Source organism: Paenarthrobacter sp. PAE-2 (genome assembly GCF_026013155.1).
In the GTDB taxonomy this organism is placed as follows: Bacteria; Actinomycetota; Actinomycetes; order Actinomycetales; family Micrococcaceae; genus Arthrobacter; species Arthrobacter ureafaciens.
In genome coordinates this window covers 1-43,095 of record NZ_JAPDNV010000033.1, presented here as the reverse complement: position 1 = coordinate 43,095, position 43,095 = coordinate 1, and the positions used below count along the sequence as shown (strand labels likewise).

Below are 43,095 nucleotides of genomic sequence, written 5' to 3'. Positions count from 1 at the left end.
CGACGGGGGTCCGTTCACCCAAGGGGCCGGGACCGCCGTCGTATGTCTACTGCTGATGCGTTCTTCGCCCGAGGCGTCGAAGGCCTACTTCTTGCCCTGGTTGGCCACTGCGAGGATAGCCTCAGCTGCGGCGTCGGGGTCCAGGTAGGTGCCGCCCGGGGTGACGGGCTTGAAGTCTTCATCCAGTTCGTAGACCAGCGGGATGCCGGTCGGGATGTTCAGCGAGGCAATGGCGTCATCGCTGATGCCGTCCAAGTGCTTCACGAGTGCACGAAGGGAGTTGCCGTGTGCCGTGACCAGGACGGTCTTGCCGGCCTTGAGGTCTTCCTTGATGTCCGATTCCCAGTAGGGAAGCAGGCGGACGAGGACATCCTTGAGGCACTCCGTGCGGGGAAGGGCATCGCCGAGGTCCTTGTAACGGACATCGTTGGCCTGCGAGAACTCGCTGTTGTCGTCCAAGGGCGGCGGCGGGGTGTCGTAGCTGCGGCGCCATTCCATGAACTGCTCTTCGCCGAACTCGGCCAGAGTCTGGGCTTTGTCCTTACCCTGGAGGGCACCGTAGTGGCGCTCATTCAGGCGCCAATCACGCTTAACCGGGATCCAGCCGCGGTCGGCCTTGTCCAGGGCGATGTTCGCCGTGTTGATGGCACGCTTCAGCAACGAGGTGTAGAGGACGTCCGGGAGAACGTTGTTCTCGACCAGGAGTTCCCCGCCGCGCGCTGCTTCCTTGCGGCCTTGGTCGTTCAGGTCAACGTCCACCCATCCGGTGAACAGGTTCTTGGCGTTCCATTCGCTGTGGCCATGGCGCAGCAGAATCAGCTTGTAAGTCATGGTTTTCATCCTAGCCGAGGCGTGTTCCCTCCCGCCGGGCATTACGCCGTGCACCGGGCCCTGGGCTCCAGGCTCCGGGCTCCGGGCTCTGGGCGGCGGTGTGGTCCGTTGGGCGCTCGGGGAGCACGGGTTCTTCGTGGGCGGCCGCACCTGTTCCCGAACAGCGCACCCATTCTTCGTGGCGCCGCACCCGTTTCCGCCCGGCGCGCCCGTTCTTCGCCGCCACCGCTCCTGTTCCCGCACAGCGCACCCGTAACCACGGGAGCGGAAGGCGGCAAAGGGTGCGCCCAAGACAAACCCACCCCGGCGCACCTGTTCCCGAACAGCGCACCCACTCTTCGTGGCGCCGCACCCGTTTCCGCCTGGCGCACCCCTACTTCGGCGCCATCGCTCCCGTACACGCACAGCGCGCCCGTAACCACGGGAGCGGAAGGCGGCAAAGGGTGCGCCCAAGGCAAACCCCAAGCCCCAAGCCCGCAGCCCCAGCCGCAGCCCCAGCCCCAGCCCCAGCCCGGACCACCCGTAACCACGACACCGCGTCGCCCCACTCCCCCGCCCCGCGCACCGCCAGGGCCACACCGATACAGTGGAGCCGTGGTGCAAAAAGCTGAACGGGTAGCCTCTCCCCGGAGCCGGGGCGGGAAGCCGGTGGGCAACGTGACCCGGGGCACCACGAATCCCAACAGGATGCGTCGGTTGGACAGGTGGTTGGCCGGCCCGCAGGCGTGGCGGCTCCGCACCGCCGTCGAGCCCCTTGTCATCGACCTGGGCTACGGCGCTTCGCCGACCACCGCTGTCGAACTTTTTGAACGGCTGCAAGCAGTCCGCCCGGACGTCCGCGTCTGCGGAATCGAGATCGAACCAGAGCGGGTGCGCACCGCGAAGCCGTTGGAACGGCGGGGCCTGAGCTTCCATGTGGGAGGGTTCGAGATCCCTGTCCCCGGCAAGCCCGTCATTGTCCGGGCCTTCAATGTGCTTCGGCAGTACGAGGAAGCCGACGTCCCGGAGATCTGGCATCTGGTTCAGTCGCGGCTGGCGCCGGGTGGTCTGTTCATTGATGGAACGTGTGACGAAATCGGCCGTCGGGTCACGTGGGCGGCTTTGGACCCGCACCGACCCCTGAGCCTGAGCTTCTCCGTCCGTTTCGGCAGCTTCGAGCAACCATCGGACGTGGCTGAGCGGCTGCCAAAGGCCCTCATCCACAGGAACGTTCCGGGCGAGCCGATCCACACCTTCCTGCAGGCCATGGACCGGGCGTGGCTGGAGGCCGCACCGCTGGCGTCGTTCGGGAACCGGCAACGCTGGACGCAAATGTGCCGGACATTGCGCGATGCCGGATGGCCGCTGCTGGATGGACCGTCGCGGTGGCGGCTGGGTGAATTAACAGTGGCGTGGGACGCCGTGGCGCCCCGCCGGGAGGATTCTTACCAGGGACCGTAAGGTCCGACGTTGCGGTTGCCTCCGCTGCCGGCCTCGCGGACAGCAGGACGGACGTCGGCGAGGTACACGCAAGCCGCGGTCACGGCAGCGATGCCGAAGAGGCTCAATCCCCCTCCACCACCGAGCAAGCTCAGCGCGCCGACAGCGAACGCGATGCCGGTGAGGGCGGTCCAGAACGTCTCGGTGCGCTTGGAGGCAGCGACAAAGAGGGTGGGGCGGTGGCGCAAGCAGTCCACAAATGCCCAGACCTCAAGAGCCAAGGCCACCAATCCCAAGATGAAGTAGACCCCGCTGGTGACAATGCCAATCAAGTATTTTCCGTCCACGCCTTTTAGCCTAGCTGCCCAGCGACTTCAGCGCTTGCTCGAGGTCGGCCCAAAGGTCCTCGACGTTCTCGATGCCGACGCTCAGGCGGACCAGGTTCTCCGGAACGCTAAGTGGCTCGGCCGTGTGCCGGCGTCGACGTTCAATGAGGGATTCAACTCCGCCCAAGGAAGTAGCAGGGAGCCACAGTTCAAGGGCCCGGACCAGTTCATCGGCCGCGTCCGCCCCGCTGCGGGCGGCGTCACCTGCGATCTGGATACACAGGATAGAGCCGAAGCCCTGCATCTGGTCCTTGGCGCGTTGGTGGCCGGGGTCCGACGGGAGGCCCGGGAACCGGATTGCCTCAACACGGGGGTGGAGGCTTAGCCGCTCGGCCAGGATCGCCGCCGAGGCCTGCGACCGTTCAATGCGAAGCGCCAGTGTCCGCAGGCCCCGCAGGGCAAGCCACGCCTCGAACGGACCGGCGACTCCGCCGTGAATGATGCGGTGGTGCAGAAGAGCGGCGCGCAGTTCCGGATTGGAGGTCACCAAGGCGCCGAGGACGACGTCGGAGTGCCCGGCCAGGTATTTGGTCACCGAGTGGAGTACGACGTCGGACCCCAGGCTGAGGGGCTTCTGCACCAACGGCGTCGAGAAAGTATTGTCCGTAACCACGATCGCGCCCACCGCGTGGGCAGCCTCGGTCAGGGCCCGGATGTCGGCGATGCCGAGCATGGGGTTGGTGGGGCTTTCGAGCCACAAAAGGTCGGCGGGCTTGCCGTCTGCAGGAGCGATCAACGCTTTGACGGCCTCGGTATCCGCGATGTCCACGGTCCGCAGTTCCAGGACGCCTTTCTCTGCCAGCTCCGTGGCCATGACCAGTGAACCTGCGTAACTGTGTGAGGGCATGACCACGACGCCGCCGGCCGGCACCAAGGAGAGGGCGGAGCTGACCGCCGCGAGGCCCGAAGCGTACAGCAGGCCGGGGAGCTCCGCGCCTTCGAGCTTGGCGAGGGCTTCCTCGAAAGGATCCCAGGTGGGGTTCGCGTAACGTCCGTAGCCGCGGTCCCCGTCGCCGAGCGAACCAGTTCCGAAGTATGTGGAGGACAGGACGATGGGTGGGTTGACCGGTTCATCGTGCTTGCGTTCCGGCCGCCCGGCAGCAACCACAAGGGTTTCCGGGGACAAATCAGCAGCATGGTGGTCGGAAAGGCTCATGGATTCAGGGTACGGCTGCCGAACCCTGTGGATGAAAGGCATTACGCATCTTTATGTCAGGGAAGCTCGGTAGGCTAGACGGGTGAGTATCCAGAGCCCAGGTCTTTTCATCGCGTTCGAAGGCGGGGACGGAGCGGGCAAGTCCACGCAGGCCGCCCGGCTCTTCGACGCCCTCGAATCCAAGGGCCTCACGGTGCTGCGGACACGCGAACCCGGCGGAACGCCCATTGGCGAGAAGCTGCGTTCCCTGGTGCTGGACCACGGCCACGGCACCATAGATGCCCGCACAGAGGCGTTGATGTTCGCCGCTGCCCGTGCTGCACACGCCAGCCAGGTGATCCGTCCGGCCTTGGCGTTGGGCCACGTGGTCATTACCGACCGCTACATTGACTCCTCCGTCGCCTACCAGGGCGCTGGTCGCGGGCTGGGCGCCGAGGACGTCAGGTCGCTCAACGAATGGGCAACCGAAGGGCTCCATCCGCACCTCACGGTACTGCTCGACGTCGAGCCCTCCGACGGTCGCGAACGGCGGACGGCGGGAGACGCCGCCGAGGACCGGCTGGAATCCGAACCCGACACTTTCCACACAGCAATCCGGGATGCCTTCCTCCAGTTGGCTGCCGCCGCGCCGGACAGTTACCTGGTGCTGCCCGCGGCCTTGGACATCGAGACCTTGGCTGCACGGATCCTCGAACGGGTGGAAGCCTTGTTGGGTGATCGGGTCAGCCAATGAGCGTATGGGATGACCTGCAGGGACAAGCCCCGGTAGTCGCACAGTTGAAACAGGCCGCCCAGTCAGAGAGCGGCCTGACCCATGCGTGGCTGTTCACGGGTCCGCCCGGATCCGGCCGTTCCAATGCCGCCAAGGCCTTTGCTGCGGCCCTGAACTGCCAGCAGGACGACGTCACTTTGCGGGGCTGCGGCGAATGCCCGGCGTGCCACACCATCCTTGGCGAAACACACTCGGACGTCACGTTCGTGCGGACCGAGAAAGTCACCATCACCATTGACGAGGCCCGGGAATTGGTGGCCAAAGCCGGCGACCGGCCTTCCACCGGCCGTTGGCGCATCATCGTGGTGGAGGACGCCGACCGCATGGCCGAACGGACCACCAACGTGTTGCTCAAAGCCATCGAGGAGCCCACTCCCCGGACCATTTGGATGCTGTGCGCACCCTCCCCGGCGGACGTGCTGGTAACCATCCGTTCGCGATGCCGTCCGGTGACCTTGCGCTTGCCTCCAGCTTCCGACGTCGCGGATCTTTTGGTGAGGCGCGACGGCGTCGAACGTGGCCTTGCCGAGCGGGCTGCACGCGCGGCACAGAGCCACATCGGCATCGCCCGGCGACTGGCCCGCGACGCCGACGCCCGGGAACGCCGCTTGGAAACAGTCCGCATTCCGCTTGGCCTGCGCGGAGTAACGGCAGCGGTGATGATGGCCGAAAAGCTGGTGAAGATCGCCACGGAAGAGGCCAACAGTTCCAACGACGAACGCGACGCTGCGGAAAAAGTGGCATTGTTGGCAAGCCTCGGGGCGCCCGAATCCGGCACTCTTCCGCCGTCGATGCGCAGCCAGGTCAAGCAGCTGGAAGACGACCAGAAGCGCCGTGCCAAGCGCTCCGTCACGGATTCGCTGGACCGGACCCTGACGGACCTGTTGTCCTTCTACCGTGATGTCCTCATCATCCAGCTGGGGAACGCGGTGGACTTGGTTAACGTTGAGCTACAGAGCGAGCTGGAAGAGTACGCGCGCCAGTCCGCCCCCGAAACCACGCTCGCCCGGATGGACGCCATCAATAAAGCACGCGTCCGCATCACCACTACCAACGTGGCACCGCTGTTGGCAGTGGAGTCAATGGCTACAAGCCTGATCCAGCAATAGGAGAATCCATGAAGTCCGCACCCCGCCGGTTCGCCGCGTTCTGCCTCGCCATGGTGTCCATGCTGGTGCTCAGCGCATGCTCCCTGCCGTTCCTTCCCGCCCCCACAGCCAAACCTTCCACCAGTACGGTGGACCCCTCAATCGCTGCGTCCGCGCCGGAAGGACTGGAGAAGTTCTACTCCCAAGGGGTGGAGTGGAGTTCCTGCGAAGACGGGTTCGAATGCGGCAAGGTGCAGGTCCCCCTGGATTACGGAAAACCGGATTCGGAAGAGATCACCCTCTCAGCCATCAAGCTCGCAAGCAACGGCAGCAAGAAAGGCACTGTCCTGATCAACCCGGGCGGGCCGGGCGGCTCCGGCGTCGACTTCGTCAAGGACAGCGGAAAGTCGCACTTCACCCAGAAGCTGCGCTCCAACTACGACATCGTGGGTTTCGATCCCCGCGGCGTTAAGAGGTCCGCTCCGGTGACCTGCATGTCATCGGATGCCGAACGGGACGCCGCGCGTGAGAAGGACTTCCGGAAGGACACGGACGAGGGACTGGCTGCTGCGCTGGCCTTCAACAAAACGGTGGCCAAGCAGTGCGCCGAAAAGACTGGGCCGGTCCTTGAACACATTGATACCGTGAGCGCTGCCAAGGACCTTGACGTCCTCCGGGCCGTGGTCAACGACGCCAAGCTCAATTACCTCGGTTACTCCTACGGAACGTTCCTGGGCTCCACGTACGCAGACCTGTTCCCGGAGAACGTCGGGCGGCTGGTCCTCGACGGCGCGGTTGATCCCTCCATCAGCAACGAAGAACTCACTGCTGGTCAGGCGAGGGCGTTCGAGAAAGCCATCCGGACCTACGTAGCCAACTGCCTGGGCCAAAACAACTGCCCGCTGAGCGGCGGAGTAGACAACGGCGTCCAAGAGATCCGGGACCTCATCACTGCGGTGGACGCGAATCCGCAGACTGCCCGGGACGGACGGCTCGTCACGGGAACCGAATTCGTGAACGGCCTGATTCTGCCGTTGTACGATAACCAAAGCTGGCCGGCTTTGACCCAAGCGTTGGAGTCCGCTTTCTCCGGAGATGTCTCCCAGATGCTCCGCATCGCGGACCTCGGCGCGGACCGGGACCCCAGCGGAAAATACACCTCCAACTCGGCCTTCGCCTTCACCGCCATCAACTGCCTTGACTACCCCATGGTCACTGACACCGCCGGGATGCGCGCAGAAGAAGCCAAGCTCAAGCAGGACTCCCCCACATTTGGCAGCTTCTTCGCCTATGGTGGCCTGACGTGCAAGGAATGGCCGTACCAGCCAAAACGCCAGCCGGCAGCCGTCGATTACACCGGGTCTGCACCCATCGTGGTGATCGGCACCACCGGCGATCCGGCCACCCCGTTGGAGTGGTCGGAGTCCCTTCGCAAGCAGCTGGAAAACGCCGCACTGGTGACCTGGGAGGGTGAGGGGCACACAGCCTACGGCCGCTCCAACTCCTGCGTCAGCACCGCCGTCGACGACTACTTCGTGGACGGCAAGCTGCCGCAGGACGGCTTGAAATGCTAGGGCTCCCGCCCGTTTTGACCCGGGCCGCGTGACTCTATTACAGTTATGTCTTGCGTGATCGGCCGGAAACGGCAGATGAACGCGGTGCTTCCTTAGCTCAGTCGGTAGAGCGTTTCACTCGTAATGAAAAGGTCATCAGTTCGATTCTGATAGGAAGCTCGGTTGAACCCCGGATAGCCCTACTTCAAGGGCTATCCGGGGTTTTTTATTGACCGTTGTGACTCGCGGGCTGCTCCGGAAGCCGCGCACGCCCTACTTGAGGCTTAGCACCTCGTCGATCGGCCGGTTGTTGACGAACACCTGCGCGCTCGTCGCTCCGGACGCGGCCATGGCGGTGTATTCCAGCTGGGCCTTCGCGCGCGGGACATCGCATACGCCACCCAGCATGAACTGCCCGGAGAGCCGGATGGTGATGGTGCTGCCGTTCAGCTCGCCGCCAAGGTAGCTGAGGTTGGACTGGTACAGCACGTTGATCAGCCCGGAGAGGCCGACGTCGCGGCTCTTGTTGGCAAGCAGGGCGTTGATGCTCGGGCCCACTTGGTCCGTGAAGGTGACCGGCGCCGTGGTGGTGGCCACGAGGCTGTCACCGCACCCGATGCGCGGCCCGGAGACGCCGTTGTCGCCGACGGCCACGTAGTAGACGGTGAGCGGTCCGGTCTGTTCAGGGAGACCGGACGGCACTGGTTCCTGCGTGGCTGGCGGGCTTGCGGGGACGGACGACGGCGGCGCGCCGGGCGTGGAGGCGGCCGGGGCTGAGGTGGTGGCCGACGCCGTCGTGCCCGCTGTTGAGGTGGGGCCGGTCGTCGCGCTTGGGCTGGCGCTGCTCGTGGTGGGCGACGGACCCGGCGGCCCGAAGCAGGCTGTCAGGACCATCAGGCTGCTGAGCCCGAGAGTGCAGAGTGCCGAGAACCTGGGCCTGGTCATGATGCCCCCTTGAAACCCTGACGTCGCCGTTGCCGGCGCCAATTTCAAGCTACGCCTGAGGGTTTTTCCATAACAGGGACTAAAGTCCGGGCTGTTGGGGCCGTCTTCGTAGCAGGCCGGGGGCTTTGTGCCCTGTTTACGGTCCGGGGCCGGGTCCTAGCCTGAGTTAAGCAGCGCGGTGAAGGGCCGGCTGCCGGACCCGGGAGGCATACGGTGAAATCGGCAAACGCAAGCATCATCGCAGGCGTCGTCATCATTGCGCTGGGCGTTTTGCTGCTGCTGGACAGGGTGGGCATCATGGACACCGCGTCCTTCGTGGCGCCGCTGATTTTCGCGGCCGCTGGGGTCCTCTTCCTGTCCGTGTTCATCCGCCGCCGGGAGAACTGGTGGGCGGCCATCCCCGGGTCCGTGTTCCTGGGCCTGGCTGCGGTTATCACCACCACCCAGCTCACGGGCGGCGCTTGGGGTGCAGCCTTCCTGTTCGTTTTCATGGGTGCCGGCTTTGCCGCTGTGTTTCTCCGCGAACCGGGCAACTGGTGGGCCCTGATCCCTTCCGGCGTCATGTTCACCCTGGCAGTCATCGTGGCCCTCCCTCAGGAACTGCAGGGTACCCCCACTGCCGCTATCCTCTTCCTGGGTTTGGCGGCCACCTTTGGTGTGCTTTCGCTGGTTCCGGTGCGCGTCGATGAAGCCAGCGACTTCAGGAAACGGATGAAATGGCCGTTGATTCCAGCCGGAGCACTGGCGGTGATGGGACTGATCTTCCTCCTCCAAGCCACGGTTCTGCTGATCCCTGCGGATTTTGCCTTCCCTGTGGTCATGATCGTGGCCGGCGCCGCACTGGTGGTGTTCGCCTACCTGAGCCACCGGGACGGACGGAGGAAGGCGCACGACCCCGGGCCGCGGGCAGGCTGAAGAACCCGCATCCGCGGGTTTCCGGGGGTTCTTTGGTTTATAACGCCCTTCCGGGATCATCAACGGTCTGCGCCTTCTCACGGTTCCGGTTTCAGCCTGCGGCGCACAAGAAGCCACGATCCTCAACCAACCCGTAGAATTACGACATTATGGATGACCCTCCTTCACATATGCCCAGGCCCCTCTGCCCGCTGACCGTATTGCCGGTCTCCCAGGGAGAGGGGCGCCCGAATGTATGAATGGATCATGCTCGGCATAGGCCTCGTCCTCACTGTCGGCACTGGATTCTTCGTCGCTTCGGAGTTCGCTTTGGTCAATCTGGACCGGACCGAACTTGAAGCCCGCCAGGCCCGCGGCGAAAAGCGGCTGGGGCCAACCATCAAGGCCCTCAAGATCACCTCGACGCACTTGTCCGGCGCGCAGCTCGGCATCACGCTGACCACCCTGCTCACCGGCTACACCTTTGAGCCCGCCATCAGCCGCATGCTCAGCGAACCGTTGCAGTCCTGGGGGCTCCCGGCTGATGTGGTTCCCGGGGTGGGTGCAGTTGCGGGGATTTTCCTTGCCACTGTGTTCTCGATGGTGATCGGCGAGCTGGTCCCCAAGAACTTCGCTTTGGCCTTGCCCCTCGCGACAGCCAAAGTGGTGGTTCCTTTCCAGGCGCTGTTCACCGCCGTCTTCAAACCCGCAATCCTGCTGTTCAACAACACTGCAAACAAGATCATTCGGTCCTTTGGCATCGAGCCGAAGGAGGAGCTCTCCGGTGCACGCTCAGCAGAGGAGCTGTCCTCGCTGGTGCGGCGGTCCGCCATGGAAGGCCTTCTGGATCAGGACCATGCCGAGTTGCTGAACCGAACCCTCCGGTTCTCGGAGCACACGGCCGGTGACGTCATGACTCCCCGTGTCCGTATGGTGGCGGTGGATGCTGACCAAACTGCCGCCGAGATCGTGGAGTTGGCCTCTGCTACGGGGTTTTCGCGCTTCCCGGTGATTGGCCGGGACCGGGACGAAATCCTGGGCGTCCTGCACGTGAAACAGGCCTTTGCCGTCCCCTTGGAGCAGCGCGATGCAGTGGTGGCGACGTCACTGATGACCGAACCGTTGTATGTTCCGGAGTCCAAGGACGTGGATGCCTTGCTGGTGCTGCTCCGCAAACAGGGCCTGCAGGTAGCGATCGTCTCTGATGAACATGGCGGAACAGCAGGCATAGTGACCCTCGAGGACCTCGTGGAGGAAATCGTGGGCGAACTCGAAGATGAGCACGACCGGGCCCGCGCAGGTGTGGTCCGGGTGGGACGCTCCATCACGTTCGACGCATCCCTGCGGCCGGATGAGCTGCTGGACCGGACGGGGATCGTCGTCCCCGAGGGGGAAGAGTACGACACCGTGGCCGGGTTCATGTCCGACCAGCTGGACCGGGTGCCTGAATTGGGCGACGAGGTTGCGGTCGGCGGGGGCGTGCTGCGGGTGGAAAGAGTGGCCGGCGCCCAGCTGGGGCGCATCCGTTTCACTCCGGACCCCGACACCGAACACATCAGCACCCATGACCAGATCATCAACAAGATTTCCGAGGAGCTTCGGCCATGAGCGAGTACCTTCCCGGCATCATCTGGCTGGTCATCCTGCTGGTAGTGAACGCGTTCTTCGTGGGCGCCGAGTTTGCCGTGATTTCGGCCAGGCGGTCACAGATCGAGCCCAAGGCCGAGGCTGGCAGCAAAGCAGCAAAGACCACACTGTGGGCCATGGAGCATGCCACCTTGATGCTGGCCACCAGCCAGCTCGGCATTACGGTCTGCTCGCTGGTGATCCTGAATGTCTCCGAACCGGCCATCCACCACTTGCTGGAGATCCCGTTGGGCCTGACGTCCCTTCCGGCGGAAGCCATCGGCATCATTGCCTTCGTGGTGGCCTTGGTCCTGGTGACGTTCCTCCACGTGGTGGTGGGCGAGATGGTTCCCAAGAACATCTCCTTCTCGGTGCCAACCCGCGCTGCCCTCCTCCTCGCTCCGCCGCTGGTCCTCGTGGCCAAGGTGTTCAAGCCCGTGATTTGGACATTGAACGGGATCGCGAACTCCGTGTTGCGCCTGTTCCGCGTGGAGCCCAAGGAGGAGGCCACCAGCGCCTACACCTTGGATGAAGTAGCCACGATCGTTGAGCAGTCCACCCGTGTGGGTACATTGAATGACACCAGCGGCACCTTGACCGCTGCTTTCGAGTTCACGTCCAAGACGGTGGGCGAGGTTGAAGTACCGATTGCCGACATGGTGTTGTTGCCGGATTCTTCAACCCCGGCCGACATCCAAAGGACAGTAGCGGAGCACGGGTATTCCCGTTACATCCTCACTGACCGGGACGGCCAACCCTCCGGGTACCTTCACCTGAAGGACGTGATGGACCTGACCACCACGGAAAAGTTCAACCGTCCGGTGCCCGAGAAGCGAATCCGCCGCCTGGCCTCGGTTTATGTGAGCAGCGAGCTTGAGGATGCCTTGGCCTCGATGCGCAGAAGCGGCGCACACGTAGCCCGCGTCTTCAACTCCGACGGCGCCACCACCGGCATGCTGTTCCTGGAAGACATCATCGAAGAACTGGTAGGCGAGGTCGAGGACGCCACCAGCGTTTAAGGCCACCACGGCAAGGCCCGGTTTGCGCTCCAACATGACGACAGGACGCGCGGACCGGGCCTCACCTGTGCAGGCACGTTAGTCTGAGCCTATGGGGACAAATACCTTGAAATCCGGCGAGCAGCTCGACAAACAGTCCCGCATCCTCGAAGCGGCCTTGGAGTTGCTCTCCCGGCACGGTATTTCCGGGGTCAGCATGCGTGCTGTGGCCCGCGAGGCCGGAGTGGCCCTTGGCCTGGTGAACTATTACTACGACGACAAAACCAGCCTGATCCGGGCGGCCCTGCAGCACGTTGATGAACACGACCTCCTCCTCGTGGCACCAGACCCGGCCGCTGACCCCGTGGAGCACCTCCGCCGCGCCCTCCGCCGGGTGGCCGGCGCCGACCTGTTGACTACCCGTTATTTGTCCCTGCGCCTGCATTTGTGGGCCCTCGCGCAAGCCGATGAGGGCTACGCCGAGATCAACGCTGCCGCGTTTGACCGCTACCTGGACGGCTTGGCGTCCCTGATCTCCAATGCCAAGCCCGGGCTTTCCTGGGGTGAATGCCGCGACCGGGCCGCCGACGTCGTCGTCATCCAGAACGGCATGTGGCTGACCTCCCTCCTCGGCATCGACGCGGCTGCCATCGAGCGCAGCATCGCCCGCACGGAAGAGATCGCATTCGCCCCGGCGCCTGAAGCGAGTTAACGCCGACGCCGGATCGCCGGCTAAACGTCACAAACACACGGCTTGATATATCTGAGGCCGCAAAGTCTTGAACGATCGTTCAAAGTGTTCTACTGTCGTTCTATGACCTACGACACACTCAGTCCAGGCACCTAGCACCACAGGCCACAGCTGCATCGCAGCCAGGCACGCCACCAACAGACCTCTGTGCCGGATCAACGGCCCGCAACACCACTACCACAGGCAACCGCCAAGACCTCACAAGGCCTGGCCGCGCCATGCCCGAATCCTGGCGGACCCCGCTCTCCAAGCCCCGCACTTGCCCGATTCCTAGGGAGAACAATGTCAACAACAGCATCCACGCTCTTCATCAACGGTTCATGGGAGGCAGCTACTTCCGGTGCCGCCCGGGAGATCCGAAACCCGGCCGACGGTGAAGTTGTCGCCACCGTTTCCGAAGGTGGCAAGGAAGACGCCGAACGCGCGATCGCCGCAGCCCGGGCAGCCTTCGACTCCGGCGTTTGGTCTTCCGTCCCCGCCCCCGAGCGCGGCTCCTTCCTGCTCAAAGTCGCAGCCGGACTGCGCGAGCACCGCGAAAAATTCGCGCGGGCCGAATCCTTGGACACCGGAAAACGCATCATAGAGAGCCGCATCGACATCGATGACATCGCTGCATGCTTCGAATACTTCGGCAAGCTCGCGGGCCAGCAGCCGGGCCGGGTGGTGGACGCCGGGAACCCCGACGTCGTCAGCCGGATCGTCTACGAGCCCGTCGGCGTCTGCGGCCTCATCACCCCGTGGAACTACCCCCTTCTCCAAGCGGCGTGGAAGATTGCACCGGCACTGGCCGCAGGCTGCACGTTCGTCCTCAAACCAGCAGAGTTGACCCCTTCCACCAGCATCCTGTGCATGCAGCTCATGAAGGACCTGGGACTGCCCGACGGCGTCGCGAACCTTGTCACCGGTCCCGGCCGGAAGGTGGGCGCACCGCTGACGGAACACCCCGACGTCGACCTCGTCTCCTTCACCGGCGGCCTGGAGACCGGCAAGAGCATCGCGGCCGCCGCTGCCGCAACCGTCAAGAAGGTGGCGCTGGAGCTGGGCGGCAAGAACCCCAACGTGGTCTTCGCCGACGCGGACTTCGACGCCGCCGTCGACAATGCGCTCAACGGCGCGTTCCTGCACTCCGGGCAGGTTTGCTCGGCAGGCGCACGGCTGGTGGTGGAGGAATCCATCGCCGAACGCTTCGTCGACGAACTGGTCCGCCGCGCAGAAGCCATCCGTTTGGGCGGCCCCTTCGACGAGGACGCGGAAACCGGCCCGCTGATCTCTGCCGACCACCGCGACAGGGTCCACGAGTACGTCCAGCGCGGCATCGCCGAGGGTGCCCGGTTGCGGACCGGCGGCGGGGCGCCGGAAGGCGAAAAGTACGACGCCGGTTTCTACTACCGGCCGACCGTCCTGGACCGCGTCACCCGGGGAATGTCGGTGGTGACCGATGAGGCATTCGGCCCGGTAGTGACCGTGGAAACTTTCCGCACCGAAGACGAAGCCGTGGCAACCGCCAACGACACGATCTACGGGCTGGCTGGAGCAGTGTGGACGCAGGACGCCGGGAAGGCGCAACGGGTGGCGGGCAGGCTCCGGCACGGCACCATCTGGATCAACGACTACCACCCCTACCTCCCGCAGGCGGAGTGGGGCGGCTTCGGACAGTCGGGAGTGGGCCGGGAGCTCGGCCCCACGGGACTGGCCGAGTACCAGGAAGCCAAGCACATCTACCAGAACACCAGGCCGCAGGTAACCGGCTGGTTCGCTGACCACAGCAAGGAGAACTAGATGCACTTCGACACCATCGACGCCCTCGGCGAGCGCACGTTCGACTACGTCGTCATCGGCGGCGGATCTGCGGGAGCCGCCGTGGCCGCCAGGTTGAGCGAGGACCCTGATGTTACTGTCGCGCTGGTGGAAGCCGGCCCGGACGACCGCAACATTCCTGAGGTCCTGCAGCTGGACCGCTGGATGGAGTTGCTGGAATCCGGCTACGACTGGGACTACCCGATCGAGCCGCAGGAAAACGGAAACTCCTTCATGCGCCATGCCCGTGCCAAGGTGATGGGTGGCTGCTCAAGCCATAACTCCTGCATCGCTTTCTGGGCACCCCGGGAAGACCTGGACGAGTGGGAGTCCAAGTACGGTGCCAGCGGCTGGAACGCTGATGCTGCCTGGCCGCTGTACAAGCGGCTGGAGACCAACGAGGACGCCGGCCCGGAGGCTCCGCATCATGGTGATTCGGGCCCGGTACACCTCATGAACGTCCCACCTGCCGATCCTGCCGGCGTTGCCCTGCTGGATGCTTGCGAGCAGGCGGGCATTCCCCGCACCAAGTTCAACACAGGCACCACGGTGATCAACGGAGCGAACTTCTTCCAAATCAACCGCCGTGCTGACGGTACCCGGTCCTCCAGCTCGGTGTCCTACATCCACCCCATCATCGAACGCCCCAACTTCACCCTGCTGACCGGGCTGAGGGCCCGCCAATTGGTGTTCGACGCAGGCAAGCGCTGTACCGGCGTCGATGTTGTCGATTCGGCTTTCGGCCGCACGCACCGGCTGACAGCCAACCACGAAGTCATCCTGTCCACAGGCGCCATCGACTCCCCCAAGCTGTTGATGCTCTCCGGCATCGGCCCGGCGGCCCACCTCGCCGAGCACGGCATTGAGGCTTTGGTGGACTCCCCCGGCGTGGGCGAGAACCTGCAGGACCACCCCGAGGGCCTGGTGCAGTACGAGGCCAAGCAGCCGATGGTGCAGACTTCCACGCAGTGGTGGGAGATCGGCATCTTCACTCCCACGGAGGATGGCCTGGACCGGCCGGACTTGATGATGCACTACGGCTCGGTTCCGTTCGACATGAACACCCTGCGCCATGGCTACCCCACAACGGAAAACGGCTTCAGCCTCACTCCCAACGTCACGCACGCCCGCTCCCGCGGCACGGTCCGTCTCCGCAGCCGGGACTTCCGGGACAAGCCCATGGTGGATCCCCGCTACTTCACGGACCCGGACGGACACGACATGCGCGTCATGGTGGCCGGTATCCGGAAGGCCCGCGAGATTGCCGCGCAGCCTGCCATGGCTGAATGGACGGGACGCGAGCTGTCGCCCGGCGTTGAGGCCCAGACGGACGAGGAGCTGCAGGAGTACATCCGCAAGACCCACAACACGGTGTACCACCCGGTGGGCACCGTGCGGATGGGCGCGTACGACGACGACATGTCACCTTTGGATCCCGAGTTGCGGGTGAAGGGGGTCGCCGGGTTGCGGGTCGCCGATGCGTCGGTCATGCCCGAGCATGTGACCGTGAATCCCAACATCACCGTCATGATGATCGGCGAGCGGTGCGCGGACCTGATCAAGGCTGCCCGGGCTGAAGCGAACCTTGCCGTCTCTGTTACCGCAGAGGAGGACTTCACGCCGTCGTACGCCTAAGGGGCCGCCCCCAACGGGGGCGCCTCCTATGGGGGATAAGTATCCACAGCAAAAATTTTCGATTCCGCCGCGCCCCAGGGCGGCCGATCCGATCTTGCTTTTCTGATGAGGAGTCCACAGTGGAACCCAGCAAGAGTAATGATTCAAGCGGCATGGACGAATTTGGCTACACGCAAACCCTCGACCGCAGCATTGGCAAGTTCGCCAGCTTCGCTGCCGGCGTCAGCTATATCTCCATCCTTACCGGTGTTTTCCAGCTTTTCTATTTCGGTTTTTCCATGGCCGGCCCGGCCTACGCCTGGTCCTGGCCCATAGTCTTCGTAGGCCAGCTCATGGTGGCCCTTTGCTTCGCCGAGCTCGCCGGACGTTACCCGGTGGCCGGTTCGGTCTATAACTGGGCCAAGCGGTTGTCGACCGGGACGATGTCCTGGTTGGCCGGTTGGCTGTTGTTGCTGTCCTCGATCATGGCCCTGGGTTCTGTAGCACTGGCGCTGCAGATCACCTTGCCGCAACTGTGGTCCGGGTTCCAGTTCGTCGGAGATGGGACTGGTCCCTTCGACTTCGCCATGAACGGTGTGGTTCTGGCGACGATCATGATCACCCTTTCCACCCTGATCAACGCCTTCGGCGTGAAGCTCATGACCCGTATCAACAGCATCGGCGTCTTTGTGGAGCTGATCGCCGCGGTGCTGCTCATCCTTGCCTTGGGCTGGCACGTTGTCCGGGGTCCGGAAGTCTTCTTTGATACTGCCGGCTTCGGTGAAGGCCACGACCTTGGCTTCTTCGGCGTCTTCCTGATCGGCGCCATGGCATCCGGGTACGTGATGTACGGCTTTGACACGGCCAGCTCCCTGGGCGAGGAAACGAAGGACCCCAAGAAGACAGCACCCAAGGCGATCCTTCGCGCCGTCACGGCGTCGTTCCTGCTGGGCGGGCTCATGCTGTTGTTCGGCATCCTGGCCGCTCCCGACCTCAGCGATCCCAAGGTGGGCCACGCTGACGGCGGCCTGCAGTACATCGTCCTGAGCGTCCTCGGCGGACCCTTCGGCAAAGCCTTCCTGGTGTGCATCGTGGTGGCCGTCGTGGTCTGCACGCTCGCCGTTCACGCGGCAGCGATCCGCATGATGTTCGCCATGGCAAGGGACAACAACCTGCCGTTCAGCCGGCAGCTCAGCAAGGTTGATCCGGTCCGCAGGACGCCCACGGTGGCTGCGATCGTTATCGGGGTTATAGCGGTAATCCCGCTGCTCATCAACGTGATGCAGCCCGCGATCTTCACCATTCTTTCCAGCATCAGCATCGTGTTGATCTACATGTCCTACCTGCTGGTGACAGTGCCCCTGCTGCGCAAGCGGTTCCTGAAGAAGTGGCCCCTTGCCAACGACGGATCCGAGCCCGGGTTCTGCATGGGCAAGTGGGGGCTTCCGGTGAACATTGTGGCGGTGCTTTGGGGTGGGGCCATGACGCTGAACCTCATCTGGCCCCGACAGGAAATCTACAACTCCGTTCCGCCTTTTGAGTGGTACCTCCAGTGGGGCGGCGTGATCTTCGTGGCCACGGTGACTGTTGGCGGCGCGCTGCTCTACCGGCTGAAGATCCGGCACCAAACGGGTGTGCTGGCCGAGCATGCAGCAGCCGTCGCCGCGCACCCGGCCTCAGGTGAGCAGGCCAGGCCCGCAGGCGAGGCAGCAAACCCGTCCGCCGCCGTCGTACCTTAACGCCGGTTCTTAAACACAGAACGCCCCCACCCGTCCAAGTAGCAATTGTGCGCGTTTTGAGCGATCAAAACGCGCACTACTGCTACCCAGTTGGGTGGGGGCGTCTGTTTAAGGATCAGGCGAAGTCGGAAACTGCGGGATCCGGTCCGATGCGTCCTTCAGCGCCGCGATCCAGACCGTTGATGGCCTCGACGTCGGCTTCATCCAGCTTCACGGACAGCGCGGCGAAGTTTTCCTGGATACGGGATTCGGTGACGGACTTGGGAATGACCACGTTGCCGATCGCGAGGTGCCAGGCAATAACCACCTGTGCGGGGGTGGCATGGTGCTTGGCGGCGATCTCGGCGATAGTCGCGTTCTCGAGCAGCTCGCCGCCCTGGCCCAGCGGCGACCAAGCCTGCGTGAGGATGCCCTGTGAGGCGTCGAAGGCACGCAGTTCGGACTGGTTGAAGAACGGGTGCAGCTCCACCTGGTGGATGGCCGGTACTACTCCGGTCTCGTCGATGAGGCGCTGCAGGCCCTCGATGCTGAAGTTGGAAACGCCGATGGACTTGACCCGGCCGCGCTTCTGAAGCTCGATCAGGGCCTTCCAGGTGTCAACGTACTTGTCCTGCTTGGGCTGCATCCAGTGGATGAGGTAGAGGTCCAGGGTTTCCAGGCCCAGGCGGTCCATGGAGTCCTCGAAGGCCGCCAGCGTGGACTCGTAGCCCTGGTCAGCGTTCCACAGCTTGGTGGTGATGAAGATTTCCTCGGCGGAGAGGCCGGAGGAGGCGATGGCACGGCCCACGCCGGATTCGTTGCCGTAGATCTTGGCGGTGTCGATGTGGCGGAAGCCGGCTTCGAACGCCTGGCGGACCACCTTTTCGGCTACATCGTCTTCAACCTGCCACACCCCGTAGCCGAGCTGGGGGATGGTGTTGCCGTCGTTGAAAGTCAGTGTTGGTGAGGAAGTCATGATGCCATCCTGCCAGCAGCAGGCCGCTCTACACGCACGAAAACAGGAAGATCAGCTATCCGCTTAACTCATTGCACCAAGGGAATAAGGGCGCACGCGGGTAGTTGCACGCGCCGTACGTTTTAGGGGTTTTCGCCTTGGTCACTCATCAGCCGCTCAGCGTCAGCGACCTGCTCGAAGACGGCCTCCGCGCGGCGGTGAACGGACAGGGCGCCCACAGGAACCGGCCCCACGGCGAGGCGAAGCATGGCTGCCGCCTCGGCGGTGGTGGCCAAGGCATTTCCTGCCTTGGACAGCGCCCGGTGCACTCCTGCCAAAGCACCGGGAACATCCAAGCCGTCGCTGGGTGAGCGCTTCTGGGCTTCCACGCATACCGCCCGAACCCGGGGCAGCAAGGCGGCCAAGGAATTCGCGATCTCTACCAGCTCGCCGTACAGCTGATCGTCATCGACACCCTCGAGGACCTGATGGTACCGGTCCAGCCCGCGTTGAAAACGGTCATGGGCCCGGCGCCACAGGCCCTTGCCAAGCTCAAGATCATCCTTCCGCCCTTGCCGGACGGCCCCAAAGAAACTCATGGACGAGCTTAGAGGTATTGACCCGGACCGTGGTCGGGGTCCTCGGGACGTCCCGGGGATCCAGGCGCAGCGGCTCCTGGAGCAGCAGCCCTCTGCGGTTGGCCGTTCTCGCCAATAATGATCCCCGGCGCGATCACCGTACCCGGAGGCAACTGGCGCAGCTGCCGCTGGGCTGCTGCGTGGTCGCGCGCGGCCTGCTGGGCGGCGATGGCGGCTTGGATGCCGTGGAACAAACCTTCAAGCCAGCCAACGAGCTGGGCCTGGGCGATCCGAAGCTCGGCGTCAGAGGGTGCTTTTTCATCGGGGAACGGCAGGCTGATGCGTTCCAGCTCTTCAATCAGCTCGGGAGCCAGGCCGTCTTCCAATTCCTTGATGGAGCGTTCGTGGATCTCGGCCAGGCGGCCCCGGGCAGCTTCGTCCAAGGGAGCGCTCTTCACTTCTTCCAGCAACTGGCGGATCATGGTTCCGATCCGCATCACTTTGGCCGGTTCATCCACCAGTTCCTGCAGGTTGGAGCCCTTCGGCTTACCGTCCCCGGCGTCGCCCGGTTTCCCGTCGGCCGCGGCCGGGGCATCCCCGTCCAGCGCGTTGCCCTCCACGGGAGTGCCCTCAACAGGGGTGTCGTCCGAAGCCTCATCCTTGGGCTGAATGTCGTTCAGATCGCTCATGGGTTTCATACTCTCACGCCCAAGCGGACCAACCGGGGTCGGTCGGCCTTTTTGGACTTCGTTCGTAGCGAAACTCCCCATGGCCACCGGGATTCAGCAGCAGCGGCCTTGGGGGTTGGTGTCCTGCCGGTCCATCCGGTCCCGCCAGAACTCGCGTTCAGTCATGACGGGACCGGAATGGCCTACAGCTTCGAAGTGCTCAACGTACTTTTGGTACGCGTCGGCGCCCATGACCGCCCGGAGATAACCGGCGAAGCCACGGAAGCCCTTGAGGACTGCATTCATCAGTGATGCCCGGCCTTCTCCAAACGCTTCTCCGGCGGCAGTGCGTTCCATGTTGCCTGCAACTCCTTCTCCGCTGCCGTCGGGATCAGGCCGGCGGGGGCGAACACCTTGGAGGGGAGGGCAGGGTCCTCATGGTCCTCGCCGCCTCCGGCGCGCAGGGCCCGCACCGTCGCGATGATGGCTGCGACGATCACAATGATGCTGAGGGTCACGAAGATGACCGACAACACTCCCTGGATCATGGTGTTGCGGACCACGGCTTCCATGGCCGCTACGGTCTTGGCCGTGCCGAACTCCGTCTTTCCGTCCGCCAAAGCCTTGCTGAAGGCTGCGTTGTTCGCGAAATAGCCGACGGCGGGAACAGGCGAGAAGATCTTGTGGAAGCTTGCCGTAATGGTCACGACGGCGGCAAAGGCCAACGGGACGGCCACGATCCACAGGAACTTGAACGTTCCGCGTTTCGCCGCGATGGCCATGCAGACCGCCAAGGCAATGGCAGCCAGCAACTGGTTCGCAATGCCGAACAGCGGGAACAGGGTGTTGATGCCGCCGAGCGGATCCGTGACGCCCATCAGGAGGACGGCGCCCCACGCTGCCACCATGATGGCTGTGCAGATCCAGGCACCCGGGCGCCATGACGCTTCCTTGAACTTGGGAACAAAGTTGCCGATCGAGTCCTGCAGCATGAAGCGGGCTACGCGGGTGCCTGCATCGACGGCCGTCAGGATGAAGAGCGCCTCGAACATGATCGCGAAGTGGTACCAGAACGCCATCATTCCCGGACCGCCGATGAACTGCTGCATGATGTGCGCCAAGCCAACGGCCAGGGTGGGAGCACCGCCGGAACGGGAGATGATGCTCTCTTCCCCCACGTCGCTCGCGGTCTGCGCCAGGACGTCGGGGGTGATGTTCACATTCGCCAGGCCCAGGCTGTTCACCCACTGCGCAGCGGACTCAACCGTTCCGCCGGTGAGCGCCAAGGGCGCGTTCATGGCGAAGTAGATGCCCCGGTCGATCGAGATTGCGGCCACCAGGGCCATGATCGCGACGAAGGACTCCATGAGCATGCCGCCGTACCCGATGAACCGGGTCTGCCGTTCCTTCTCGATGAGCTTCGGCGTAGTGCCGGAGGAGATGAGGGCGTGGAAGCCGGAGAGGGCACCGCAGGCAATGGTCACGAAGAGGAACGGGAACAGCGCACCGGAGAACACCGGACCGTTCTCACGGCTGGCGAACTCGCTGAAGGCCGGGACGTTGATCTCCGGACGGACCACGATGATGGCCACGGCCAGCATGGCGATCACACCGATCTTCATGAAGGTTGACAGATAATCGCGGGGCGCCAGCAACAGCCACACCGGCAGGATGGCGGCGATGAAGCCGTAGATGATGATGCCCCAGGCGATGGTCACCTTGTCCAGATGGAAGAAGGCCGCACCCCATTCCGTACCGGCCACGGCGCCGCCGCCGATGATGGCTGCCATGAGCAGTACGAAGCCGATGATGGACACCTCCATCACCCTTCCGGGACGGATGAAGCGAAGGTAGACGCCCATGAAGAGCGCGATCGGGATGGTCATGCCCACCGAGAAGACACCCCACGGGCTCTCACCCAAAGCGTTGACCACAACCAGGGCCAGGATGGCGACGATGATGATCATGATCAGCAGGGTGGCCACCAGGGCGGCGGTTCCGCCGATGACGCCGAGTTCCTCGCGCGCCATTTGGCCCAAGGACCGGCCGCCGCGGCGCATGGAGAAGAAAAGCACCAGATAGTCCTGCACGGCACCGGCCAGTACGACGCCGATGATGATCCAGATAGTGCCGGGGAGGTACCCCATCTGGGCTGCGATGACAGGACCCACCAGCGGCCCGGCACCGGCGATCGCGGCAAAGTGGTGCCCGAACAGGACGTTCCGGTCCGTGCGGACGTAGTCCTTGCCGTCGGCTTTGTATTCGGCCGGGGTAGCGCGACGGTCATCCGGCTTGGTCAGATACCGTTCAATGACCTTGGAGTAGAACCTGTAGCCGATCAGGTAGGTACAAACCGCTGCGAAGACGAACCAGATGGCGTTGACAGTCTCGCCGCGGACCAGGGCCAGCATCACCCAGGCGACGCCGCCCAGCAGCGCAATGGCTACCCATAGGCCGATCTTGGCGGGAGTCCATTTCCGTTCCTCGGCTTCGCGGACTGAATCGTCCACTGCCGGCGCCGGCAGCGTGGGGTCCAATCCCTCCGCGAGTCCGGTTTGCTCAGGTAACTTGCCCATTTTCTCCTCCTTGAGACCTGCCGCTGCGCTGTGCTGCCTGCGTTGGCGTCATGATGCCGTGCGCGGACACACGGCAAGCGCACGTTAGCAAGGAGGTTCCCTGGGGAAGGGCGATGTACCGCCCAAGCCCGCCCGGGTGCGGTGAGCGGTAGCGATGCTGCGATGAACGGCGGTCAGTTCGAGGGGTTGCGGCCTTGAGCCTGCACCATCCGGGCTTCGCACAAGTCCAGCCAGCGGACTTCGGCTTCCGCTTGGAAGATCAGGGAATCCAGGACCAGGAGCCAGGCCGTATCCGCCGGGCGCTGACCCGCCGAGGCCGCCTTCCTGGCCTGGGTGTAGTCCTCCAGGGCGCGCAGCGAAACCTCACGCTGGGATTGGATCACCGTGGAAGGATCGACGTCGGGAAGAGTTACGGCGAGCGCCAGCTTGATGGCGATCTCGTTGCGGGGCGGGTTGCCGCGCTCAACCGCATCCTCAAACCAGGCATCCACCTCGGCTACCCCGGCGTCAGTGATGCTGTAGACGACGTGTCCCCCGCCGTCGTCGCCGTCTTTGCTGACCAGCCCGTCCCGCGCAAGGCGGTCCAGGGTTGTGTACACCTGCCCGATGTTCAACGGCCACGCGGCGCCGGTGCGTTCTTCGAATTCCGAGCGCAGCTCGTAGCCGTACCTGGGCTGGCCCTGGAGCAAGGCCAGGAGGCTGTGCCGGATGGACATGGGGCTCCTCGCTGTAGTGGTCGGGTCAGAGCAGCAGCAGGACTTTTCCTACGTGGTCGCCGGAGTCGAAGTACTTGTGCGCCTCCCCCACCTGTTCCAGCGGGAACGACTTGGCCACGAGTGGTTTGATCCGCCCGTCGGCGAGCATGGGCCACACCACCTCCCGGACGGCGGACATGATGATGCCCTTCTCCGCCACCGGCCGGGGGCGCAGCGCCGTAGCGATGACGGCAGCCCTCTTGCTCAGGAGCTGGCCCAGGTTGATCTCGGCCTTGGTGCCGCCCTGGAGCCCGATGATCACCAGCCGGCCGTAATCGGCCAGTGCATCGATGTTCTGCTGGAGGTACTTGGCACCCACGACGTCGAGGATCACGTCGGCGCCCTTGCCGCCGTTTTGTGCCTTAAGGCTTTCGACGAAGTCTTCTTCGGCGTAGTTGATGGCGATGTCGGCACCCAGGAACGCTTTGGCGGTGCCCACTTTCTCATCAGTGCCGGCGGTGGTGGCCACCTTGGTGCCGTAGGCTTTGGCCAGTTGGATGGCCATAGTGCCGATGCCGCCCGTCGCGCCGTGGATGAGGACCGTCTCGCCCTGCTGGAGCTGTGCCGTCATGACGAGGTTCGAGTAAACGGTGGCCGCCACTTCCGGAAGACCCGCGGCCGTCACCAGGTCCACGCCCTCGGGAAGACGCAACACCTGTTCGGCCGGTACCGCCACCTGCTGGGCGTAGCCGCCGCCGGAGAGCAGCGCGACTACCTTGTCCCCCAAAGTAAAGGCCTTGGTGACACCAGGCCCGAACCCCGCGATACGGCCCGACACTTCAAGGCCTGGAATCTCCGACGCCCCTGGTGGCGGCGGGTAAAAGCCCCGGCGCTGTTGGACGTCGGCGCGGTTGAGGCCTGCGGCCACGACGTCGATCAGCACCTCGCCCTCGCCGGGCACCGGTGCCGGTACTTCCCTTACTTCGAGGACTTCGGGTCCGCCTGGTTCGGAAATAAAGACGGCTTTCATGACGAACTCCCGTTTTCTTGCTGCACTAACCGGCTCCGGGGCCTGAAAGTACGTGATGTTTTGGTACAGCCAACTCCCTATGAAACACTACTAGGCAGGGAAGGTTGTCCGAGCGGCCTAAGGAGCTGGTCTTGAAAACCAGTGTGCGGTAACCCCGTACCAAGGGTTCAAATCCCTTACCTTCCGCGTAACAAGTGCCCCGGGTTCCAGAACCCGGGGCACTTTCTGCTTTCCAACCCTCGTCGCCGCCGCTGCCGTGCGATTATCTGAGAACCTGCCCCCGGATAACCATTGAAAGTACCAGGGGCCGCACATAGTGTTCTATCGGGCAACCTTCCGCTTACCGGCAGGCAATGCCCCATTCATCCGTTCGCGCTGAGCTACACCCGAGGCAGCTTTACCCGGAGCAACTTCCGATTCATCGTCCGCGCCATGGAACGTGGACGCCCTCAGCGAGCCCGGCTGGGCTCCCTCACGAAAGTAAGAGCGGATGCGACGTAAGCACTGGAAATTCCTGGCGGGCACTGTCCTGTCAGCGGGGTTGGCAGCGGCCCCACTGACAGCTGCGCCGGCCCTCGCAGCAGATGACCCCGCGGCTCCTGGTTCGCCGGTAGTCATCAATGAGGCGTACTTGCTGCAGCCGGAGTCCGGCACCAAGACCATCGCCGAGATCCAAGGCACCGGCCCCGCCAGCCCACTCGTCGGCAGCACCGTGACCACCCGCGGCAAGGTGACCGCGGCCTACGCCACCGGCGGCCTGAACGGCTACTACGTCCAAAGCCCGGGGACCGGAGGCGACAGCAGCGGGGCGGCCAGGACGGCGTCGGACGCTTTGTTCGTCTATTCCCCCACGACGGCGGGTTCCGTTGAGCCAGGCGACTACCTGGAACTGACCGGCGTCGTGAGCGAATTCGCGAACCAGACCCAGATCACGGTGCAGGCGGCGGGTGTCACGAAACTGACCGATCCCGCCCCGGAAGTGAAGGCCACACCGCTTTCCCTCCCGGCCAACGACGCCGCACGCGAGCGCCTCGAAGGCATGTTGATCGCACCCCAGGGCGACTTTGTGGTGACGGACAACTACGCTCTGAACCATTACGGCGAAATCGGCCTCGCGGCCGGCACATCACCCCTGGTGCAGCCGACGGCGGTAGCCCCGTACGGCTCGGCAGAGTATTCAGCGGTTGTGGCTGACAACGCGGCGCGCGGCATTAAGCTCGACGACGGCGCGTCCACCAACTTCCTTAAGGACGCCACCACCAAAGCCCAACAGCTGCCCTACCTCACTCCGGAAAACCCCGTCCGGGTGGGTTCGGCTGCCACGTTCACGACCGACGTGATCCTGGGCTACGGAAACAACTCCTGGAAGTTCCAGCCCCTCGCGCCCCTGACTGCAGCTACTGCGGACAGGGTGCAGCCCGCGTCCTTCACCGTTTCACGCCCTGAAGGCCCTGCCAACGTGGGCGGTAACCTCAAACTGGCCTCCTTCAATGTCCTGAACTACTTTCCCACCACGGGCGATCAGCTCAGCGGCTGCGTGTACTACACCGACCGTGATGGCAACCCCATCACCGTCAAGGAAGGTTGCAACGCCCGCGGCGCCGCCAACGCGGAGAACTTCCAACGCCAGCAGGCCAAGATCGTCGCCGCCATCACCAAGTCCGGGGCCGACGTCGTCTCCCTGGAAGAGATTGAGAATTCGGCCCAGTTCGGCAAGGACCGCGATGCCGCCTTGGCCACGCTGGTGGACGCCCTGAACGCTAAGACCCCCGGAGTGTGGGACTACGTCCGCACGCCGGCGAATGCTCCTCCGTTGAGCGATGAGGACATGATCCGGACGGCCTTCATTTATAAGAAAGCCGCTGCGGAACCGGTTGGCGGCTCCGTGATCCACAACGACACCGATGCCTTTGCCAGTGCCCGCAAGCCGTTGGCCCAGGCCTTCAAGCCCGCAGGCGCAGCAGATGACACCAAGTTCATCGCAATCGTCAACCACTTCAAGTCCAAGGGATCCGCCGCCACGCCGGAGGACACGGACAAAGGCCAGGGCGCATCGAACCTTGCCCGGACACGCCAGGCCGAGTCACTGCTCGCTTTCGCCAAGGAGCAGCAGGTTTCCATGGGCACGGACAAGGTGTTCCTGATGGGCGATTTCAATGCCTATGCCAAGGAGGACCCCCTCAACGTCCTCACCGGCGCGGGCTACACCAACCTGGAAGCAGGGACGGGCAAGCATTCCTACTTGTATGGCGGAATGGTCGGCTCGCTGGACCACGTTCTGGCTTCTCCCGCCGCCCTCCCGACAGTCACGGGAAGCGACATATGGAACATCAACTCCGTGGAGTCCGTGGCACTGGAGTACAGCCGGTATAACAACAATGTGACCAACTACTATGCGTCGGACGAGTTCCGGGCCAGCGACCACGACCCCGTAGTGGTCGGCCTTGACCTGGCACCGAGTGCGCCGCAGACCGTAGACCTTCAGTTCCTGGGGATCAACGACTTCCACGGCAGGATCGATTCCAACACCGTCCTGTTCGCCGGAACGGTGGAGAAGCTGCGTGCTGCCGCGGCACCGGGCGCCACGGCGTTCATCTCGGCCGGGGACAACATCGGAGCTTCACTCTTTGCCTCCTCCGTGGCGAAGGACCAGCCCACCATCGACGTCCTGAACGCCCTCGAGCTGCAGGCCTCCGCGGTTGGCAACCATGAGTTCGACGGCGGCTGGGAGGACCTGCGCGACCGCGTCGCCGCGGGTGGGACCAACGCTAAGTTCGCCTACCTTGGCGCGAACGTCTACCAAAAGGGCACCACCACTCCCGTCCTGCCCGAGTACAAGGTGCTGGAACTCAACGGCCTGCGCGTGGCAGTGATCGGCACCGTCACCCCGGAGGTTCCTTCCCTGGTGACTCCGGCGGGCATCGCCGACCTGGAGTTCGGTGATCCGGTGGATGCCATCAACCGGGTTGCGGCGAAGATCAAGGCTGAGGGCGCCGCTGACCTGATCATCGTCGAAAACCACGACGGCGCAGCGTCCGGAACGCCCGACGGCGCCACGTTGGAGGAGGAAGTTGCCGCCGGAGGACCGTTCGCGAAACTCGTGAACCAAACCACGCCCGACGTCGCCGCAATCTTCACCGGTCACACCCACAAGGAATATGCCTGGGACGCCCCGGTGCGGGACGCCGACGGGCAAGCCACCGGAAAGACCCGGCCGATCATCCAGACCGGCAACTACGGGGAGAACGTGGGAACCGTGACCTTGACCGTGGACGTGGCCTCCAAGACGGTCGCCGCCTACGAAGCATCGATCGTGGAGCGCACCACCGACACTCCCGAAAGCCTCGTTGCCGCCTACCCCCGGGTGGCAGCCGTGAAAACGATCGTGGACAAGGCCTTGGCTGACGCCAAAGAGATCGGCAATCAGCCGGTAGGGGCAGTGACCGCTGATATCACCACGGCGTTCACGCCGGACCCCGAAGGCGGCGCCCCCAAGCGGGACGACCGCGCGAGCGAGTCCACATTGGGCAACCTCGTGGCGGACTCACTGGTGGACACGCTCAAGGCCCCGGAACTGGGTGCGGCGGAGATCGGCGTCGTGAATCCCGGCGGGCTCCGCAACGAGCTGTACTACGCCCCGGACGGAACCATCACCTATGCCGAGGCGAACGCGGTGCTGCCGTTCGTCAACAATCTCTGGACGACGTCCCTTACTGGCGCACAATTCAAGACGCTCCTGGAACAGCAGTGGCAGACCAACCCCGACGGAACGGTACCGAGCCGCCCGTACCAGCAGTTGGGCTTGTCCAAGAACGTCAACTACACCTACGACGCCGCGCGTCCGGCAGGTGAGCGCGTCACCGGGATCTGGGTGGACGGTACGCCGATCGATCCGGCCAAGCAGTACAGGATCGGTACCTTCAGCTTCCTTGCCACCGGCGGTGACAACTTCCGCGTCTTCCTGGAAGGCAGCAACACCAAGGACACCGGTTTGGTGGACCGGGATGCGTGGATCAAGTACCTCCAGGCGCACAACCCGGTATCGCCGGACTTCGCGCGCCGTTCCGTGGCGGTCGCCAACACCACGGCCGGCGACGTCACGGCCGGAGATGCCCTGAGCCTGGCCGTTTCCAAGCTGGACCTGACATCCATCGGCAGCCCGGCGAACAAGACCCTCAAAGCCTCGTTCATTGATGCCACGGGCACCAGGGTGGAGTTGGGCGACGTTCCGGTGACCTCCGGTGCCGCGAACGTCAACGTCACGGTTCCCGCCACAGCAGCAGCCGGTACCGCGACGCTGGTGCTCACCGCCGTCGAAACCGGCACCACGGTCAAGGTCCTGGTCACGGTGGCGGAGAGCGTCCCGAATCCGCCGCAATGCACGGCACCGGCCAAACCATCCAAGTGGTACGACATTGCGGGCTGGCTCCGCTACGCCATCGCCTGGTTGGAATATCAGAGGTGCCTGAGGGGCTGACAAACCCCATGTGGCAGTGAAGGGGCCAGGCCCCGCGTCCGTGTGGTCGCGGGGCCTGGCCTGAATTAAAGCCTCAGGATGCTCCGCGCGATCTCGTCGGCGTCGCGCAGCGTCCGCTGTCCGCTGGTGTAGGCCTGGCCGGTTGCCGGTTTGGCCTCGGCAGCGATGGCGGTCCCCCACTGGGTTGCCGACAGCTGAAGGCCCAGCACGTACAAGCCCTCGGTTACCGAGCCGTTCGCGGCCACGGGCCGGTAAGGATGTGGTTCCACATCCAGGCCGGTGGTCTGGACCGGCGTCCCCTCGACGCTCATCATGATCTTGGTTCGCACCAGGCCGTCCTCCATGAGCTGTTCCAGCAACGGGGAGACGTTGATACCCACCCGGTTGGCGGGTGACATCGCTTCAATCAGGGTCCTCGCCTGCACGGGCGCATCCCGCACCCAAGGCGAAAAGGCCCGGAAGACTTTGGCGTTGCGGTCCACGCTGAATTTCGGGTCCGGTCCCACGAAACTCACGACGCCGGCACGCGCCAGGGCAGCCAGCTGCTCCGAACGAAGTGCGGGAGGCCCGCTGGCCAGTCCCTCGACGAAGGATTCGAACCAGCCGCGCAGCTCCGCCACCCACGACTCATCCGTGATTCCACCGTCCGCCACCACGGTCTTGAGGATCGCACGGCCCGTATGGAGTGCGCCGATCGCCATCTTCACAGGATCGGCTTCGCCGAGTTCCGAACGCAGGGCATCATCATCCAGGTAATCGGTGATGGCCTTGTCCAACTCGCGGCGGGAAGTGAAGGTCCGGCCCGCCAACGGGGCGGCGAGCGCCCGAAGGTTTAGCCGGCGCGAAGCCACCACGTGTTTTTCGACCAGCGCCCCCACTTCGGTTTCCCAGTTGCCCGTGGCGTGCGCATGCGGCTGCAGCGCGTCCTCCAGGTCGGCCAGGAATTGGGCGGAGTCCCGGATCGCGGCCGGTTGGGACCGTGCCAATGTTGCGTAGTACGCCCACAACGCGTCCCGGTGCAGGAGCGGCCACAGATCATGGTCGAAGCCGGGCTGGATCCCCGCAGCCCGGAAGCGGTCGACGGCGGCTTCCGTCAGGTAGCGGAGGGTGATGCTCGTGGCGTAGTAGCCGGACAGCCCGGCTTTGGCCCGGTACGGGGTGCCTCGCCTGGACGCTGCGATGATCCTCGGTTCGCGGCCGGACGCACGGTACTCCAGGGCGCCGGTACCCGGGGCGACGGCGTCCACGAATTTGCCGCCCCGGCCCTCGGTCAGCTGCCCCATGACGTCGAAGAAGTTCAACCCCATTCCCCGGACCAGCACGGGTTCGTTGTCCGGCACTGTGGACCAGTCCACGTCGGCCGGAGGCGCCGGAGGGAAGTACAGAAGTCCGTGTTCTACGGCGGCCACCTGGAAGGAGCGCTGCTCGGGGTTCAGGCGGGCCTCGATGTGGCCAAGGGCGAGCACCACCGAATCGACGGTGAGGGTACCGCCGTCGGCCAGTTCGACGTCGAACGCCTTACCTGCCGGGCGGGCCGCCACCGCCGACGTTTCATGGAAGGTGACGTCCACGCCGTCGGGCACCCGCTGGAGCAGCTCAGCCAGTGTCTGCTGCAGGTAGCGCCCGTACAGGGCGCGGCTCGGGAAGTTGTCGGACTCCAGCGCGGACAGCTCGGCCTTCTCGGCGTCGCTGAGTCCCTGGCCATCACGACGCCGGGTCACGCGCCATTCGTCGAACGAACCGCCCGCCAGAGGCGGGGCAAGCTCCGGTTCCTGGGGAATCAAGGTGGGATAGAACGACTGCGTGTTCATCAGGTACAGCCGGGACTGCCCGGGCTGCCATACGTGCCCCGAACCGGCCGGATACGGATCAATGACGTGGATGTGGAGCGTGCTCCCGCCGTTCCCTGCCGCCGCCCGGTTCGCGAGCAACCGCTCAAGGACGCTGGTACCCCTGGGACCAGCCCCGACAAGGGCAACACGGTTGGTTTGGGAAGTAGCCACGCTCAAGCTTAACTTCTGCATGACTTGCTTCCCTTTTACTTGTGTTGCTTGGATGGGGCGATGACCACCACAGCAGCTGATCAATCGCCCTTGCCCGAAGAACGCGAGCAGCCAGAGCCCCGCCACGCCGACGTCGCACCGGAGCCAACGGATGAGTTTGTCTGGTTGGAGGACATCCACGGCGAAGAACAGCTGGCGTGGGTCCGTGAACAAAACGCCCGTACCGAGGAACTTCTGGAAGACGCCGGATACGCGGCGGTGGAAGCGGGCATCCTGGAGGTCCTGGACTCCACCGACCGCATCGCCATGGTGAACAAGCGGGGGGGCTTCTACTACAACTTCTGGAAGGACCGGGAGCACCCCAAGGGCCTGTGGCGCCGCACCACATGGGAGAGCTACCTCTCCGACGCGCCGGACTGGGACGTGCTGCTGGATGTGGACGCCTTGGCAGCCTCCGAAGGTATCGAGTGGGTGTTCCATGGGGCAGGCTTCCTTCGCCCGTCCGACGGTTCCGACTACCGGCTCGCCATGGTCTCCCTCTCCCCCGACGGCGGCGACGCCAACCGGTACCGCGAATTCGACCTCGCCACCAGGACGTTCGTGGACCTGGCCGACGGAGGCTTTGACCTACCCACCGCGAAGGGCCATGTCAGCTGGCTCGATGCAGACACTCTCCTGGTCTCCAGCACCGCCGACGGACTACCCGCAACATCCTCTTCCTACGCCCGAACCGCGGTGAAGCTGCGCCGCGGCGAATCCCTGGCATCAGCGGAACAGATCTTCGAGATCCCCGAAGACCATATGTTGGCCATGGTCGCCCACGACTCCACGCCAGGATTTGAGCGCACTTTCGCCGTGGACTACATCGACTTCTACAACCAGCGGACGTCGCTGCTCCGTGACGGCTCCTGGACTGAAATCGATGTGCCGACGGACGTCAACATCAGCGCGCACCGCGAATGGCTGATGTTCCGGCCCCGGCACGACTGGTCCGTGGCCGGCGTCCAATACCCCGCCGGCTCCCTCCTCGCGGCAGGCCTTGAAGAGTGGCTGGCCGGCACACGCGACGTGGTGGTGCTGTTCACGCCCGATGCCCACACGTCCCTGCAGTCCTGGAGCTGGACCAGGGACTACCTGCTGCTGAACCTGCTGCGGGACGTCTCCTCCGAGATCCGGGTGCTGGACCCCTCAAAACCTGACGAGTCCGGCTCCTGGGCATGGAGCACCCTGGACGCCTGTCCCCCGCTCCATGACGTCAACGCCTATGCAGTGGACGACGAGGACGAATCCGGCGCCGGAAACGACTACTGGTTGGTGGCCACAGGTTTCACTACTCCCACGACCCTCACGCGCGGCTCACTCGGACCTGCCGGGAGCCACCACGAAGAGGTGAAGCGTTCGCCGTCGTTCTTCAACGAGGCCGGGTACGACGTCCAACAGCACTTCGCTGTTTCGGCCGACGGCACCCGCATCCCTTACTTCCAGGTCGCCTCCAAAGACCTGGTCCTGGACGGTCAGAACCCCACGCAGCTCTCCGGCTACGGCGGGTTCGAGGTCTCCCGCACCCCTGCCTACAGCGGAACGATCGGCAGGGCATGGCTTGAACGCCGCACCACAGGGGAGGACGCCCACGTCCGCGGCGGGGTGTACGTGGTGGCCAACATCCGCGGCGGAGGCGAATACGGACCGTCCTGGCACCACGCGGCCCTCCGGGAAAACCGGCACCGCGCTTACGAGGACTTCGCAGCGGTTGCACAGGACCTGATCTCGCGGGGAGTCACCAGCCGGAAACGCCTGGGGTGCGTGGGCGGTTCCAACGGCGGGCTGCTGGTGGGCAACATGCTCACGCAGTACCCCGAGCTGTTCGGGGCGATCTCCTGCGGGGTGCCGCTGCTGGACATGCGCCGATACACGAAGCTGTCCGCCGGATACTCCTGGATTGCCGAATACGGAGACCCGGATGTCCCCGGGCAGTGGGAATTCATCCGCACGTTCTCCCCGTACCACTTGCTCCGTGACGGAGTGGAATACCCGGAGACGTTCATCTGGACTGCGACCTCGGACGACCGGGTGGGTCCCGTCCAGGCCCGGAAGATGGCCGCCCGGATGCAGGCCATGGGCATCCCCAACGTCTGGTTCCACGAAGCCTTGGAGGGCGGGCACGCCGGAGCTTCGGACAACAGGCAAGCCGCCGCGCTGCAGGCCAGGAGCAACCACTTCCTCTGGCGGGCGTTGGCCGGGGGCGAGTAAGGCCCGGCCTTGGTTGACGGCTGTTTTGCACTGTGCCGCACGTTCTGCGTATCCTTGGTGGGCTAGCAATAGCAATTGGAGACGTGCCAGAGCGGCCGAATGGACTTCACTGCTAATGAAGGGTCGGGGTTAAACTCGACCGGGGGTTCAAATCCCCCCGTCTCCGCGAAGTGGTCCCGGTTTTCGAACCGGGACCTTTTGCGTTTAAACCCGGGGTTGCAGGACCCCCTTCAAGGGTTAGCGGCCACGACCGCCTGCACTGACCTCCGCACCGGCATCCCGGTGAAGCATCAGGCTGTCCACGGTACTCACGAGCATCAGTACTGCCATGGCCAGGAAGGCCCCCTTGTAGGCGGTATTACCCCCACCCAGGAATCCGGCGGTTTCGAACAACCGGAGGAACAGTGCTCCCAAGGCAATTCCGGCGCCGGCCGCCAACTGCACCAGCGTGGCGGAGATGGCGTTGGCCGACGGCAGTTGCTCAGGGACGATATCCGCGTACTGCACCGAGGCGTACGCCGAGAAGCCGATGGACCGGAAAGCGCCGCTGAGCAGCAGCAGGCCGAAAATTACCGGCTCCGGAGTTTCGGCCGACAGGAAGGCGCACAGGACAAACGTCACCGCCGAGGCGAAGGAGGCAAAGACCAGTACGGGCTTGAACCCGAACCGCCGGATGATGGGGGTGGTAGCCGGTTTGATGCCGATGTTGCCCACAAAGACCGCGGCCACCATGACACCGGCCTTCAGGGGGTCCCAACCGAATCCATCCTGGAACATCAACGGCAGCAGGAAGGGAACAGAGCTGATGGTGAGCCGGTAGATGAAGCCGCCCGTGGACGTGGCACGGAAAGTCCTCGTTCCGAAGACCCCAAGGTTGAACAGCGGGACTTTTACCCTGGTCATCCACCAGACCGCTCCGGCCAAGGAAAGGACGCCGCCGCCAACCACTACCGCAGCCACCCGCCCCGGTGCGTGGCCGCCCAACGTTTCAAGGCCTACCACCAGGGCACCCACGCCAAGCGTCGTCAGCAACAGTCCCAGCCAGTCAAGCCTGCGTTTATCCCCGACGGCGGTCCGGGGAACCAGGCGCAGTGCGGCGATGAATGCGGCCAGGCCCAGCGGGAGGTTGATGAGGAAGATCCAGTGCCAGGAGAGGAACGTCGTCAGCGCTCCGCCGACCATCGGGGCCAACACCGGTGCAAGAAGGCCCGGCCACACGAGGTAAGCGGTGGCACGGAGAAGCTCGGACTTCGGCGTTCCCCGGAGGACCACCAGCGTCCCGACCGGAACCATCATGGCCCCGCCCGCGCCTTGGGCCACCCTGCTGAGCGTGAGCATCGTCAGGTCCTGGCTCACCGCGCACAGCAGGGACGCGATGGTGAACACAGCAATGGCGAAGCAAAACACCCTCCGGGCGCCCATTCGTTCCGCCAGCCAGCTGCTCAACGGTATCCCCATGGCCACGGTCACCAGGTAGGCGGTCATGGTGATGTTGACATCAGCTGCGGGCACGCGGAAATCGGAGGCGATGCTCGGGATCGCGGTGGTCAGGACTGTTCCGTCCAGGAACTCCATGAAGAAGGTGGCCGCCACCAGCAACGCGAGCTTTGGCTGCCACGTGCTCTCACTTGGGGCTGCGACGTCGGTGCGGTTCGATTCTGTGCTCATGGCTCCGGTCCGGATCAAACGGTAGCCCGCACTGGGAAGCGGGCGTGTTTCATCGATCCTATAGACGGGATGTGGGAGCGATCACAACATGACACAACCTGGCCGGGCATGACACGGGTCCTGTAGCGGTACTGTCCGCAGCGTGGGGCGGCGGCCTATCCGGCCTGGGCCAGCGCCAGGGGAAGGACCGCCCCCGCACCTGCTTCGCGGAGGCATCGGCCGGCCACCGTCATGGTCCACCGACTGTCGATGAGATCGTCCACCAGGAGCACAGGCTGTCCTTGGGCGCCCACCAACGCCTGGCCAAGTTCTTCACCCACAGCAAACCGCTCCCATACTCCCGCCAGGCGGTAGGCACTGTTGCCGCCCCGGGTCCCAACAGGCCCGCCATGTTGGGGTTGCAGTGCACCCAAGTACGGCATGCGGCCGATACCTGCGATTCCCCGGGCCAGCGAGTCCACCAACTGTGGTTTGCTCCTGGAAGGAACACTCACAACGGCCACCGGACGGCCCGCTCCGCTCCACGCCGTACCGCCCTCGGCACCGGACCACTCCCGCAGCACCTGGACGCAGGCTTGGAGCATGGCGGGATCCACCTCGCGGTCCGGGGCGCCAGCGGCGAAGAGTTCACGCAGCGCTCCGCCCCAGCCGAGGTCGGTCAGGCGGGCCAGGACGCGCCCTTCTGCCACGGACTGGTCCGGCTTGATCTTACCCTTCACCGCCACACCCAGCCGGTCCATTCCGGACGGCCACTGCAGCCTCGGCTCCACCACAATTCCCGCCCGACGAAGCGTTTGCCCCGCAGCGTCCGCGGCGGCGTCGGCGATGTCCTTCGGGAACCACTGCCCGGCACAGTTGTCACAGCGGCCGCAAGGTGCCGCGGTTTCATCGTCCAGGACCGAGGTGATGTACTCCATGCGGCACCCCGAGGTGTCCTCATAGACGATCATCGACTCTTGCTCGTCCACGCGTGCCTCGGCAATGCGGGAGTAGCGATCAGCATCGTAGGCCCAAGGCTGCCCGGTTGCCTTCCAGCCACCTCCAACCCGTTCCACCGCTCCATCCACGGCGAGCACCTTGAGCAGCAGTTCCAGGGGCGTCCGGCGCAGGTCCACCCTCGCTTCCAAGGCCACAGTGGAAAGGGCGGAACCGGCTTCACCCAGAACGTCCAGGACGGCCTGTGCCTTCTCGGCCGAAGGCATCGAAGCGGTGGCGAAGTATTGCCAGATCTCGCGGTCCTCGGAGCCGGGAAGCAGCAGGACGTCGGCATTCGCAGCGCCACGTCCGGCGCGGCCCACCTGCTGGTAGTACGCGACAGGTGACGACGGCGCGCCGAGGTGGATGACGAAGCCGAGCTCGGGCTTGTCGAACCCCATGCCCAAGGCTGACGTCGCTACCAGCGCCTTGACTTGGTTGTCCTTCAACAATTGCTCCGCGCGTTCCCTGTCCGCGGGGTCGGTGCGTCCTGTGTAAGCCAGGACGTTGTGCCCCGCCTCGGCAAGCAGACGGGCGGTGTCCTCGGCGGCGGAAACGGTCAGGGTGTAGATAATCCCGCTGCCGGGCAGATCGTTCAGATGCGTGAGCAACCAGCCCAGGCGGTCCCGGGAGTCAGGGAGGTTAAGCACTCCCAACCGCAGGGATTCCCTGCCCAAGGGGCCGCGGATGGTCAGTACCCCTTCCCCGAGCTGCTCCTCGATGTCATGGACAACCCGCGAGTTCGCCGTTGCCGTGGTGGCCAGCACGGGGACGGTCTCAGGCAATTGCGTGATCAGGTCCGCGATGCGGCGGTAGTCCGGCCGGAAATCGTGGCCCCAGTCCGAAATACAGTGCGCTTCATCAACCACCAGCAGACCCGTCCGCCGGATCAACTCGGGGAGCTGGTTCTCCCGGAAGGAGGGGTTGGTCAGGCGTTCCGGAGACACCAGCAGGACATCAACCTCGTCCGCCGCCAGCTGGGCCAATACCGTGTCCCACTCCAATGCATTTGCCGAGTTGATGGCTACGGCCCGTACACCTGCCCGTGCCGCAGCGGCCACCTGGTCCCGCATGAGCGCCAGCAAAGGGGAAACAATCAAGGTTGGCCCCGCCCCGCGCCTGCGCAGCAACAGGGACGACACGAAATAGACGGCGGACTTCCCCCACCCGGTTCGCTGCACCACCAGGGCCCTGCGTCCTGCGTCCACCAGCGCTTCGATGGCCTCGAACTGGCCGTCATGGAACTCGGATTGCGGGTTGCCGACGAGCTCCCTGAGGCATTCAAGCGCCTGCTGGCGGGTAGGCGACTGCACAGGAAAAGCGACATTTTGGGGGAAGTTGGCCATGTCCCCAGTATTGCAGCAGGGCTTGACACCGATGACGGGCAGGAAGGGCTATGTGGACAACCGTTCTCCACATAGCCGGGAGGCGGTTCATGCCCATTTGCACCCTCACAGTAGGATTGAGCGCGTGACTAGCGAGCAGACTAAGACCTTTGACCTCTCGGCCTCTTTCAAGGCGTATGACGTCCGGGGCATCGTGGGGGAATCAATCACGGCCGAGATCGTAGAGGCCGTGGGTGCTGCATTTATCGACGTCCTTGGGTTGGAGGGTGAGACCGTCCTGGTTGGCGGGGACATGCGGCCTTCCTCGCCCGAGTTCAGCCAGGCGTTCGCCAAGGGCGCTGCCACCCGTGGCGCCAACGTGCAGTTGCTGGACCTTATTTCCACGGACGAGCTGTACTACGCCTGCGGCGCGCTTAATGCAGCCGGCGCCACGTTCACTGCCAGCCACAACCCGGCCGAGTACAACGGCATCAAGATGGCCAAGGCCGGAGCCCAGCCCATCTCTTCGGAGAGCGGTTTGAAGGAGATTCAGGCGCTGGCCGAGGAGTATCTGAACCAGGGCAGCATCCCGGCCGCCGCCACGCGTGGCCAGATCGGTGTGCGGGATGTCCTGAAGGACTATTCCGAGTACCTCCGCAAGCTCGTGGATCTTTCCGGTTCCCGGCCGTTGAAGGTCGTTGTCGACGCCGGCAACGGCATGGCGGGGTTGACCACCCCCGCGGTCCTGGGTGACAAAATCCTCCCGGGCCTGCCTTTTGAGATTATTCCGCTGTACTTCGAGCTTGATGGATCGTTCCCGAACCACCCGGCCAACCCGTTGGAGCCGGAGAACCTGCGTGATCTGCAGGCCGCCGTGGTCAAGCACGGTGCGGACATCGGTTTGGCTTTCGACGGCGATGCTGACCGGTGCTTCGTTGTTGACGAGAAGGGTGACCCGGTGTCTCCTTCGGCGATCACCGGCATGGTGGCCCGCCGTGAAATCGCCCGGGCAAAGGCCGCTGGGGAAGAGACTCCGGTGATCATCCACAACTTGCTCACGTCCAAGGCCGTGGCGGAACTCGTCGCTCTTGACGGCGGCCGTGCTGTCCGCACCCGGGTGGGCCATTCCTTCATCAAGGCCGTGATGGCTCAGGAAAGTGCCGTGTTCGGCGGGGAGCACTCCGCCCACTTCTACTTCCGGGATTTCTGGAATGCGGACACCGGCATGCTGGCTGCCATGCACGTCCTTGCCGCGTTGGGCGAGCAGGACGGTCCGCTCTCCGAACTCGGCCGCCAGTACGAGCCCTACGTTTCCTCCGGTGAAATCAACTCCGAGATCGAGGACAAAGCCGCAGCGGTAGAGCGCGTTCGGATCGATTTCGAGTCCGAGGACGTCGAGATCGACAACATGGACGGCAGCACATTTACCGCCAAGGACGGCAGCTGGTGGTTCAACCTGCGCCCGTCCAACACCGAGCCCTTCCTTCGCTTGAACGCCGAAGCGAAGGACCAGCCCACCATGGAAAAAATCCGCGACCGCGTCCTGGCCATCGTCAGGGCATAAGGGAGCCATCATATGAGCCACGAACCTCAAGCAGCGGGGAATGCGGCGGAGCAGGAACTCAGGGACACCTTGGGCACGGCCATAGGCACGGCCCAGGAACACCTCCTGCAGAACGGCGGCTTCCTCCCCTTCGGAATCACTTTGTCCAATGACGGTGAACTCAGGATCGTCCTGGTAACCCCGAATGAGCCGGACGAAGACGGCCACCTCGATGCTGAGCAGATGCTTGCCGACGTGCAGGAGCTCCTCAAGCAGGGGCGAAACGACTACCGCGCGGTAGCCGTTGCCTACGATGCCAGCCTGCCGGAACATGGTTGCGATGGAATCACCGGCGCGGCCGAACACAGGGACGGCACCGTACTTGCCGCGATAGTTCCCTATCATGTAACGGACGACGGGTTCACCTTTGAGCCCATGGAGCCGGACACCCACGAGCCGTCAGTCTGGGTGGACTAGACCCGCACTACCTTAGGTGAAGCGATGAAGATCAACGCGTTCGCAGATGTAAGCCTCCGCGCCATCATGGTGTTGGCAGCTGCGCCCGAGGGGACTTTGCTGACCACTCAGGCTGTGGCGAATGCCGTCGGCACCCCGTACAACCACGTGAGCAAAGCAATGGTCCGGCTCCGCGAACTCGGCCTTATCGACGTCGAACGTGGCAGGCTCGGCGGCTCCCGGCTCAACGCTGCCGGCCGCAAAGCAACCGTGGGGCAGCTCCTCCGCCACCTGGACAGCAGGCAGGACCCGGCGGAATGCCAATCCCCCAACGGCGACTGCCCGCTGCTGACCGAGTGTGGTTTGCGCCATGCCATGAAGCGGGCAAGGGAAGCCTTCTACAGCGAACTCGACACCGTGGTGATCGCATCCCTCCCCCACGCCCGCCAGATGAATCCGGTCTTCGCTACCATCGGCTTGCGTCCCCAGTTCGGCACGGATCCGTCACCCTCCCCCCTGCCCGCCGTCACCACGGCGTGAGACCTCCGGCGTAACGAACCCACTCGATTTGCACTTCTTTTCTACGAAGAGTAGAAATTGATCTAAATACAGGTATTTGAAATGCATGTATTGATCCGGTCCGGCGCAGGTGCACGGACCCCAACCCCAGGAGAACCATGCTCTCGGAAAAGTCCCGCCCCGTCATTGAAGCCACCCTTCCGCTGGTCGGATCAAGGATTGGCGAAATCACCGCTGATTTCTACAACCGCTTGTTCACAGCACACCCCGAACTCCTGGATGGTCTTTTCAGCCGATCGAACCAGCGCTCCGGCGAGCAGCAGAAGGCTTTGGCCGGGAGCATTGCCGCTTTCGCCACGCACTTGGTGAACAATCCCGGCACGCTGCCGGAAAAGGTCCTCTCCCGCATTGCGCACAAGCACGCTTCGTTGGGCATCGTCGAAGAGCAGTACGGCGTGGTTTACGAACACCTCTTCGCAGCCATTGCCGCCGACCTGGCCGATGTCATCACCCCTGAGATCGCAGAAGCATGGACCGAGGTGTACTGGCTCATGGCGGACGCCCTGATCAAGTTGGAGAAGGACCTCTACGCAGCGCAGGCCAACACCCGCATGTGGATGCCGTGGCGCGTCGTCAGCAAGGAAGCAGCAGGCAAGGATGCCATGACCTTCACGCTGGAACCGGCCGACGAAACTCCCGTCACGGAAGCTAAACCAGGACAGTACGTCAGCGTCAAGGTCACCCTTCCTGACGGCCTCCGCCAGGTGCGCCAATACTCGCTGTCCGGCGACGCCGGCACCAGCCGGATCTTCACCACCAAGCTCAACGACGGCGGTGAGGTCTCCACCGCCCTGCACACCGCCGTCGAACCCGGGGACATCCTGGAGATCTCCAATCCGTATGGCGAAATCACGCTCAAGGACGAGGCAGGCCCGGTGGTTCTCGCTTCGGCCGGCATCGGCTGCACGCCCACCGCTTCCATCCTGCGCTCCCTGGCAGATGCCGGCACTGACCGCGATGTGCTGGTGCTGCACGCCGAGCGTTCCATGGACAGCTGGGCCCTCAGCGGCCAGATGACCGCCGACGCCGCCAGGATCGATGCCGACCTGCAGCTGTGGCTTGAGACTCCGCAGCCCGGCGCCAAAGAAGGTTTCATGTCGCTTCGCGAAGTCGATCTTCCGGCAGATGCCTCGCTCTACCTGTGCGGCCCGCTGCCCTTCATGAAGAAGATCCGCGACGAGGCCATCGAAGCGGGCATCCCGGCAACGCGGATCCACTACGAGGTCTTCGGTCCGGACGTCTGGCTCGCCAACTAAGGCAAGGAACGACGGCGGCCTGTCACCTTTTGTACAAAAGGTGACAGGCCGTCGTCGTTCACTCAGGGACGCCATTGTCCCTAAGAGGTTCTGCACCTCCGGAGGTTCTTACCTCCGGAGGTTCCTGCTTCCCGAGGTCTAGGCCAGACGGCTCTTCAGGCCGTCCAGCTCGGACTTCAGCGCCGCCGGGAGCGATTCGCCGAAGTTGGCGAACCACTCTTCAATGGAGGCCAGCTCGGTGGTCCATTCGTCGGCATCCACACGGACGGCCGCCTCCACCTCTGCCGGGGTCATATCCAGGCCCTCGAGATCGATGGATTCACCGGTCGGCACGAAGCCGATGGGGGTCTCCACGGCGTCGGCCTTGCCTTCGAGCCGCTCGATGGCCCACTTGAGCACGCGTGCGTTGTCCCCGAAGCCAGGCCAGGCGAAGCCGCCCTCAGCCGTGCGGCGGAACCAGTTGACCAGGAAGATCTTGGGCAAGCGCTCGGGATTGGCTTTCGCTGACAGGTTCACCCAGTGGTTCAGGTAATCGCCAGCGTCGTAGCCGATGAACGGAAGCATCGCCATTGGATCGCGACGGACTACGCCCACGGCACCGGCCGCTGCAGCGGTGGTCTCCGAGGAGAGGGTGGCGCCCATGAAGATGCCGTTTGACCAGTCGCGGGCCTCGGTGACCAACGGGATGGTGGTCTTGCGGCGGCCACCGAACAGGATGGCGGAGAGTTCCACGCCCTCGGGGCTGAAGTACTCTTCGGCAAGCATGTCGATCTGGTCGATTGGGGTGCAGAAGCGGGAGTTCGGGTGCGCGGCCGGGGTCTCCGAGTCCGGAGTCCAGGAGTTGCCCTGCCAGTCGGTCAGGTGTGCCGGGGTTTCCTCGGTCATGCCTTCCCACCAGACTCCACCGTCGTCGGTCAGTGCGACGTTGGTGAAGATGCTGTTGCCCTTGGCAATGGCACGCATGGCGTTGGGGTTGGTACCCCAACCGGTACCCGGCGCAACGCCGAAAAGACCGGCTTCCGGGTTGACCGCGCGGAGCTCGCCTTCCTTGCCGAAGCGCATCCACGTGATGTCATCGCCCAGGGTCTCAACTTTCCAGCCCTTGATGGTGGGGTCCAGCAGGGCGAGGTTGGTCTTGCCGCAGGCGGAGGGGAAGGCCGCGGAGACGTAGTAGGTCTTCTGCTCGGGAGAGGTCAGCTTGAGGATGAGCATGTGCTCGGCCAGCCAGCCTTCGTCGCGGGCCATGACCGAGGCGATGCGCAGGGCGTAGCACTTCTTGCCCAGCAGGGCGTTTCCGCCGTAGCCGGAACCGAAGGACCAGATGGAGCGCTCTTCGGGGAAGTGGACGATCCACTTTTCCGGGTTGCACGGCCATGCGACGTCGGCCTGGCCGGGTTCCAGCGGTGCGCCGAGGGAGTGCAGCGCCGGTACGAAGAACGCGTCGGTCCGGGTGATGCGTTCCAGAACGTCGGTGCCGATGCGGGCCATGATGCGCATGGAAGCAACCACGTAGGCGGAGTCGGTGATCTCAACGCCGAACTTGGGGTCTTCAGCATCCAGGTGGCCCATGACGAAGGGAATGACGTACATGGTGCGGCCGCGCATGGAGCCGGCGAACAGTCCGCGCAGCTTCTGCTTCATCTCGGCCGGGGCCATCCAGTTGTTGGTGAAGCCTGCGTCGCGCTCGTTCTCGGAGCAGATAAAGGTCTGCTCCTCTACACGGGCAACGTCAGCGGGATCGGAAAAAGCTGCAAAGGAGTTCGGGAACGTCTCCGGGTTGAGCCGCTTCAGCGTGCCGGCCTCAACCAGCTCGTCTGTCAGCTTCTTGTTTTCTGCTTCGCTACCGTCAACCCAGTGGATGCGGTCCGGCTGAGTCAGTTCAGCTACTTCTTCGACCCAGGCCAGCAGGCGTGCATGCGTAGTAGGTGCCTTCTCAAGCAGCGGCAGTCGCGCCAGATCGCCCATTGCGGTTCCCTTCGTCGGGTTCGGTGGTGTGTCCTAAACGATAGGGGGCGCGGACCAGACCAATCCGTTGTCAGACATCGGACAAATGGGGGCCGCGCAAATGAAAACCGCGGAAAATCAAGGAATCCAGTCTCCGAATGGCTGATTTAAGTGACGAAGGTCACCTAGACCGGTCTAGTTAGGTAGATTACAGTCTGTCGATTTGGAACTTCACATGAACTTCTGTAAAGTTTATTGAGGTTCGAGGGGGTCAGAGAAATAGACCGCCGAGAATCACCAAGAATGCGCCCATAGCTCAGCTGGATAGAGCGTCTGTCTACGGAACAGAAGGTCAGGGGTTCGAATCCCTTTGGGCGCACAGATAAAGACCCGCACCGGTTCGCCGGTGCGGGTCTTTTGTTTCCCCTCCCCGCCCCCAACGCCCTTCCCAGGTTAGGGCCCCCCTTCCCAACTAAGTGGCAGCTGTGCGCGTTCAGACGGCCCTAAACGCGCGCTATTGCGACCTAGCGGTTCCGCGCCGTCGGCGCCCCATGGAGTGGGGAAAGTGT

Annotated in this window: 32 protein-coding genes and 4 tRNA genes; 21 read left to right on the top strand and 15 right to left on the bottom strand. The window is 64.2% G+C overall.

Annotated features, from left to right (window positions below; genetic code table 11):
* Positions 1-84 precede the first annotated feature (84 nt).
* Positions 85-831, bottom strand: a complete 747-nt coding sequence (locus OCL88_RS16735; RefSeq protein ID WP_166187497.1) for a phosphoglyceromutase — start codon at positions 829-831, stop codon at positions 85-87.
* 594 nt (positions 832-1,425) lie between these two features.
* Here OCL88_RS16735 and OCL88_RS16730 point away from each other — a divergent pair.
* A complete protein-coding gene (locus OCL88_RS16730) occupies positions 1,426-2,271 on the top strand; it encodes a class I SAM-dependent methyltransferase (protein ID WP_264963232.1) in 846 nt (281 codons plus the stop codon).
* Here the strand turns inward: OCL88_RS16730 and OCL88_RS16725 are convergent.
* Complete coding sequence (locus tag OCL88_RS16725) at positions 2,256-2,597, bottom strand: DUF2516 family protein (protein ID WP_264963231.1); 342 nt, start codon at positions 2,595-2,597, stop codon at positions 2,256-2,258. The two genes, OCL88_RS16730 and OCL88_RS16725, sit on opposite strands and share 16 nt — an antisense overlap.
* Before the next feature lie 10 nt (positions 2,598-2,607).
* Positions 2,608-3,792 (bottom strand): trans-sulfuration enzyme family protein, encoded by a 1,185-nt coding sequence (locus tag OCL88_RS16720; protein ID WP_264963230.1) that lies wholly within the window; start codon positions 3,790-3,792, stop codon positions 2,608-2,610.
* Between the two features lie 82 nt (positions 3,793-3,874).
* Here OCL88_RS16720 and tmk point away from each other — a divergent pair, with 82 nt between their 5' ends.
* The 4 genes from tmk to OCL88_RS16700 all read left to right on the top strand — a co-directional run bounded on the left by tmk (position 3,875) and on the right by OCL88_RS16700 (position 7,385).
* A complete protein-coding gene (gene tmk / locus OCL88_RS16715) occupies positions 3,875-4,525 on the top strand; it encodes a dTMP kinase (protein ID WP_062095278.1) in 651 nt (216 codons plus the stop codon).
* The gene (locus tag OCL88_RS16710) at positions 4,522-5,673 is read left to right on the top strand and encodes a DNA polymerase III subunit delta' (RefSeq protein ID WP_021474260.1); all 1,152 of its coding nucleotides are present in this window, start codon (positions 4,522-4,524) and stop codon (positions 5,671-5,673) included. The genes tmk and OCL88_RS16710 overlap by 4 nt, the downstream gene beginning before the upstream one ends.
* An 8-nt stretch (positions 5,674-5,681) precedes the next feature.
* Positions 5,682-7,226 (top strand): alpha/beta hydrolase, encoded by a 1,545-nt coding sequence (locus OCL88_RS16705; protein WP_264963229.1) that lies wholly within the window; start codon positions 5,682-5,684, stop codon positions 7,224-7,226.
* An 86-nt stretch (positions 7,227-7,312) separates the two neighbouring features.
* A tRNA-Thr gene (locus OCL88_RS16700) sits at positions 7,313-7,385 on the top strand.
* Positions 7,386-7,478: 93 nt separating this feature from the next.
* Here the strand turns inward: OCL88_RS16700 and OCL88_RS16695 are convergent.
* A complete protein-coding gene (locus tag OCL88_RS16695; protein WP_264963228.1) occupies positions 7,479-8,150 on the bottom strand; it encodes a GerMN domain-containing protein in 672 nt (223 codons plus the stop codon).
* 213 nt (positions 8,151-8,363) lie between these two features.
* On the opposite strand from OCL88_RS16695, the gene OCL88_RS16690 reads away from it, so the two are divergent.
* From OCL88_RS16690 to OCL88_RS16660, 7 genes are all read left to right on the top strand, one after another.
* Complete coding sequence (locus tag OCL88_RS16690; RefSeq protein WP_264963227.1) at positions 8,364-9,065, top strand: hypothetical protein; 702 nt, start codon at positions 8,364-8,366, stop codon at positions 9,063-9,065.
* Positions 9,066-9,296: 231 nt separating this feature from the next.
* The gene (locus OCL88_RS16685; RefSeq protein ID WP_264963226.1) at positions 9,297-10,652 is read left to right on the top strand and encodes a hemolysin family protein; all 1,356 of its coding nucleotides are present in this window, start codon (positions 9,297-9,299) and stop codon (positions 10,650-10,652) included.
* A complete protein-coding gene (locus OCL88_RS16680; protein WP_264963225.1) occupies positions 10,649-11,689 on the top strand; it encodes a hemolysin family protein in 1,041 nt (346 codons plus the stop codon). The genes OCL88_RS16685 and OCL88_RS16680 overlap by 4 nt, the downstream gene beginning before the upstream one ends.
* A gap of 91 nt (positions 11,690-11,780) precedes the next feature.
* On the top strand, positions 11,781-12,380 hold the full coding sequence (locus tag OCL88_RS16675) for a TetR/AcrR family transcriptional regulator (protein WP_264963224.1): 600 nt from the start codon (positions 11,781-11,783) through the stop codon (positions 12,378-12,380).
* 321 nt (positions 12,381-12,701) lie between these two features.
* Positions 12,702-14,198, top strand: coding sequence for an aldehyde dehydrogenase family protein (locus tag OCL88_RS16670; RefSeq protein WP_264963223.1), 1,497 nt, complete (start codon positions 12,702-12,704; stop codon positions 14,196-14,198).
* Entirely contained in the window at positions 14,199-15,851 is a 1,653-nt protein-coding gene (locus OCL88_RS16665; protein ID WP_264963222.1) for a GMC family oxidoreductase, read from the top strand.
* Between the two features lie 152 nt (positions 15,852-16,003).
* Positions 16,004-17,569: an APC family permease gene (locus OCL88_RS16660; protein WP_264963234.1), complete on the top strand. Its 1,566-nt coding sequence runs from the start codon at positions 16,004-16,006 to the stop codon at positions 17,567-17,569.
* A gap of 115 nt (positions 17,570-17,684) precedes the next feature.
* Here the strand turns inward: OCL88_RS16660 and OCL88_RS16655 are convergent, their stop codons facing one another.
* The 7 genes from OCL88_RS16655 to OCL88_RS16625 all read right to left on the bottom strand — a co-directional run bounded on the left by OCL88_RS16655 (position 17,685) and on the right by OCL88_RS16625 (position 24,050).
* Positions 17,685-18,524 carry an aldo/keto reductase gene (locus OCL88_RS16655; protein ID WP_166186854.1) on the bottom strand — a complete coding sequence of 280 codons (840 nt, stop codon included), beginning with the start codon at positions 18,522-18,524 and terminating at the stop codon, positions 17,685-17,687.
* 122 nt (positions 18,525-18,646) lie between these two features.
* A complete protein-coding gene (locus tag OCL88_RS16650) occupies positions 18,647-19,102 on the bottom strand; it encodes a hypothetical protein (RefSeq protein ID WP_264963221.1) in 456 nt (151 codons plus the stop codon).
* Positions 19,103-19,110: 8 nt separating this feature from the next.
* A complete protein-coding gene (locus OCL88_RS16645; RefSeq protein WP_021474247.1) occupies positions 19,111-19,770 on the bottom strand; it encodes a bacterial proteasome activator family protein in 660 nt (219 codons plus the stop codon).
* Between the two features lie 93 nt (positions 19,771-19,863).
* Positions 19,864-20,055, bottom strand: coding sequence for a YbdD/YjiX family protein (locus tag OCL88_RS16640; protein ID WP_166186867.1), 192 nt, complete (start codon positions 20,053-20,055; stop codon positions 19,864-19,866).
* A complete protein-coding gene (locus OCL88_RS16635; RefSeq protein ID WP_201434267.1) occupies positions 20,055-22,325 on the bottom strand; it encodes a carbon starvation CstA family protein in 2,271 nt (756 codons plus the stop codon). Before OCL88_RS16635 ends, OCL88_RS16640 begins: the two co-directional genes overlap by 1 nt.
* A 173-nt stretch (positions 22,326-22,498) precedes the next feature.
* Positions 22,499-23,041 (bottom strand): PadR family transcriptional regulator, encoded by a 543-nt coding sequence (locus OCL88_RS16630; RefSeq protein WP_264963220.1) that lies wholly within the window; start codon positions 23,039-23,041, stop codon positions 22,499-22,501.
* A 25-nt stretch (positions 23,042-23,066) separates the two neighbouring features.
* Complete coding sequence (locus OCL88_RS16625) at positions 23,067-24,050, bottom strand: NAD(P)H-quinone oxidoreductase (protein ID WP_264963219.1); 984 nt, start codon at positions 24,048-24,050, stop codon at positions 23,067-23,069.
* Positions 24,051-24,148: 98 nt separating this feature from the next.
* Here OCL88_RS16625 and OCL88_RS16620 point away from each other — a divergent pair.
* Positions 24,149-24,236: transfer RNA gene (locus OCL88_RS16620), tRNA-Ser, on the top strand.
* 304 nt (positions 24,237-24,540) lie between these two features.
* Positions 24,541-28,527 carry an ExeM/NucH family extracellular endonuclease gene (locus OCL88_RS16615; RefSeq protein ID WP_264963218.1) on the top strand — a complete coding sequence of 1,329 codons (3,987 nt, stop codon included), beginning with the start codon at positions 24,541-24,543 and terminating at the stop codon, positions 28,525-28,527.
* A 65-nt stretch (positions 28,528-28,592) separates the two neighbouring features.
* On the opposite strand, the gene OCL88_RS16610 is transcribed toward OCL88_RS16615, so the two are convergent.
* Positions 28,593-30,530 (bottom strand): FAD/NAD(P)-binding protein, encoded by a 1,938-nt coding sequence (locus OCL88_RS16610; RefSeq protein WP_264963233.1) that lies wholly within the window; start codon positions 30,528-30,530, stop codon positions 28,593-28,595.
* 60 nt (positions 30,531-30,590) lie between these two features.
* Here OCL88_RS16610 and OCL88_RS16605 point away from each other — a divergent pair, with 60 nt between their 5' ends.
* The gene (locus OCL88_RS16605) at positions 30,591-32,780 is read left to right on the top strand and encodes a prolyl oligopeptidase family serine peptidase (RefSeq protein WP_264963217.1); all 2,190 of its coding nucleotides are present in this window, start codon (positions 30,591-30,593) and stop codon (positions 32,778-32,780) included.
* Between the two features lie 77 nt (positions 32,781-32,857).
* A tRNA-Ser gene (locus OCL88_RS16600) sits at positions 32,858-32,946 on the top strand.
* A gap of 71 nt (positions 32,947-33,017) precedes the next feature.
* Here OCL88_RS16600 and OCL88_RS16595 read toward each other — a convergent pair.
* Together OCL88_RS16595 and OCL88_RS16590 are read right to left on the bottom strand one after the other, a co-directional pair.
* Entirely contained in the window at positions 33,018-34,448 is a 1,431-nt protein-coding gene (locus OCL88_RS16595; protein ID WP_264963216.1) for an MFS transporter, read from the bottom strand.
* Positions 34,449-34,603: 155 nt separating this feature from the next.
* Positions 34,604-36,769 (bottom strand): RecQ family ATP-dependent DNA helicase, encoded by a 2,166-nt coding sequence (locus OCL88_RS16590; protein WP_264963215.1) that lies wholly within the window; start codon positions 36,767-36,769, stop codon positions 34,604-34,606.
* A 124-nt stretch (positions 36,770-36,893) separates the two neighbouring features.
* Here OCL88_RS16590 and OCL88_RS16585 point away from each other — a divergent pair, with 124 nt between their 5' ends.
* The 4 genes from OCL88_RS16585 to OCL88_RS16570 all read left to right on the top strand — a co-directional run bounded on the left by OCL88_RS16585 (position 36,894) and on the right by OCL88_RS16570 (position 40,582).
* Positions 36,894-38,312, top strand: coding sequence for a phosphomannomutase/phosphoglucomutase (locus OCL88_RS16585; protein ID WP_264963214.1), 1,419 nt, complete (start codon positions 36,894-36,896; stop codon positions 38,310-38,312).
* 12 nt (positions 38,313-38,324) lie between these two features.
* Positions 38,325-38,768 (top strand): hypothetical protein, encoded by a 444-nt coding sequence (locus OCL88_RS16580; RefSeq protein ID WP_021474535.1) that lies wholly within the window; start codon positions 38,325-38,327, stop codon positions 38,766-38,768.
* A gap of 24 nt (positions 38,769-38,792) precedes the next feature.
* Entirely contained in the window at positions 38,793-39,287 is a 495-nt protein-coding gene (locus OCL88_RS16575; RefSeq protein WP_264963213.1) for an RrF2 family transcriptional regulator, read from the top strand.
* Between the two features lie 137 nt (positions 39,288-39,424).
* A complete protein-coding gene (locus tag OCL88_RS16570) occupies positions 39,425-40,582 on the top strand; it encodes a globin domain-containing protein (protein ID WP_264963212.1) in 1,158 nt (385 codons plus the stop codon).
* A 138-nt stretch (positions 40,583-40,720) separates the two neighbouring features.
* Here the strand turns inward: OCL88_RS16570 and OCL88_RS16565 are convergent, their stop codons facing one another.
* Complete coding sequence (locus OCL88_RS16565) at positions 40,721-42,547, bottom strand: phosphoenolpyruvate carboxykinase (GTP) (RefSeq protein ID WP_201434257.1); 1,827 nt, start codon at positions 42,545-42,547, stop codon at positions 40,721-40,723.
* 284 nt (positions 42,548-42,831) lie between these two features.
* Here OCL88_RS16565 and OCL88_RS16560 point away from each other — a divergent pair.
* Positions 42,832-42,905 (top strand) — tRNA-Arg (locus tag OCL88_RS16560).
* The last annotated feature ends 190 nt before the right edge of the window (positions 42,906-43,095 follow it).

Coding starts and splice junctions, on each gene's coding strand:
- OCL88_RS16720 (WP_264963230.1), bottom strand. CDS start 3,792: ATGAGCCTTTCCGACCACCATGCTGCTGATTTGTCCCCGGAAACCCTT.
- OCL88_RS16645 (WP_021474247.1), bottom strand. CDS start 19,770: ATGAGCGATCTGAACGACATTCAGCCCAAGGATGAGGCTTCGGACGAC.
- OCL88_RS16615 (WP_264963218.1), top strand. CDS start 24,541: ATGCGACGTAAGCACTGGAAATTCCTGGCGGGCACTGTCCTGTCAGCG.
- OCL88_RS16710 (WP_021474260.1), top strand. CDS start 4,522: ATGAGCGTATGGGATGACCTGCAGGGACAAGCCCCGGTAGTCGCACAG.
- OCL88_RS16675 (WP_264963224.1), top strand. CDS start 11,781: ATGGGGACAAATACCTTGAAATCCGGCGAGCAGCTCGACAAACAGTCC.
- OCL88_RS16695 (WP_264963228.1), bottom strand. CDS start 8,150: ATGACCAGGCCCAGGTTCTCGGCACTCTGCACTCTCGGGCTCAGCAGC.
- OCL88_RS16625 (WP_264963219.1), bottom strand. CDS start 24,050: ATGAAAGCCGTCTTTATTTCCGAACCAGGCGGACCCGAAGTCCTCGAA.
- OCL88_RS16590 (WP_264963215.1), bottom strand. CDS start 36,769: ATGGCCAACTTCCCCCAAAATGTCGCTTTTCCTGTGCAGTCGCCTACC.
- OCL88_RS16580 (WP_021474535.1), top strand. CDS start 38,325: ATGAGCCACGAACCTCAAGCAGCGGGGAATGCGGCGGAGCAGGAACTC.
- OCL88_RS16670 (WP_264963223.1), top strand. CDS start 12,702: ATGTCAACAACAGCATCCACGCTCTTCATCAACGGTTCATGGGAGGCA.
- OCL88_RS16680 (WP_264963225.1), top strand. CDS start 10,649: ATGAGCGAGTACCTTCCCGGCATCATCTGGCTGGTCATCCTGCTGGTA.
- OCL88_RS16630 (WP_264963220.1), bottom strand. CDS start 23,041: ATGTCCATCCGGCACAGCCTCCTGGCCTTGCTCCAGGGCCAGCCCAGG.
- OCL88_RS16595 (WP_264963216.1), bottom strand. CDS start 34,448: ATGAGCACAGAATCGAACCGCACCGACGTCGCAGCCCCAAGTGAGAGC.
- OCL88_RS16570 (WP_264963212.1), top strand. CDS start 39,425: ATGCTCTCGGAAAAGTCCCGCCCCGTCATTGAAGCCACCCTTCCGCTG.
- OCL88_RS16660 (WP_264963234.1), top strand. CDS start 16,004: ATGGACGAATTTGGCTACACGCAAACCCTCGACCGCAGCATTGGCAAG.
- OCL88_RS16575 (WP_264963213.1), top strand. CDS start 38,793: ATGAAGATCAACGCGTTCGCAGATGTAAGCCTCCGCGCCATCATGGTG.
- OCL88_RS16655 (WP_166186854.1), bottom strand. CDS start 18,524: ATGACTTCCTCACCAACACTGACTTTCAACGACGGCAACACCATCCCC.
- OCL88_RS16605 (WP_264963217.1), top strand. CDS start 30,591: ATGACCACCACAGCAGCTGATCAATCGCCCTTGCCCGAAGAACGCGAG.
- OCL88_RS16685 (WP_264963226.1), top strand. CDS start 9,297: ATGTATGAATGGATCATGCTCGGCATAGGCCTCGTCCTCACTGTCGGC.
- OCL88_RS16735 (WP_166187497.1), bottom strand. CDS start 831: ATGACTTACAAGCTGATTCTGCTGCGCCATGGCCACAGCGAATGGAAC.
- OCL88_RS16640 (WP_166186867.1), bottom strand. CDS start 20,055: ATGAATGCAGTCCTCAAGGGCTTCCGTGGCTTCGCCGGTTATCTCCGG.
- OCL88_RS16635 (WP_201434267.1), bottom strand. CDS start 22,325: ATGGGCAAGTTACCTGAGCAAACCGGACTCGCGGAGGGATTGGACCCC.
- OCL88_RS16665 (WP_264963222.1), top strand. CDS start 14,199: ATGCACTTCGACACCATCGACGCCCTCGGCGAGCGCACGTTCGACTAC.
- OCL88_RS16565 (WP_201434257.1), bottom strand. CDS start 42,547: ATGGGCGATCTGGCGCGACTGCCGCTGCTTGAGAAGGCACCTACTACG.
- OCL88_RS16705 (WP_264963229.1), top strand. CDS start 5,682: ATGAAGTCCGCACCCCGCCGGTTCGCCGCGTTCTGCCTCGCCATGGTG.
- OCL88_RS16650 (WP_264963221.1), bottom strand. CDS start 19,102: ATGAGTTTCTTTGGGGCCGTCCGGCAAGGGCGGAAGGATGATCTTGAG.